This is a genomic window from Paracoccus sp. PARArs4 (assembly GCF_947311865.1).
In the GTDB taxonomy this organism is placed as follows: domain Bacteria; phylum Pseudomonadota; class Alphaproteobacteria; order Rhodobacterales; family Rhodobacteraceae; genus Paracoccus; species Paracoccus zeaxanthinifaciens.
In genome coordinates this window covers 1-55,645 of record NZ_CAMZMW010000014.1, presented here as the reverse complement: position 1 = coordinate 55,645, position 55,645 = coordinate 1, and the positions used below count along the sequence as shown (strand labels likewise).

Sequence of the window (55,645 nt, the reverse complement as noted above, 5' to 3'; positions counted from 1 at the left end):
TCATCGGCGTCCCCTGCGACAGCAGCAGCGTCGCGATCAGGTTGCGCCGCCTGCGGTCGCGCCGCGCGCGGATCTCGGGGTCGTCCGTCGGCCCCTCGACCCCCATGTTGTCCGAGATGTTGTGATTGTGCCCGTCGCGATTCTCCTCGCCATTGGCGTCGTTGTGCTTGTGGTCGTAGCTGACGGTATCCATCAGCGTGAAGCCGTCATGCGCCGACACGAAGTTGATCGAGGAGGTCGCGGGCCGCCCGTCATGGTCGAAGCGCACCGCCGATCCCGCGATCCGCTTGGCCAGCTTGCCGATCATGCCCTGATCGCCCCGCCAGAAGGCGCGGATCTGGTCGCGATACCTGTCGTTCCATTCCGTGAACGGCGCGGGATAGGCCCCCAGCTGATAGCCCCCCGGCCCCACATCCCACGGCTCGGCGATCAGCTTGACGCGGTTCAGGACCGGATCCTGACGGATCGCGCGGAAGAACGGCCCGTCGCGGTCGAAGGTACCGCGCGTGCGGCCCAGCACGCTGCACAGATCGAAGCGGAACCCGTCCACATGCATGACCTCGACCCAGTATCGCAGGCTGTCCATGACCAGCCGCAACGCAAAGGGATTGTCCAGGTCCAGCACGTTGCCGGTGCCCGCATCGTCCACATAGTACCGCGGATCCTCGGCCAGCCGGTAATAGGACGCGTTGTCCAGCCCGCGGAAGGACAGGGTCGGCCCCATCTGGTTCCCCTCGGCGGTGTGGTTGTAGACCACGTCCAGGATCACCTCGATGCCCGCCTTGTGGAACCGCGCGACCATCTGCTGGAATTCCGCGATGTCGTTCGATTGCATGTAGCGCGGCTCGGGCGCGAAGAAACCGTGGGACATGTAGCCCCAGTAGTTCCGCAGCCCCTTTTCCAGAAGGAAGCGGTCGTCGTTGAAGGCATGGACGGGCAGCAGCTCGATCGCGGTGACCCCCAGGCGGTTCAGATGCTCCAGCACCGGGTCCGAGGCCATCGCCAGATAGGTGCCGCGCAGGGGCACATCCTCGCGGGCGGCGGTCAGGCCCTTCACATGGGCCTCGTAGATCAGGGTGTCGGACCAGCTGTGATCGGGCGCGCGGTCCTCGCCCCAGGCGAAGCTGGGATCGACCACGACGGATTTCGGCATGTATTGCGCGCTGTCGCGCCGGTCGAAGGAGAGGTCCGCGTCGCGATGCCCCACGCGATAGGCACAAAGCGCGTCATGCGGGCGCGGGCTGCCCGTCAGCTGCTTGGCATAGGGGTCGATCAGCAGCTTGTTGGCGTTGAAGCGGTGACCCTCCTGCGGGCGCCACGGGCCGTGGACACGGAAGCCATAGCGCTGCCCGGGCCGCAGCCCGGGGATGTAGCCGTGCCAGACATGGCCCTCGCGCTCGGGCAGGTCGATGCGGGTCTCGCGGCCGCGCCTGTCGAACAGGCACAGCGTCACGCGTTCGCCATGCTGGCTGAATACGGCGAAGTTGACCCCCGCCCCGTCGAATGTGGCCCCCAGGGGCGTCGGACGCCCGGCGGTGATCGTCGCGTAATCCCTGCTCATCCGGTCGTGGCACCCAGTTCTGCATAGAGCGCGGCATAGGCGCGCGCGGATTCCTCCCAGCCGACGGGCTGGGCCATGGCGTTGCGCTGGATGCGGGCCCAGACCTTCTTCTGCCGCCACAGCGCGCCCAGCCGCATCAACGCGCCCGACAGCGCATCCGCCGTGACCGGCGCGAACTGGATCCCCGTCGCCGCCCGGACCGCCAGCGCGGCGGGGGACGCGTTGATGACCGTATCGGCCAGCCCGCCGGTCAGCGCCACCACGGGCACCGTGCCGTATCGCAGGGCATACATCTGGGTCAGGCCGCAAGGCTCGAACCGCGACGGCACGAGGATCGCGTCGCCCCCCGCCATCATCCGGTGCGACAGCGCCTCGTCATAGCCGATGCGGATCGCCACGTCGGGATCATGCGCCGCCAGATCGCGGAACGCGGATTCCAGCGCGGGATCGCCCGATCCCAGCAGGGCCAGCTGCCCCCCGATCGCCCGCAGCGCCGGCAGGGCCTCCAGCACCAGGTCCAGCCCCTTCTGGTCGGTCATGCGGGACACGATGACGCAAAGCGGGCCGTCGGATTCCGGCAGGCCCATCTCGGCGCGCAGGGCCGTGCGGTTCGCCGGCTTGCCCGCAGCGGTGGAATAGGGCGCGATGGTCGGGTCGGTGGCAGGGTTCCAGGCATCGGTGTCGATGCCGTTCAGGATGCCCCGCAGATCGGCCCGGCGTTGGCGGATCAGCCCGTCCATGCCCATCCCGAATTCCGGCGTCGTCAGCTCCTCGGCATAGGTCGGGGAGACGGTCGTCAGCACGTCCGCCCCGATCAGCCCGGCCTTCAGCGCCGAGATCCGGCCCCAGTACTCGTACCCCTCGCTGTGGAAACGCGCGGGGTCCAGGCGAAGCGAATCCAGCCGCATCGGGTCGGCGGGCCCGCTGAAGGCGATGTTGTGGATGGTCATGACCGTGCGGACCTGGGGCGCGTCCATCCGGCGCAGGTATTCGACCATGAAGCCCGCCTGCCAGTCGTGCCCGTGCAGCACCTGCGGGTGCCAGCCCTCGGCCCCGTCGGCCGCGATCTGCGCCGCAACCCATGACAGCGCGGCAAAGCGTTCGGGATTGTCCGGCCAGTCGCGCCCGTCCGGCCCCAGATAGGGGCTGCCCGGACGCTGGAACAGGTGGGGCGCATCGACGACCAGCAGGTCCAGCCCCGCGGCCATGCCCGCCAGCACCCGCGCCGGTCCGCCGAACAGGTCGTCGATCGACAGCACCGCCCGCGCATCGGCCAGCGCGCCCGTCACCGCCGGATAGCCCGGCAGCAGCACCCGCATCTGCACCCCCTGCCCCGCCAGCGCGGCAGGCAGCGCGCCCACCACGTCGGCAAGCCCGCCCGTCTTGACCAGCGGCGCGCATTCCGAGGCGACCGACAGGACGCGCATCACAGCGACGCCGCCCGCTTGTCCAGCATCTCCTGCGTGATCAGCGTCACGCCCTTCTCGCTGACGCGGAACCATTCGGCGTCGTCCTTCGGATCCTCGCCCACGACCAGCCCCTCGGGGATGACGACGCCGCGGTCGATCACCACGTTGCGCAGGCGCGCGCTGCGATGCACCGTGACCGAGGGCAGCACGACCGCGTTCTCCAGGATGGCATAGCTGTTGGTCCTGACCCCCGTGAACAGGACCGAGTTGCGGATCTCGGTCCCGGAAATGATGCAGCCGCCCGACACCATCGACGACACCGCGATGCCGCGGCGGTCCTTCTCGTCATGGATGAACTTGGCGGGGGGGACGACCTCGGAATAGGTCCAGATCGGCCACTCGTTGTCCCACAGGTTCAGTTCGGGCGTGAAGTCGGTCAGGTCGATATTCGCGCGCCAGAAGGCATCCACGGTGCCCACGTCCTTCCAGTAGGCGGGCGCGCCCGCATCCCTGACGCAGGACGTGTCGAAGCGATGCGCCATCGCCTTGCCGTTGCGCACGATGTCAGGGATCAGATCGTGTCCGAAATCATGGCTGGACGACGCGTCCTCGGCATCCTTCAGCAGCAGGTCGCGCAGGAATTTCCAGTTGAAGACATAGATCCCCATCGAGGCCAGCGACTTGGTCGGATCGTCGGGCATCCCGGGCGGATCGGCTGGCTTTTCCAGGAAGGACACGATGCGCCCCGTCGCATCGACATCCATGACGCCGAAGGCGCTCGCCTCCTCTCTCGGGACGGTCAGGCAGCCGACGGTCACGTCTGCGCCGCTGTCCACATGCTCTCGCAGCATGATCTCGTAATCCATCTTGTAGATGTGGTCGCCCGCAAGGATCACGATGTAGTCGACGCCGTAATCGTCCACGATGTCGATGTTCTGGGTCACCGCGTCGGCGGTGCCGCGATACCAGTGCTGTTCGGACATGCGCTGGCTGGCGGGCAGGATGTCCAGGAACTCGTTCCGTTCGGCGCGGAAGAAGTTCCAGCCCCGCTGGCAGTGGCGGATCAGGCTGTGCGCCTTGTACTGGGTGGCGACCGCGATCTTGCGGATGCCGCTGTTCATCGCGTTCGACAGGGCGAAGTCGATGATGCGTGCCTTGCCCCCGAAATAGACGGCGGGCTTCACGCGCCTGTCCGTCAGTTCCTTCAGCCGGCTGCCCCGTCCCCCCGCCAGGACGAATGCCATCGATCTGCGTGCAAGTCTCTGGTTCTCGGCCATGTCGTTCCTCCCCCAATGTCGCCCGGACGGGCGACGGTCAATCGCCCGCCACGAAGAAGATCGTGGCAAGCGGCGGCAGCGTGATCGAGATCGACGCATCCATGCCGTGGCACGGAATGTCGTCTGCCCCGGTCCCGCCCATGTTGCCGGCACCGCTGCCGCCATAGGCGGCGGCGTCGGTATTCAGAACCTCGTGCCAGCGGCCCCCGCGGGGCACCCCGATGCGGAAATCGTGGCGCGGCACGGGCGTCATGTTGGACACCACCACCACCGGCGGATCGCCCGCATCGCCGAAGCGCGCCCATGCCATCACCGATTGCGCGGGATCGTTGGCGATCCAGCGGAACCCCTCGGGCAGGGCGTCGGCCACGTGCAGCGACGGCTGTGCGCGATAGAGCGCGTTCAGATCGCGCACCAGCGCCTGCACGCCCCGGTGCATCGGCTGTTCGGCGGCGTGCCAGTTCAGCTCGCCATCGTGGTTCCATTCCTCGGGCTGGCCCCATTCGCAGCCCATGAACAGCAGCTTCTTGCCCGGATGGCCCCACATGAAGCCGTAATAGGCGCGCAGGTTCGCGAATTGCTGCCATTCGTCGCCCGGCATCTTGCGCAGCATGCTGCCCTTGCCGTGGACGACCTCGTCATGGCTGATCGGCAGGATGAAGTTCTCCGAGAAGGCATAGTGCAGCCCGAAGGTCATCAGGTGGTGGTGATGGCTGCGATGGACCGGATCATGCGCCATGTAGCGCAGCGTGTCGTTCATCCAGCCCATGTTCCACTTGAACCCGAAGCCCAGCCCCCCCGCATCGACCGGCGCCGAGACCTGCGGGAAGGACGTGCTTTCCTCGGCCACGGTCATGATGCCGGGATGTTCGCCATAGGCGGCGACGTTCATGTTCTTCAGGAACTCGATCGCCTCGTAGTTCTCGCGGCCGCCGTCGCGGTTGGGCACCCATTCCCCGTCCCGGCGCGAATAGTCGCGATAGAGCATCGAGGCGACCGCATCCACGCGCAGCCCGTCCACGTGGTATTCGTCCAGCCAGTAGATCGCGTTGGCGATCAGGAAGTTCTGCACCTCGGTCCGGCCATAGTTGTAGATCAGCGTGTTCCAGTCCTGGTGGAACCCCTCGCGCGGGTCGGCATGTTCATAGAGCGCGGTGCCGTCGAACTGCGCCAGCCCGTGCGCGTCGGTCGGGAAATGCCCCGGCACCCAGTCGAGGATGACCCCCAGCCCCGCCTGGTGCGCGGCCTCGACCAGGTCGCGGAATTCATGCGGCGGCCCGAAGCGGATCGTCGGCGCATAGAGGCCCACGGGCTGATAGCCCCAGGAACCGTCGAAGGGAAACTCGCTGACGGGCAGCAGCTCCAGATGGGTGAAGCCCATGTCCCTGGCATATCCGACCAGGTCGCGGGCCAGCTCCTTGTAGGACAGCGGCCTGCCGTGATCGTCCCACCGCCTGCGCCAGCTGCCCAGATGCACCTCGTAGATGCTGACGGGCGCGCGGCGGTCATGGGCAGCCGCGCGGTCGCGCATCCAGTCGCCGTCCTTCCAGCCGAAGCCCGACAGGTCGCGGACGATGCTGGCCTTTTCGGGGGGGTGCTGGCTGCCGAAGCCCACGGGGTCGGCCTTCTGGCGCACGGCGCCATGCGCGTTCAGGATCTCGTACTTGTACAGCTCTCCCTCGGACAGGTCGGGCAGGAAGATCTCCCATATGCCCTGGCCCAGGCGGCGCATGGGATGGCGGCGCCCGTCCCACCGGTTGAACTGCCCCACGACCGAGACCCTGCGCGCATTCGGCGCCCAGACCGCAAAGCGCGTGCCGCGCACGCCCTCATGCGTGACCACATGCGCGCCCAGGGCGTGCCACAGCCGCCGATGCGTCCCCTCGGCCAGCAGGTGCAGGTCCAGATCGCCCAGCATCGGCCCGAAGCGATAGGGGTCCTCGAACTCCCATTCGACGCCGCCCCCGCTGGTGGCCCGCAGCCGATAGGGGCCGTCGGGGACCGGGCCCGCGAAGACATCGCCCGCGACGCGCGGCAGATCGACCGCGCTGCCATCGGCCATCACCGCGCGCAGCGATGCAAGATCGGGATGGAACACGGTCAGCATCCGGCCCGCCTGCGTCATATGCGGACCCAGCACGTCGAAGGGTCGGTCGCAGCATGCGGCGGCAAGGGCATCGATATCGGCCATGCTCGGCCATTCGGTCGCTGCCATCGGATCTGCCATCGCTGCCCGTCCTTTCGCTGTCCGGCGCGGATTCGCCGCCCGGCCGTTCACCCAACGCTAATGTGTCCTTTTCGATCCTGCCAGAGTCATGCATGACTTCGGGGGAATCCCAGACACCAGAGAGGTGACGACGATGACGGAATGGTGGCGCGACGCGGTGATCTACCAGATCTATCCCCGCAGCTTTCAGGACGGAAACGGCGATGGCATCGGCGACCTTGCGGGCATCACCCGCAGGCTGGACCATGTGGCATCGCTTGGGGTGGACGCGATCTGGCTGTCGCCGATCTTCACCTCGCCGCAGAAGGACATGGGCTACGACGTCTCGGACTATACCGATATCGACCCGCTGTTCGGGGACCTTGCCGATTTCGACGCGATGGTCGCCCGCGCGCACGAGCTGGGGCTGAAGGTCATCATCGACCAGGTCATCAGCCATTCCAGCGACAAGCACCCCTGGTTCGCCGAAAGCCGCCGGTCCCGCAGCGGACCCAAGGCGGACTGGTATGTCTGGGCCGACCCGAATCCCGACGGCACGCCCCCGAACAACTGGCCCTCGGTCTTCGGTGGCCCCGCATGGGAGTGGGAGCCGCAGCGGCGGCAGTACTACCTGCACAACTTCCTGGCCGAACAGCCCGACCTGAACATGTGGAACCCGGCCGTGCAGGACGCGCTGCTGGACACGATGCGCTTCTGGCTAGAACGCGGCGTGGACGGGTTCCGGCTGGATACGGTCAACTACTATTTCCACGACGCGCAGCTTCGCGACAATCCGCCCAACCCCGATTACGACGGGCCGGAAACCTATCCGCGCCAGCTGCATGTCCATTCCAAGAACCAGCCGCAGAACATCCCCTTCCTGAAACGGATGCGCGCGCTGACGGACGAATATCCCGACCGCATGATGGTGGGCGAGGTCGGCGACGGCGGCGAGACCTCGATCCGGATCATGTCGGAATACACCGCCGGCAGCGACCGGCTGCACATGTGCTACAGCTTCGAGATGCTCAGCCCCGAATTCACCGCGGCGCATTTCCGCAACGTGATCGAGGGGGTCCAGCAGGGCGCGCCGGACGGCCACAGCTGCTGGAGCTTCTCGAACCACGATGTCGTGCGCCACGTGACGCGGTGGGCGGGTCACGCCGTCGACCAGGACCGCATGGCCGCGCTGTCGGCCGCGATGCTGATGTCCTTCCCCGGCACGATCTGCATCTACCAGGGCGAGGAGCTGGGCCAGTCCGAGACCACGCTGGTCTACGAGGAACTGACCGATCCCCCCGCCCTGCGCTTCTGGCCCGAGGTGAAGGGCCGCGACGGCTGCCGCACCCCCATGACATGGGAGGCCGGGGCCGCGAATGCGGGCTTCTCGGAGGTGGCGCCCTGGCTGCCGGTCAAGGATGCGCAGGCCGCGCGGGCGGTGGACGCGCAGGGCAACGACGGCCCGCTGGCGGCCTATCGCGCGATCATCGGGCATCGCAAGGCGCAGGATGCGCTGCGCTTCGGGGCGACGCGGTTCCTCGACCTGCCCGAGCCGATCCTGGCCTTCGCCCGCGGCGAGGGCCAGGATGCGCTGACCTGCGTGTTCAACCTGTCGCCCGAACCCGCGATCCTGCGCGGCGCGGTCTCGGACCCGGTCGGCCCCTCGGATGCCAGCCGCAAGGGCGACGAGCTGCACCTGCCGGGCAACGGCTTTGCCTGGCTGCCCGGTCAGGTCGCGCTGCGCGCCTGATCCCCGGCCAGCCCCGACAGCGCAAGGTCGCGCTGCCAGGGCGGGTCCTCGGCAAAGGCGCGGGCGATGTGGTCGATGAAGGCCCGCGTCTTGCGCGGCATCGGGCGGACCGGCGGCCAGACCACGCTTATCGGCAGCGGGTCCTGTTCCAGCTGCGCCAGCACCGGCACCAGCCGCCCGTCGCGCACCGCGTCGTGGCAGATGAACAGCGGCAGCAGCGCAAGGCCCAGCCCGCCGATCGCCATGTCGCGCATCGCCTCGCCGTTATTGGCGGTGATGCGGCCATGGGCGGGGGCGGGCACGCCCGCGAAGGGCCAGATGTCCCCCAGCCGCGCGTTGAGATAGCTGATGACCCCGTGCCCCGACAGATCCTCGGGGTGGGTGACGGGGCCGTATTGCGCAAGGTAATCGGGGCTGGCGACCAGAAGGCGCGGATCGTGGCACAGCCTGCGCGCCATCAGGCTGCTGTCCTTCAGATGCCCAATCCGCAGCCCCAGATCGAAACCCGCGCCGCGCAGGTCCACGTGGCGGTCGTCGTAATCCAGCACGATCTCCAGCCCCGGATGGGCGCGGGCGAAGCCTGCGATCACCGGGCCCAGATGGCGGATGCCGAAGCTCATGGGGGCGGCGATGGCCAGGCGGCCGCGCAGCTCGGTCTCGGGGGCGGCGATGCTCTCGGTCGCGGCCACCAGCTCGGCCAGCGCGGGGCGCAACCTTTCGGACAGGTCCAGCGCGGCATCGGTCGGCGTGATCCGGCCCGCATGGCGCGTGAACAGCGCGGCGCCGATGGCCGTTTCGAAATCGCTGATCCGCTTGCTGACGACGGATTTCGACAAATCGGCACGCGCCGCCGCCCCCGAGATGGTGCCCGCATCCATCACGGCCAGGAAGGTGCGTATGTCCGACAGGTCCCAATCCATCGCCCGACCATGCACCCGAGCGGTGCCGTTCGGCAACGGCGAACGCGGCGTTTCCTGCGTGACGCCTGCCGGGAACGGACGAAAGCGTGCATATTCTACCGCAACGCATTCGGACAATGGGATCACGCATCATGCAGCTGACCGGCATCCACCACCTGACGGCGATCACCGCCGACGCCCCCGGCAACAACCGCTTCTATACCCAGACGCTCGGGTTGCGGCGGGTCAAGAAGACGGTGAACCAGGACGACACCTCGGCCTATCACCTGTTCTTCGCGGACGGGGCGGGCAGCCCCGGCACCGACATCACCTTCTTCGACTGGCCCGCCCCGCCCGAACGGCGCGGCACCAACGCGATCACCCGCACCGGGTTGCGCGTCGCCGAATCCAGCCTGGATTACTGGGCCGACCGGCTGGGCGGCAGCATCGTCACGCTGGACGGTCGCCCCACGCTGGACACCGAGGACCCCGAGGGTCAGCGTCTGCGCCTGGTCGCGGCACCCCACCCCGCGGGCCAGCCCTGGGATCGCAGCCCGGTTCCGGCGGAACACCAGATCCACGGGCTTGGACCGATCACCATCTCGGTCCACGATCTTGGCCCGACCGAGGCGGTGCTGACGCAGGTGATGAACATGCGCAAGGTGCGCGACTATGCGAGCCCCGACGGCAGCGGCCATGTCCATGTCTTCGAGATGGGCGAGGGCGGCGCCGCGTCCGAACTGCATGTCGCGGTCCAGCCCGAACTGCCGCAGGCGCGCCAGGGCGCGGGCGGCGTCCACCACGTCGCCTTCCGCGTGCCCGACCAGGCCGCGCTGACCGAGTGGACGCAGCGCGTCGGCCGCTTCCGCGTCCCCAATTCCGGCGAGGTCGAGCGCTTCTACTTCCGCTCGCTCTATTTCCGTGAACCCGGCGGCAACCTGTTCGAGCTGGCGACCGACGGCCCCGGCTTCGACGTGGACGAACCCCACGAGACGATGGGCGAGGCCCTGTCGCTGCCGCCCTTCCTGGAAGGCAAGCGCGACCGGATCGAGGCCGGGCTGAAGCCACTTGCCTGAACTGCACGCCACCCGGGGACGGCCATGGACCGGCTGAGCGCCGACCGCATGTTCGTCGAGGTCGCGCGCCGCGGCAGCTTCTCGGCTGCGGCGGCGCGTCTCGGCTGTTCGGCGGGGCAGGCATCGAAGCTGGTCTCGGCGCTGGAGGCGCGGCTGGGCGTGCGCCTGCTGATCCGCACCACCCGCGCCGTCAGCCTGACCCCCGAGGGCGAGGAATACCTGCCGCGCATCGCCGCCATCCTCGACCAGATGACCGAGCTGGACGACCGGCTGCGCAGCAATGACGGCCAGCCGCGCGGCCTGTTGCGGCTGACCGCGCCCCTGACCTTCGGCACCGCGCAACTGATGCCCGCGCTGGCCGATTTCGCCCGCGCCCATCCCGCGATTCGCCTGGACGTGGATTTCACAGACAGCATCGTCAGTCTGGCCGAGGGCGGCTTCGACGCGGCGATCCGCGTGGGCCAACCACGCGACAGCGCGATGGTCGCCCACCCCCTGGGCGTGATGACCGTCGTCGCCGTCGCCTCGCCCCTCTATTTGGACGCGCGCGGGACGCCCCGCACGCCCGACGCGCTGGAGGGGCACGACTTCATCACCGACATGAACTTCGTCCGCCCCGACGACTGGACCTTCGGCGAGGGGGGCGATGCGGTCACCATCCGCGCGACGGTCCGGCTGCGGTTCTCGAATGCCGAGGCCTGCATCACGGCGGCGATCGCGGGGCTGGGCATCACCCGCGTGCCGGATTTCATCGCGGCCCCGCATCTTCGGGACGGCAGGCTGGTGCAGGTGCTGGGCGATTTCCCCCAGGGGCAGTCGCCGGTCATGGCGCTGGCGGCGCAGGGGCGGCACATCCCGTCGCGGCTGCGCCTGCTGATCCGGTTCCTGCAGGACCGGTGGGGGCCCGGTCACGGCTGGGCCGATTGATTCCCAAACGGAAGCAATCATCTTCCGGAAGTCCGGATTATCGCCGCCGCCGCAACATGCGATCTTCGCCTCGATGATGACCACCCGCACGAGGTTTATAATGCTTGCGACCCTGAATTCCCGCCTTCACGCCCCCGAAACCGCCGCGCTGATCCTGCGCGTGGCGATGGGCATCCTGTTCTTCGCCCATGGCTGGGTGAAGCTGACCGTCTTCACGCCCGCAGGCACGGCGGGCTATTTCGCCTCGCTCGGGCTGCCGGGGGGGCTGGCCTATCTGACCATCGCCGCCGAGCTGCTGGGCGGGATCGCCCTGATCGTCGGCTGGCAGGTGCGGCTGGTGTCGCTGGCGCTGGTGCCCGTGATGCTGGGCGCGCTGTTCTTCGGCCACGCACATGCGGGCTTCATGTTCAGCAACGAGGGCGGCGGCTGGGAATATCCCGCCTTCTGGACCGTCGCGCTGCTGGTCCAGGCCATGATCGGCGCGGGCAAGCCCGCCATCGGCCATGACTGATCCGCGCGGCATCGCCCGCGTCGTCCTGCGGGTGCGCGATGCCGGCACGGTCGGCGCGTTCTATCGCGATGCGATCGGCCTGCACCCCATGGGGGCGGGCCGGTTCGGGGATGGCCGCCGCGTGCTGGTCGAGCTGATCGACGACCCCGCGGCCACCCCGCGCGATCCGCGGGCGGCGGGCCTGTTCCACACCGCGATCCTGCTGCCGGACCGGGCCGATCTGGGCGCATGGGTGACCCATGCCGCGCGGTCGGGGCTGCAGCTGACGGGGGCCTCGGATCATGGCGTCTCCGAGGCGATCTATCTGAACGACCCCGAGGGCAACGGGATCGAGATCTATCGCGACAGGCCGGCTGCCGAGTGGGTCCGCGATGGCGACCGGGTCGAGATGTTCACCCGCAGGCTGGACCTGACCGATCTTGCACGCGCGGCCCATGACGACTGGGTCGGCGTCCCGCGCGGCACGGTCGTGGGCCATGTGCACCTGCAGGTCGGCGATCTTCCGGCGGCGGCCGGGTTCATGACGGGCGACCTGGGCCTGACACGGACCTTCGCGGCGGGTGGCGGTGAATGGTTCGGCTGGGACGGATATCACCACCACCTGGCCGTCAACACTTGGAACAGCGCCGGGGCCGGTCCGCGCGATGCGCGGATGGCGGGGCTGGAAAGGATCGTGCTGAGGGGCATCGCCATCGATGCGCAGGACCCCTGGGGCACGCGCTTCAGCGGCGAATGACGACGGGCCCCGGCAGCGATGCCGGGGCCCTTTGCGTCAACCGGGCAGCCATTCGGTCGCAAGATCCAGGTCCGCCTGCGTGATCTCGTGGCCCGCATCCAGGACCTCGGCCCGAAGGTCGGCACCGTTTGCGGCCAGCCATTCGTTCAGCGCGGGCGCATGCGTGCCATAGGGGTCGCGCGCGCCCTGCAGGGTCAGGACGCGGCTGCCCGACAGGTCGGTCGCGGGCGGATCCTCCAGCGCCAGCATGGGACGGATCAGCACGGCGCGACGGATCAGACCCGGATGCAGCGCCACCACCGCGCCCGCGAAATTCGCGCCGTTGCTGTAGCCCAGCACCGTCATGCGCCCCGGATCTAGGTCATAGGCCCGGATCGCGCCATCCCAGAACGCGGCGAAGGCGCGGGCCTCGGCGCGGATGTCGTCCTGGTCGAACCGCGCCATCGACAGGCGGCGGAAGAACCGGGCCACGCCCTCGTCCGTGGAACGCCCGCGCAGGCCCAGCAGCGTCGCGCGGGGGGCGATGCGATGGGCCAGCGGCATCAGGTCGGTCTCGGACCCGCCGGTGCCGTGCAGCAGGACGATGGTGCTGCCATCGGGATCGTCGGGCCGATGGATGCGGTGAACGAAGGGCAGGTCGCGCATGGGAATCCTCCTGTCGCCCGGTCGGGCGAATTGCGGCAGTTGCAGCCGAAGCTGCAGGTCGTCGGTGACATGCGGCGGGACCATCAGGGTCCGGCCAAGCGCGTCGGCAGGCTCGTCCACGGTCATGCCGGGACCGTCGGTCGCGAACTCGATCAGCGCGCCCCCCGGTTCGCGGACATAGGCCGATTGGAAATAGCGCCGGTCGTGCATCGTGGCCCCGCCCAGCCTTGCGACATGGTCGTCCAGCGCCGCCGCGTCGGGCACGCGCAGGGCGACGTGGTCGATGACGCCCGTACCGGGAATACCCGCCACGAAGCCCCGCGTATCGCGGATGTCCAGAACCCCCGTATCTGCGGCAAGGCGCGTCACGGCCCCTTCGCGACCGACGGGGCGGAACCCGGCGGGGGCCAGCCAGTCGATGGTGGCATCGGCATCCTCGGACCAGATCGTCGCGCCGAAGATGCGCGCGGGCGGCGCGGGCCAGCCCGCATCGGGCGCATCCGTACCCACCAGCCTGACGGTGATCCCGTCGGGATCGCGCAGCCGCAGGACCGGGTCGCCGAACTCGTGCAGCGGTCCCTCGATGCGGATGCCGCGCTGCATGGCGCGGGTCAGCCAGTCGCCGATGCGCCGGCGCGGGATGGCCAGCGCGATCTCGGTCGGCTGGCCATGGCCCACGCGCCCCGCCGACCCGTCCTGCCAGACGAGGAAGCTGACCAGCGTGCCGGGCGATCCCGCCGCGTCGCCATAGAACAGGTGCAGCTGGCGGGCATCCTCGAAGCCGGCGGTCTGCTTGACCAGTGCCAGCCCCAGAAAGCCCATCCAGAAATCGACATTCGCCTGCACGTCGCGCGTGATGGCAGTGATGTGGTGAAGTCCTGTCGTCATCGCGGACCTCCTTTCCCCGCGAATGTGCCAGCGCGGGTCGTTCCCCGCCACTGAACGCATACGCAACCCGGCGTTCGCGCAGGCCGAACGCCGCGGTGCTTGTCCCGCATGCGATTCGCGCCCACCCTTGCTGCAACACAACGGAGGAACGCAGATGAGCTGGAACCCCGCACTGACCCCCGGCTGCCCCGACACGGTCGGCGCCGACGCCATCGAGACGCTGATCATCCCCCGCGCCCGCGACCTTGGCGGATTCGAGGTGCGCCGCGCCCTGCCCGCCCCGCGCCGGCAGATGGTCGGGCCCTTCATCTTCTTCGACCAGATGGGCCCGGCCGAGTTCCTGACCGGCCACGGCATCGACGTGCGCCCGCATCCCCATATCGGGCTGGGCACGGTGACATATCTCTATCGCGGGGATTTCCACCACCGCGACAGCGTGGGCTCGGACCAGGTGATCACCCCCGGCGCGGTCAACTGGATGGTGGCCGGGCGCGGCGTGACGCATTCCGAACGCAGCAGCAGCGCGACGCGCGACGGGCCCAGCAGCCTGTTCGGCATCCAGACCTGGATCGCCCTGCCCGAATCCCACGAGGACATGACCCCCAGCTTCGAGCATCACGGCAAGGACAGCCTGCCCGTCATCCGCGACCAGGGCATCGAGGCCCGCCTGATCCTCGGCCGCGCCTATGGCGAGACGGCGCCGGTGACGATGTATTCCGACACCTTCTACCTGGACGTGGTGCTGGGCGCGCGGGCACGCTTTCCCCTGCCGCGCGACCACGAGGATCGCGGCATCTACGTCACCGAAGGCTCGATCACGGTTGCCGGACAGGAATTCGAGGCGGGCCGGATGATGGTCTTCCGCCCCGGCGACGAGATCACCGTGGCCGCAGGCGATCGCGGCGCGCGGCTGATGGCCCTGGGCGGCGAGACGCTGAACGGTCCGCGCCACATCTGGTGGAACTTCGTCGCATCCTCGCGCGAGAGGATCGAGGAGGCGAAACGCGAATGGGCCGCCGGACGTTGGGGAGAGGGGCTGTTCGACCTGCCCACCGGCGACCGCGACGAATTCATCCCCCTGCCCTGACTCGGGGCCTGACACGGGCCCCGACACGTACGCGACAAGGAACGGCGACATGACCAAGACCCCGCAGGATGTTCTGGATTTCTGGTTCGACCCGGCCATGCGGCCGTGGTGGTTCAAGAAATCCGACCAGGTCGATGCCCGCATCGCGGACCTGTTCGGCCCCACCTACGAGGCCGCCCATGCGGGCCAGCTGGACCACTGGCGCGACGACCCTCAGGGCGCGCTGGCGCTGGCCATCGTGCTGGACCAGTTCCCGCGCAACATCTTCCGGGACAGCGGGCGCGCCTTCGAATCGAACAACCATGCGCTGGCGGTGGCCCGCGACGCGCTGGACCGGGGCCATGACGCGCAGACCGACCCCGACGCGCGGCAATTCTTCTACCTGCCCTTCATGCATTCCGAGGACCTGGCGGACCAGACCCGCTCGGTCGCGCTGTACGAGGACCTGGGCAACGCCCATTCGCTGCATTTCGCCCGCGAGCATCGCGACATCGTTGCCCGATTCGGTCGCTTTCCGCATCGCAACGCGGCACTGGGACGACAGACCACCGAGGAAGAGGCCGAGTTCCTGAAGCACCATTCGGGGTTCTGACTTGCGGGGCCGCGCGCCCCGCCCTAGCCTGCCCGACATGAGCGATCTTCCCTGCTTCTACGCCCCCGAGACCGCCGACCACGACCCGCAGTTCTGGATGCTGCGCGGCGTGCCTTCGCGCAACAAGGAAACCGCCGAGCGGGCCGAGCGCCTGCTGGCCGGGATCGCCGATGCGGGACTGACCGTGCATCCCGTGCCCCCGACCGACCGCGCCGCGATGCACGAGGTCCATACCACGCGCTATCTGGAATTCCTGCGCGACGGCTGGGCGGAATGGCAGAAGGCCCCCGGCGCGGGCCCCGAGGTCGTCGCGAACCTGCATCCGCAGAAGGTCGGCCAGACCTATCCCGAAGGGATCACCGGGCGCGCGGGCTGGCACATGGCCGATACGGGCTGCCCCCTTGGTCAGCACACATATGCCGCCGCGCTGCGCGGGGTCGATACCGCGCTTGCCGCGACCGAGGCCGTGCGCAAGGGCGCCCGCGCCGCCTATGCGCTGTGCCGTCCCCCGGGGCATCACGCCGATGCCGATACCGCCGCGGGGCACTGCTTCCTGAACAATTCGGCCATCGCGGCACAGACGCTGCGCGGCGATCACGACCGGGTCGCGATCCTCGATATCGACGTGCATCACGGCAATGGCACGCAGGCGATCTTCCATGACCGGGCCGATGTGTTCACCGTCTCGATCCATGCCGATCCGTCGAACTTCTATCCCTTCTACCTGGGCCACGCGCACGAGGTCGGACAGGGCACGGGCAAGGGCGCGAACCTGAACCTGCCGCTGCCCATCGGATCGGGCGACGAGGACTGGCTGGCCGCGCTGGACCGTGCCCTCGCGCGCATCCGCGACCACGCGCCCGGCGCGCTGGTCGTGGCGCTTGGACTGGACGCCCATGAGAACGACCCCTTCAAGGGCCTGGCCGTCACCACCCCCGGCTTTGCCGTGGCCGCCCGCCGCATCGCCGCGCTGAACCTGCCCTCGGTCATCGTGCAGGAGGGCGGCTATGTGTCGGAGGACCTGACGCGCAACCTGTCATCCTTCCTTCGGGGCTGGATCGGCGTCCGTCAGCCCGTATAAGGGCCCGCGACAGGACGGGGGCATCGCATGCGCATCTGCATCATCAATACCGGCGGAACGATCACCAGCCTGGGTCAGCCGCTGGCCCCCATGCACCCGAGCGATTTCGCCGACGCGATGCGCCGGCTGGTCGAACCGGCGATCCGCGCCACCATTCCCGGTGTCACCCTGCACGTGGACGACACGCTGCGCTTTCCGGGCAGCGGGAACGGCACGCTGGACAGTTCGGGCCTCGTGCCGTGCGACTGGTGCCGGATGGCCGCGCATCTGCTGTCGCTGCATGACGATTACGACGGCTTCGTGATCCTGCACGGCACCGACACGATGGATTATTCGGGCGCGGCGCTGTCGATGCTGCTGGGCGAATGGGACGCGGACGGGATCGCGGTGCAGGCGCTGTCCAAGCCGGTGATCCTGACCGGATCGCAGGTCCCGATCTTCGTCGACTCGGCCGAAGGGGTGGTGCTGAACGCGCTGTCGGACGCGCTTGGCAACCTGGCGGGCGCGATCCGGGCCGCCACCCTGCGCATCCCCGAGGTGGGGCTGTTCTTCGACGGCAGCCTGCTGCGCGGCAATCGCGCGCTCAAGGTCTCCAGCACGGATTTCGCGGCCTTCGACAGCCCGCATCTGCCACCGCTGGCCCGTGGCGGCATCGGAATCCGGCGCATGGCCACCGCCCTGCCCGGACCGGCCACGCCCGCACGCGCGCTGGACCCCGCCCGCACCCTTGCGCGTCTGGACAAAATCGCCGACCGGATCGAGGCGCAGCAGGTCGTCATCCTGCCCGCCATTCCCGCCGGCACGCCGGTCCTTGCCCGCATGATCGACGACGCGCTGGAACGCGGCGCGACGGGCCTGATCATCGAGGCGTTTGGCGAGGGGAACCTGCCCGAGGGCGACGGCAGCCTGCAACGCGCCCTGTCGCGCGCCGCGCAGACGGGGGTGCCGGTCGTGCTGACCAGCCGCGCCATCGGCGGCGCCGTGGGTGCGCTGCATTACGCCGCGGGCACCTGGATCACCGCGACGGGGGTGATCATGGGCGGCGACATCACCGCCGTCTCGGCGCTGGCCAAGCTGACGGTCCTGCAGGCGCAAGGGCTGCGCGGCGATGCGCTGGCCACGGCCATGCGCCGCGCGCTGGCGGGCGAATGCCGCGCGACCGACCGCATGACGGACGCGCTGCATCCCGGCCAGGCGCTGCAGGCCGCCGATTGCGACGCGGAACTGGTGAACGACCCCCGGACCGGCCCCGCACTGCATCGCGGCGGGCGGGTCGCCTGGCAGGCGCCCGGTCCCGGCACGCTGCGGCTGGCGAGCGGGCTGCTGGTCGTCGGGCATGACGGGCAGGTGCTGTGGTCCGGCCCCGAGACGCATGCGGGCCACCTTGCGCTGCTGGATGCGCGGGGACTGGTGCTGATCGATCCGGCGGGCGAAACCGCGGGCCATGTGCTGCTGCCCTGCTGACAGCGGCCGCGCCGCAGGCTAGGCATGAACGAAACGCACGAGGTCCCGATGTCGCAGATTTATGTCCTGAACGGTCCGAACCTGAACCTGCTGGGCCAGCGCCAGCCCGAAATCTATGGCCACGAGACGCTGGCCGATATCGAGGCCCTGTGCAGCGAGGCCGCAGGCCCGCACGAAATACGGTTCCTGCAGACGAACTGGGAAGGCCAGCTGATCGACTGGATCCACGAGGCCCGCCTGCAGGCCGCGGCCATCGTGATCAACCCCGCCGCGCTGACCCATACCTCGGTCGCGGTGCTGGATGCGCTGAACGCCTTCGACGGCCCCGTGATCGAGGTGCATATCAGCCAGGTCCACAAGCGCGAGGCGTTCCGGCACCATTCCTATGTCTCGCATCGCGCGGATGCGGTGATCGCGGGGATGGGTGTCCACGGCTATGGCGCGGGCGTCGCCCATGCGGTGCGGCTGATCGGCTGAGGAACGATCGGCCGCCGGTCTGTCCGCAGGGAGGAGGGGTGCGTCAGATCCGGCGGCCTACTTCGCTGGTCCAATCCAGAAGGCCAGGAGGCCCGGAACCGGTGGGTTGAACACTCGAGGTGGCGCGACCTCGTAACCCAAGGTTGCGCCCGTTTTCCCGCCCCGTCACGCATCACCGCATCGCGGCGGGGGTGCGGGCGCGATCTGCCGCGCGGGGCGGCAGAAACGCAGGCCGTTGCCTATTCGGTCAGCGCGTCCTGCGCGGCTTCCTCGTCCAGCGCCTTCAGATAGGCCGCCGACCACCAGGCGACGTCCTTCTCCAGCACCACGGACAGCAGCTCCTGGTGGCGGGACTTGCGCTCGGCCTTGGACATCCGCATGGCCGAGGCCATCGCGGCGGCGGTCTCGTGGGCGTCATGGGGGTTGATGACCAGCGCCGCGGGCATCTGCTCGACCGCGCCGGCAAAGCGCGACAGGATCAGCACGCCCGGATCCTCGGGGTCCTGGGCCGCGACGAATTCCTTGGCCACCAGGTTCATCCCGTCGGCCAGCGGCGTCACCAGCCCGATGCGCGCCTGCCGGTACAGCCCCGCCAGCACCTGCCGCGGATAGGGGCGGTTGATGAAGCGGATCGGCGTCCAGTTCAGCGTGGCGAACTGCCCGTTGATGCGGCCCGCCAGGTGCTCGGTCTCCTCGCGGATGTCGTCATAGGCCTGCACGCCGCTGCGCGTGGGCGGGGCGATCTGCAGGAACGAGATCTGCTCGTGCAGGTCCGGGATCTTGTCCAGAAGCTGCTGGAATGCGCGGAAACGCTGCGGGATGCCCTTGGAGTAATCCAGCCGGTCCACGCCGATCATCAGCCGGGCATTGGTCAGGAAGCGGACGCGGTCGGCATCCGGCGCATCGCGCGCCTCCTCGACGAAGGATCGCGCGTCGATGCCGATGGGGAACACCTCGGCGCGCAGGGTCCGTCCGCCAAGGGCGAAGCGGTTCTCGTCCGTCTGCTCCATCCCGGTCATGTGGTGGCCGCTGGCCGCGAAATTGTCCAGGTCGCGGCGCGCCTGGAACCCCACGAGGTCATAGGCCATCATCCAGTCGAACAGCTCGGCCGGGTTGGGCAGGGTCGCGCATTCGGCGGGCGCCGGGAAGGGGATGTGCAGGAAATGCCCGATGGCGTTCCGCACCCCCAGCTTGCGCAGCTCGGCCCCAAGGGCGAACAGCTGGTAATCCTGCACCCAGATGCGGTCATCTGGGCGCAGATGCGGCACCATCAGCCGCGCGATGCGGGCGCTGACCTTGCGGTATCCGTCCAGATAGATCGGATCCAGATGCGACAGGTCCGCCCGCCCGTGGCAGATGGGCCAGAGGACCGAGTTCGAGAAGCCCAGGTAGTAGTTGTGGTGATCCTCGGGGGACAGGTCGAAGGACAGGCGGTCGAAGGCCGCGCCGGGATGGTCGATCAGCGCATCGGCCGGATCGTCGACCGGTTCGCCGGAAAAGCCGATCCACAACCCGCCGGAACTGCGCAGCGCATCGTCCAGCGCCACCACGAGTCCCCCCGACGGATTGTCACCAAGGGGAAGACGATTCGAGACGACGACAAGGCGGGACATGATGTTCTCTCAGTTCTTCTGCAATGCTTCGTCCAACCAGTCGGCCAGCGCCGAGGGGTCGGGAAGACGGTGGCGGGCGGCGGTCATGCCGTCCCCGATCTTGATGGCGAAACCGCCGCGCGACTGGGCCTCGGCCATGGCGGGTTCGTCGGTCGTGTCGTCGCCCGCGAAGACGGGCATGCGCCCCGCGAAGGGCGGATGCTGCATCAGGCGGGCCATCGCGGTATCCTTGCCCACCCCGCCCGGGCGCAGCTCCAGCGCCATCTTGGCGGGTTGCAGCTGCAGGTGGGGATGCTCGGAGGCCAGCGCGGCCATCGTATCCTCGACGAAGCCGCGCAGCGCGGGGTCCGCGCGGTAATGCATGGCGACGCCGTGGGGCTTCTCCTCGACCAGGATGGCGGGATGGGGGGCCGCAAGTTCGCGGGTGCGGGCATGCAGCGCGGGCGCGTCGAAGGGATGTTCGTGCAGCGGCTCCACGTGGCCCGGCCCGGTGGACAGTTCGGAGCCGTGGCTGCCCGCGATCCAGCCACCGAACTCGGGCAGCATCCGGCGCAGGTCGCCCACGTCCCGCCCCGAGATCAGCGCGACCGCGCCCCCCTGCCGGTCGTGCAGCAGCGCGAGCCTGCGCCGCAGCGCGTCGGTGATCACCACCGCATCGGGTCGCGGCGCGATATCCACGAGACAGCCGTCGAAATCGAGGAACAGGGCGGCATCCGCAGGAAGGACTGGGGGCGTCATGTCTGGCCTTTCGTTTCTTGCGAAAGATGAACACGCAGCCCCGGCCTTGGGTTCACCCTGTCGTGACCACAATGCCGCATTGCGGCACCGCGGTCAAAGAAAGGCCGCGCGGATCAGAACTCGACCCCGGCCTGCGCCTTGATCCCGGCCCGGAACGGATGCTTCACCTGGCCCATCTCGGTCACCAGGTCGGCAGCCTCGACCAGCGCCTCGGGGGCGCCGCGCCCGGTCAGCACGACATGGGTCATGGGCGGCTTCTCGACCGCAAGGAAATCCAGCACCTGCTGCACGTCCAGATAGCCGTAGCGGAAGGCGATGTTGATCTCGTCCAGCAGGACCATGCGGATCTCGGGGTCGCGGATCAGCTCCTGCGCCTTCTGCCAGCCGGCCTCGGCCATGGCGATGTCGCGGGCGCGGTCCTGGGTTTCCCAGGTGAAGCCCTCGCCCATGGCGTGGAACTGGCACAGATCCGCGAAATGCGTGGTCAGCAGCGTGCGCTCGCCCGTGTCCCACGCCCCCTTGATGAACTGCACCACGGCCGAAGGCATCTCGTGGGCGATGCAGCGCATGATCATGCCGAAACCGCTGCTGGACTTGCCCTTGCCGGGGCCGGTATGGACGATGATCAGCCCCTTCTCGCCGGTCTTCGTCTCCATCATGCGGTCGCGGGCGGCCTTCTTCTTGGCCATCTTGGCGCTGTGGCGGGCCTCGGTTTCGTCGCTCTGTTCCGTCACGGCCTTGGTCCTTTCGGTTGACATTCGGGGGCGGTCCGGACTTTGGTAAACCCGCGCTGGTTCCCGCCGCAAGGCGGGCGAAGAGGGAATGCGAAGGGCCACCGCCCGAACGCAGCCGCCCCCGCGACCGTGACCGGAGAGGTCGCCCGTGCCACTGGCCCCGTGCCGGGAAGGTGGGCCGACCGTTTGATCCGCAAGCCGGGAGACCTGCCAGCGCCGAACGATCACGGGCGGACGGGGTGTTTTCCGCAACCGGCAGCCGACGGCCATGGGGGCCGTCCTGTTGGCCATGCCCTGCCGCCGCAGCGAAAGGACGGGCCCGCGATGCGCGCCATTCTGCATGTCTGCACCACCTGCCGGGGCACCGACCCGGCGGCAGACCCCGATGCGCCCCGCCCCGGCGCGACCCTGCACGCCGCCCTGTCAACGGCACCGCCCGAAGGGGTCGAGGTGCGCGCCGTCGAATGCCTGTCGGCCTGTTCGCAGGGCTGTTCCGTCGCGCTGCATGCCCCGGGCAAGTGGTCCTATGTCTATGGCCGCCTGGGCCCCGAGGATGCCGCCGACATCCGCGAGGGCGCCTCGGCCTATGCCGCGACGCCGGACGGGCTGGTCCCGTGGCGGCAGCGCCCCGTCATCTTCCGCAAGCAGAGCCTTGCCCGCATCCCCCCGCAGGAGTGATCCATGACCGACCTCACCAAGACCCCCGTCACCGTCATCACGGGCTTTCTGGGCGCAGGCAAGACGACCCTGATCCGTCACCTGATGCAGAACCCGCAGGGCAAGCGGCTGGCCGTTCTGGTCAACGAATTCGGCACGATGGGCGTCGATGGCGACATCCTGAAGGGCTGCGCCGACGACAACTGCCCCGCCGATGCCATCATGGAGCTGTCGAACGGCTGCATCTGCTGCACCGTGGCCGACGACTTCATCCCCACGCTGGAACGGCTGATGGCCCTGCCGCAGAAGCCCGACCACATCCTGATCGAAACCTCGGGTCTTGCGCTGCCCAAACCCCTGCTGAAGGCGTTCGACTGGCCCGCGATCCGCTCGCGCATCACCGTGGACGGGGTGATCGCCCTTGCCGATGCCGAGGCCGTGGCCGCGGGCCGCTTCGCGCCCGACGAGGATGCCGTGCAGGCGCAGCGCCTGGCCGATGAGGGGCTGGATCACGACACCCCCCTGGCCGAGGTCTTCGAGGACCAGATCGCCTGCGCCGACGTGATCCTGCTGACCAAGGCGGACCTTGCGGGCCAGGACGGCCTGGCCGCCGCCCGCGCCGTGATCGAGGCCGAGGCCCCGCGCAAGCTGCCCATGCTGGCCGTGACCGAAGGAGCGATCGACCCGCGCCTGATCCTGGGCCTGAACGCGGCGGCCGAGGATGACATCGACGCCCGCCCCAGCCACCATGACGGTGCCGACGATCACGAACACGAGGATTTCGACACCATCGTCGTCGACCTGCCCGAGATCGACGATCCGCAGGCGCTGTCGGACCGCATCGCGGATCTGGCGCGGACGCATGACATCCTGCGGGTCAAGGGCCACGTCGCCGTTCAGGGCAAGCCGATGCGCCTGCTGGTGCAGGCCGTCGGCGCGCGGGTGCGCCACCAGTACGACCGCCCCTGGGGCGACGCGCCCCGCATCTCGCGACTGGTGGTGATCGCCGAACACGACCGCATCGACGCGCCCGCGATCCGCGCGATGCTGCAGGCCGTGCCCGCCTGATGCATGTGGTCTTCCGCGAACGCGTGGGGCTCGAGGAAACGGACGCCCCCTATGACCCCGGCCAGACGCCGGGCGACCTGGTGGCGCTGTCCTTTTCCGACAGCGACCTGGGCGCGTTCGCGGCGGGCTGGCACCGGGCGGATGGAGGGCTTCCGTCGCTGCGGCTGTGCAACCTCGTGGCGCTTCGGCACCCGGTCTCGGTCGATACCTATGTCGACCAGACGCTCTCGGGGGCCAAGGGCATCCTGATCCGCCTGATCGGCGGCGAGGCCTATTGGCCCTATGGCCTTGCATCCGTCCAGGACCTGGCGCGGCGCAAGGGGATCGCCTTGGCCGTCCTGCCCGCCGACGGGCGCGACGATCCCCGGCTGGAGGAGATGTCCACCGTCCCCGCATCGGTGCTGCGCGTGCTGCGCCGCCATTGCGACCAGGGCGGCGCGGTGGCCGCGCAGGCGGCGCTGGCGCAGATGGCCATCGCGGCGGGTCTGCACGCGGCACCCGTCGCGGGCCGCACCGCCCTGCCGCAGATGGGGTTCCACGACCCCGATCTGGGCGTCGTTCCGGCCCCGCCGCAGGGGGCCGTGCTTGTCACCTTCTATCGCAGCTGGCTGGCCGCCGCCGATACCGCCGCCATCGACGCAGTGATCCGCAAGCTGCGCGATCGCGGCATCCCGGCAATCGGCGTCTTCACCCCCTCGCTCAAGTCCGAGGGCTTTGCCGATTTCCTGCGCGGGGCCGACCTGCGCCCGCGGGCAATCGTCAACGCCACGGGCTTCTCCGCCGCGCCCTTCGGCGGGCTGACCTGCCCCGTCTTCCAGATCGCGCTGTCCACCAACCGCCGCCGCGAATGGGCCGAGGCCGAGCGTGGGCTGTCGCCATCCGATCTTGCGATGAACGTCGTCCTGCCCGAGGTGGACGGGCGCGTCTTCGCGGGCGTCGTCAGCTTCAAGTCCCCCGCGCCGCGCGATTCCCTGCTGCAATATTCGCGCTTCGCCCATCGGCCCGACCCCGCCATGGTGGGTGCGGCATGCGACCGGATCGCGGCATGGCTGCGCCTGTCCGAACGCGACGGGCCGCGCGTGGCGATGGTGCTGTCCACCTATCCGGGGCGGGACTGGCAGATGGCCCACGCGGTCGGGCTGGACGCGCTGGCATCGGCGGATGCGGTGGCGGGGATGCTGGGGCACGCCCCCCTTGCGGCAGAGCTGGCCGAGGCCGCGATCCGCTGGCCGCTGGAGGATTACCGTGCGGCGCTTGGGACGCTGCCACAGGCGCTGCGGGACCGGCTGCGGGCCGAATGGGGCGATCCCTCGGACGACCCCGATTGCCGCGACGGCGCGTTCCACCTGCGCGCGCTGGTCCGCGACGACCTGATCCTGGCGCTGCAACCCGAGCGCAGCCACCGAAAGGGGCGCGAGGACGAATACCACGACCTGACCCGCCTGCCCCGCCACGCCTATGTCGCCTTCTACCTGTGGCTGCGGGCGCAGGCGCCCGATGCGCTGATCCACATGGGCGCGCATGGCACGCTGGAATGGCTGCCGGGCAAATCCGTCGCGCTGTCGGGCGAATGCTGGCCGCAGGCGCTGACCGGGGCGCTGCCCGTCATCTATCCCTTCATCGTCAACGACCCGGGCGAGGCCGCGCAGGCCAAGCGACGCCTGGGCGCGGTCACATTGGGGCACATGCCCCCGCCGATGCGTGCCGCCAGCCTACCCCTCGGCATGGCCGCGCTGGAACGCCTGCTGGACGAATATTCCACCGCCGACGGGCTGGACCCCGCCCGCCGCGACCGCCTGATCGCCGATATCCGCGACGAGGCCCGCGCATCGGGCGTGGAAACCGACCTGGGCATCCCCGCCGATGCCTCGGCCGCCGAGGCGATCACCCGGATCGACCGCTTCGTCTGCGACATCAAGGAAAGCCAGTACGGCGAGGGGCTGCATGTCTGGGGCAGCGGCCCCTGCGGCGATGCCGAGCGTCGGGGCCTTACGACCGCGCTGGCGGGGCGCTTCGTGGCCCCCGGGCCGTCCGGCTCTCCCGCACGGGGCCGGTCCGATGTGATGCCCACGGGGCGGAATATGTTTTCCACCGATCCGCGCGCGGTTCCGACGCCCGCCGCCCATGCGCAGGGCGTGAAACTGGCCGAGGAGCTGCTGCGCCGCCACCTGCAGGACCACGGCGACTGGCCGCGCGGGCTGGTCGTCGATCTGTGGGGCAGCGCCACGATGCGCACCGCGGGCGAGGAATTCGCCATGGCCCTGCACCTCGCCGGTCTGCGCCCCGCCTGGGACGAAGGCTCGGGCCGCGTCAGCGGGGTCGAGGTCGTGCCCCTTGCGCTGCTGGGCCGCCCGCGCATCGACGTGACGCTGCGGGTCTCGGGGCTGTTCCGCGACGTGTTCCCGGTGCTGGCGCAGATGTTCCAGACGGGCATCCGCGCACTGGCCGAACGGGACGAGGCTGCGGACCAGAACCCCTATGCCACCGATGCGCCGCGTGTCTTCGGCCCCGCGCCCGGCAGCTATGGGCTGGGGATGGGGACCGCGCCCGACAGCTTTACAGATGCCGCCCGCGCCGCCGCGGGCGAGGCATGGCTGGCCGCGTCCGAATGGGCCATCGGCGCGGACGGGCAATCGCGCCGCGACCGAGAGGCGCTGGACCTGCGCATGGCCGGTGCCGACAGCTTCGTCCACGCGCAGGACCTGCCGGAATCGGACCTGCTGCTGGCCGCCGACTATGCCGCGCACGAGGCAGGCTTCGCCGCCGCCGTCGCGCGGATCGGGGGCGCGGCGCCCGCGCTCTATCACCTGGACGCGACGCAGCCCGACCGCCCCCGCGCCCGCACCCTGCCCGAAGAGATCGCCCGCACCGTCCGCGCCCGCGCCGCCGATCCCGCATGGGCCGACGCGATGACCCGCCACGGTTTCCGCGGCGCGGCCGAGATCGCGGCGACGCTGGACCACATGGCGGCCTTCGCGCATCTGGCGGGCGCGGTGCCGCCGCATCTGTTCGACCTCTATCACGACGCGACGCTTGGCCGCCCCGAGATCGAGCGTTTCATGGCCGAGGCCAACCCGGCCGCCCTTCAGGCGATGCGCGACCTGTTCCGCCGCCTGCACGATGCGGGCCTGTGGGTGACGCGCCGCAACTCCATCGCCGCAACCCTGGGGGCCGCCGAATGAGCGGGATCCGGGGATGGTGTCCCGGCGCCCTGCGCCCGATGGAATCCGGCGACGGGCTGGTCGTCCGCATCCGCCCGCGCGGCGGCAGGCTGAGCCGCGTGCAGGCCAGAACCATCGCCGACGCCGCCGAGGCATGGGGCAACGGCACGATCGAGCTGACGGGCCGCGCGAACCTGCAACTGCGCGGCGTCACGCAGGCCACCCACGCCCCCCTGCTGGACGCGCTGTGCCAGGCCGACCTGCTGGACCCCGACCCCACGACCGAGCAGCTGCGCAACATCGTCGTCACGCCCTTCGCCACGCCCGCGACCGACCGGCTGGCCGCCGATATCGCCCGCGCCCTGACAGACAGCCGCCTGCCCCTGCCCGCCAAGTTCGGCATCGCGATCGACGACGCCCAGCCCGTCCTGACCGATGCCCCCGCCGACATCCGGGTCGAGGGCGACCTGATCCGCGCCGACGGCATGCCGCTTGCCGCCCCCCTGCGCGGACCGGACGACGTGGTCGCGATGGCCCGCTGGTTCCTGGACCAGGGCGGCGCGCCGGGCGGTCGGGGCCGCATGGCCGCGCTGATCGCCACGGGCATCCGCCCTGCCGCCGACACTCCCGCACGCCCCCCCGTCGCGCGCCCCGCCCCCGGCGCGACGCCTGCCGGGATGCTGGCGGGCTTCGAATTCGGCCAGATCCCGCCCGACACGCTGCGCAGGCTGTCGCGCCTTGCGCCCCTGCGGATGACGCCCTGGCGCATGATCATGGTCTGCGCGGCCCGCAGCCTGCCCGCGATGCCGGGGCTGATCCAGCGGCCCGACGACCCGCTGCTGCGCACCCATGCCTGCCCCGGCGCCCCCGCCTGCGCCTCCGCACATGCGCCAGTGCGCCAGCTGGCCCGCGACCTTGCGCCCCTGATGCCGCAGGGCGCGGTGCTGCATGTCTCGGGCTGCGCCAAGGGATGCGCCTGCCCGCGCCCCGCCGACCTGACCCTGACCGCGACGCCGCAGGGCTTCGACGTGATCCGCCACGGACGCGCCTCGGACCCGGCCGGGCTGCGCGGGCTTCACCCCGACCAACTGACCAAGGTGCCCTGATGCCCCACCACTATGAAACCGACGGGGCCGCGATCTATCGCCAGTCCTTCGCCACGATCCGGGCCGAGGCCGATCTGGTCCGCTTCGACGCGGACGAGGAACCGGTCGCCGTGCGGATGATCCACGCCGCCGGGCTGGTCGGGCTGGAACGCGACATCCGCTTCACCCCCGGCATGGCGAGCGTCGCGCGGCAGGCGCTGGCGGATGGCGCGCCGATCCTCTGCGATGCGCGCATGGTCAGCGAGGGGATCACCCGCCCCCGGCTGCCCGCAGAGAACCCCGTCATCTGCACGCTGAACGATCCGCGCACGCCGGAACTGGCGCAGCGGATGGGGAATACCCGCAGCGCCGCCGCGCTGGAGCTGTGGCGCCCCCATCTGGCCGGCGCGATCGTCGCCATCGGCAACGCGCCCACCGCGCTGTTCCACCTGCTGAACATGCTGGAAGATCCCGACTGCCCGCGCCCCGCCGCCATCATCGGCTGCCCCGTGGGCTTCGTCGGCGCGATGGAATCGAAGGACGCGCTGATGGCCGCGCCGCCCGTGCCCTCGCTGATCGTGCAGGGGCGGTTGGGCGGATCGGCCATCACCGTCGCCGCCGTCAACGCGCTGGCCAGCCGGAAGGAGTGATCGGATGGGACGCATCATCTGCGCGGGGCTGGGGCCGGGCGACCCCGACCTGATATCGGTCCGCGCCGACCGCGCGCTGCGCGGCGCAAGGCAGGTGGCCTTCTTCCGCAAGCCGGGTCGGCAGGGGCAGGCCCGCCGCATCGTCGAGGGCATCCTGCCCGCGGGCATCCCCGAACACGCGATGGAATACCCCATCACGACCGAGGTGCCCTTCGACAGCCCCGCCTATAACGACGCGCTGGCGCGGTTCTACGACGACTGGGCCGACCGGCTGGCGGCGCTGGCCGCGGCGGACGACCTTGTCGTCCTGTGCGAGGGGGATCCGTTCTTCTACGGATCGTTCATGCATCTGTATGTCCGCCTTCAGGGCCGCGTCGAAACCGAGGTGATCCCCGGCATCACCGGCATGTCGGGCTGCTGGACCGCGACCGGATCGCCCATCACCTGGGGCGACGACGTGCTGACGGTTCTGGCCGGGACGCTGCCGCAGGCCGAACTGGAACGGCGCATGGCCATGTCGGATGCCATCGTCGTGATGAAGACGGGCCGCAACCTCCCCCGCATCCGCGCCGCGCTGCAGGCGGCGGGCCGTCTGGACGACGCCTGGCTGATCGAGCGCGGCACCATGCCCGACCAGCGGCTGGCACGGCTGCGCGACGTGGACGCGGCCGACTGCCCCTATTTCGCGATCGTCATGGTCCACGGCCATGGCCGCCGCCCCGAAATCAGGTGCCCCGAATGAGCGGTCGCATCACCGTCGCGGGCCTCGGCCCCGGTGCCGATGCGCTGGTCACCCCCGAGGTGACGCAGGCCCTGGCAGAGGCGACCGATGTCATCGGCTATATCCCCTATGTCGCGCGGGTGGCGCCGCGCGCGGACCTGCGGCTGCACCCGTCGGACAACCGGGTCGAGCTGGACCGCGCCCGCCACGCGCTGGACCTGGCCGAGGACGGCGCGCGGGTGGTCATCGTATCCTCGGGCGATCCGGGGGTCTTCGCCATGGCCGCCGCCCTGTTCGAGGCGCTGGAGGAACGCGGCACCGATCCCGACATTCGCATCCTGCCGGGGATCACCGCCATGCTGGCCGCCGCGGCCCGCGCGGGGGCGCCCCTGGGCCATGATTTCTGCGCGATCAACCTGTCGGACAACCTCAAGCCCTTCGCGCTGATCGAGAAACGCCTGCGCCACGCCGCAAGGGGCGATTTCGCGATGGCCTTCTACAACCCGCGTTCGAAATCGCGCCCCGAGGGGTTCGCCCGCGTGCTGCAGATCCTGCGCGAGGAATGCGAACCCGAGCGCCTGCTGATCTTCGCCCGCGCGGTCTCGACCCCGGACGAGGAACTGCGCATCACCTCGCTGGCCGAGGCCACCCCCGAGATGGCCGACATGCGCACGGTGGTGATCGTCGGCAATTCCGCGACGCGCCGCGTGGGGCGGTGGGTCTATGCGCCCAGATCGGCGGGGGCGTGATGCAGCCAGTCCAGCACCTCTGCCGGATGGGCCGCGTGCGGACGCGGCGGCAGGACGGGGCGGTCGATCATCACGACCTGCACGCCCAAGGCGCGCGCGGCATGCAGCTTGGCCTCGGCCCCCGCGCCGCCGCTGTTCTTGGCCACCAGGTGCGTGGTGCCGTGGCGGCGCATCAGATACAGGTCTCCATCGACGGTAAAGGGGCCGCGGTCGATCACCACCTGTGCGCGGGGCAGCGGCGGGGCGGTTGGCGCATCGACCAGCCGCAGCAGCCAGCGATGCGGCAGATGCGCGAATTCCGACAGGTGCATCCGTCCGATCGCAAGGAAAACCCGCGCCGGATCGCGCGGCAGCACCGCGGCAGCGGCGGCCATGTCGGGCACGTGCAGCCACCCCTCGCCGCGCCATGCCGGACGGACCAGCCGGATCAGCGGCAGGCCCAGCGCATCGCAGGCCGCATGGGCATTGGCGCTGATCCGCGCGGCAAAGGGATGGGTCGCGTCGACCACATGGGTGATGCCCTCGCGGCGCAGGTAATCCGCCAGCCCCTCGGGACCGCCGAAGCCGCCGATGCGCATGGGGATGGGCATGGCCAATGGCTGCGCCGTCCGGCCCGCAAGGCTGTAGATCGCATCCATCCCCGCCAGCGCATCCGCCATGCGGCGGGCCTCGGTCGTGCCGCCCAGAAGAAGGATGCGCGTCATGTCTGAACCCTGGCTGTCGATCATCGGTCTGAACGAGGATGGCCTGCCGGGCCTTGGCGCCGCAAGCCGGAAGGCGCTGGAGGACGCGCGCATCGTCTTCGGCGGGCCGCGTCACCTGGCGCTGGCAGGGGTGGGCGCGCGGGGCCGCGAATGGCCCGTGCCCTTCGATCTGGCCCCGATCCTTGCGCTGCGGGGGGAACGGGTGGCGATGCTGACCTCGGGCGATCCGTTCTGGTTCGGCGCGGGCGGCAGCATCGCGGCGCATCTGGACCCGACGGAATGGCGGGCCTTTCCGGTGGCGGGGGTCTTCTCGCTGGCCGCCGCGCGCATGGGCTGGCGGCTGGAACGTTGCGCGACGCTTGGCCTTCATGCCGCGCCATTCACGCAGCTTCGCCCGCATCTGCATCGCGGCTGCCGCATCATCGCGACCCTGCGGGACGGCAATGCGCCTGCCGCGTTGGCCGAATGGTTGCGCGACATGGGCGCGAATGCGGCGCGGCTGACGGTGCTGGAGCGCCTGGGCGGCCCGCGCGAACGCGTCGGCCCGCTGCGGGACGGCCACGAGGCCCCCGTGGCCGTCGCCATCGACGGCGACTACCTGCCCGCGGGCTTCGGCCTGCCCATGGCGGCGGGGCGGGCGGACGAGTTGTTCGACCATCGCGGCCAGATCACGAAATCGCCCGTCCGCGCGATGACGCTGGCCGCGCTTGCCCCCCGACCGGGGGAGCTGCTGTGGGATATCGGCGGCGGGTCGGGGTCGATCTCGGTCGAATGGGCGTTGGCGGGGGGACGCGCCATCTGCATCGAACCGCGCGAGGATCGGTTGGACCTGATCCGCAGCAACCGCGACCGCTTCGGCGTGGCGCATCGCATCGACGCGCTGCAGGGCACCGCCCCCGATGCCCTGCGCGATCTGCCCGCACCCGACGCGATCTTCGTGGGCGGCGGCGGCAGCGCAGAGCTGTTCGACGCCATCCTTCCCCTGCCTGCCCGCATCGTCGCCAATGCCGTGACGTTGGAGACCGAATCCCTGCTGGCCACGCTGCATGCCCGCCATGGCGGCAGCCTGACCCGCATCGCCCTCAGCGAGGCCGCGCCCCTTGGCGGCATGCGCGGCTGGCAGCCCGCCCGTCCCGTCACCCAATGGAGCCGCCCCGCATGAGGATCGCGGGCATCGGATGCAGGCCGGGCACGCCGCCCGCAGCCATCGCCACCGCGCTGACCCGCGCAGGCGGGGCCGACCTGCTGGCGGGCATCGCGGCACGCGCGCCCGAATTGCGGGCCGCCGCGCAGGCGCTGGCCCTGCCCCTGCGGCTGGTCGATGTCGCGGGCATCGAAACCCCCACGCAATCGCCCCGCATCCTGAACCTTTTCGCCACCGGATCGGTGGCCGAGGCCGCAGCCATTGCCGCAGGGGGCCGCCTTCTGGGGCCGCGCACCGCCTGCGGCCCCGTCACCATCGCCATAGCCGAGGTTCCATGACCGTCCACTTCATCGGCGCCGGACCGGGCGCCGCCGACCTGTTGACCATCCGCGGGCGCGACCTGATCGCCGCCTGCCCCGTCTGCCTCTATGCCGGCAGCCTGATCCCGCCCGCGCTGCTGGATCACTGCCCCGAAGGCGCGCGGATCGTGAATACCGCCCCCCTCAGCCTGGACCAGATCATCGACGAGATCGCATCCGCCCATGCGGCGGGCCATGACGTCGCGCGGCTGCATTCGGGCGATCTGTCGGTCTGGTCGGCGATGGGCGAGCAGCTGCGCCGCCTGCGCGCGCTGGACATTCCCGTGCAGGTGACGCCCGGCGTGCCCAGCTTCGCCGCCGCCGCCGCGGCGCTGCAATCCGAACTGACCCTGCCCGGCCTTGCGCAATCGGTCGTCCTGACCCGCACCCCTGGCCGCGCATCCGCCATGCCCGAGGGCGAGAGCCTGAGCGCCTTCGCCGCCACCGGCGCCACGCTGGCGATCCACCTGTCGATCCATGCGCTGGACCGCGTGGTGGCCGATCTGTCCCCACACTACGGGCCGGATTGCCCGGTGGCGGTCGTCTGGCGCGCAAGCTGGCCCGACCAGCGCGTCATCCGCGCGCCCCTTGCCACCATCGCACAGGCGGCCCAGGGCATCGACCGCACCGCGCTGATCCTTGTCGGCCCCGCACTTGGCGCCGAGGGGTTCCAGGAAAGCCGCCTCTATGCCGCCGATTACGACCGCCGGTACCGCCCGACCGGCCCCAACCCCAGGTTCCCCGAATGACGCCCGGACTGATGATCTCTGCCCCCGCATCGGGCACCGGCAAGACGGTGCTGATGCTGGGCCTTCTGAACGCGCTGCGCCGCCGCGGCATGGATGTGCAGCCTTTCAAGTCGGGACCGGACTATATCGACCCGGGCTTCCACCGCGCGGCCTCGGGGCGGCCGTCCTTCAACCTGGATTCCTGGGCGATGGAGCGGGGGCGTATCCTGACTCATGTCACCGCCCAGCCGGATGCCGACCTAGTGCTGGCCGAGGGGTCGATGGGCCTGTTCGACGGCGTTGCGCATCGGGGCGAATCCGGCATCGGCGCCAGCGCCGAGATCGCGACGCTGACGGGCTGGCCGGTGGTTCTGATCATCGACGTGTCGGGGCAGGCGCAGTCGGCGGCGGCGGTCGCGCGGGGCTTCGCCACGCTGCAGCCCGACCTGCCCTTTGCGGGGGTGGTGCTGAACCGCGTGGCCTCGGCCCGGCATGAAACCCTGATCCGCGAGGGGATGGACCGCGCGGGCATCCGCGTGCTGGGCGCGCTGCCGCGACAGGGCAACATCACCCTGCCCGAACGCCATCTGGGCCTTGTCCAGGCCGAAGAGACCGAGGGCCTTCAGGCGATCCTGGACCATGCGGGCGACTTCATCGGCGCGCATTGCGACCTGGACGCGATGCTGGGTGCGGCGGCGGCCCGCCCCCTGCCGCCCGCCGATCCGCCCACCGCCATGACGCCCCCCGGCGGGCGGATCGCGCTCGCGCGGGACGCCGCGTTCTCCTTCACCTATCCGCATGTGATCGACGCGTGGCGGCGGGCGGGCGCGACGATCCTGCCGTTCTCGCCGCTGGCCGACGAGGGGCCGGACGACGGCGCGGATTGCTGCTGGCTGCCTGGCGGATACCCGGAACTGCACGCCGGACGGCTGGCCGCTGCGGACGGATTCCGGCAGGCCATGCACCGCTTTGCCCGCACGCGGCCCGTGCACGGGGAATGCGGCGGCTACATGGCGCTTGGCGCGGGGCTGGTCGATGCCGAGGGGCAGCGTCACCCGATGCTGGGCCTGCTGGGGCTGGAGACCAGCTACCACAAGCGGCGGATGCACCTGGGATACCGCCGCGCGACACCGCTGGCGCCGCTGCCGGGGCTGGGACGCGCCGCGCTGCGGGGGCACGAGTTCCACTATGCCTCGATCCTGTCCGAACCCGATGCGCCCCTGGCCCATGTCACCGACGCGAATGGCCGCGAGGTCGCGGAAACCGGCAGCCACCGCGCGACGGATGGCGGCGGGCAGGTCAGCGGGACGTTCTTCCACCTGATCGCGCCCGCCGCGACTTGACGGAAGCGTGATCGTCGTGTCTGGCTGAGGACGCATGGTGCCCGGATGACGCGATACGTGTCGGGCTTCATCGGGAATGGGGAAGGGCGGACCAAATCGCGGCGCCCGAAGCCCCAGCCGCCCCCGCGACTGTATGCGGAGAGCGGGCGTCACGCGCGCCACTGGACCCGTCCGGGAAGGCCGACGCCCCGCCACGACCCGCAAGCCAGGAGACCGGCCATGCATCGCAAATGCCACGGCCGTCGGGTGTGACGGCGACAGGAGAACAAAAATGCATATCGAACCGGGCGTCGTGAACGGCGCGAAGATCATCCTCAGCTATGCCACCGCGGCGACCGCGGGCCTCTATGCGCTGCGGCTGGCGGCAAAGGACCACGGCCTGCGCGGGCTGCCCTCGCTTGCGGCGCGGGCGGTGATCGCCACGGCGCTGACCTTCGTCTTCTTTCAGGTCCTGCCGAAATTCCCCGTGGGCGTGTCCGAGGTTCACCTGATCCTGGGTTCAACCCTGTTCCTGCTGCTGGGCGCCGCCCCCGCCGCACTGGGCCTTGCCGCGGGCCTTGCGCTGCAGGGACTGTTCTTCGCCCCGGCGGACCTGCCGCAATACGGCATGAACGTGACCACCCTGCTGGTGCCCCTGTTCCTGCTGCGCGAGATCGCGGGCCGGATCATCGCGCCCGGCACCGCCTATGTCGATCTGCGCTATGGCCAGGCGCTGGCGCTGTCGACGGCCTACCAGGGCGGGATCGTCGCCTGGGTCGCCTTCTGGGCGTTCTGGGGTCAGGGCATGGCCGCGATCGGCGGCGTGATGTCCTTTGGCGCGGCCTACATGCTGGTCATCGCGCTTGAACCGCTGGTCGATCTGGCCGTGCTGGCCGGTGCGAAGTCGCTGCGCGGCCTGCGCGGCAGCCCGCTGGTAACGGGCCGCCTGTTCGCGTGACCGAGCTTTCGCTGATCGGGATCGGGGCCGGAAACCCCGATCACCTGACCTTCCAGGCGGCCCGGGCATTGTCCCGGGCCGATCTGATCCTGATCCCTCTCAAGGGCGAGGAGAAGGCAGATCTTGCCGGCCTGCGCGCGCAGATCGTGGCCGCCCATGCGCCGCAAGGCCGCGTCGTGCGGTTCGACCTGCCGCAGCGGGCATCGGGTGGCGATTACCTGTCCCATGTGAACGACTGGCACAATGCGATCGCGGATGCGTGGCGGGCGCAGATCGACGCGCATCTGCCAGGCGGCGGCACGGTCGCGGTGCTGGTCTGGGGGGACCCGTCGCTCTACGACAGCAGCCTGCGGATCGCGGAACGGCTGGGCCTGCCGGTGCGCGTCGTGCCGGGGATCACCGCGATCCAGGCGCTGTGCGCGGCCCATGCGATACCGCTGAACGATCTTGCCGCCCCCGTCCAGATCACCACCGGACGCCGGTTGCGCGACGAGGGCTGGCCCCCCGGCGCGGACCGCGTCGTCGTCATGCTGGACGGTCATTGCGCCTTTGCCGACCTGCCGCCCCATGGCCTGCACATCTGGTGGGGCGCCTATCTGGGGATGGAGCGCGAGATCATCGCGGAAGGCCAGCTGGCCGAGGCCGCCCCGCGCATCAGGGCGATGCGCGCCGAGGCCCGCGCGCGTCACGGCTGGATCATGGACTGCTATCTTCTGGCGCGGGCCTGAAAGGTCGCGGGCCTGAAAACTAAGGCGGCCCCGAAATCGGGGCCGCCTTTGATCTTCTGCAGAAGGCTCAGGCCTGAAGCGAACGGACGCCGACCTCGCCTTCGCCCCGCGACTTGATCGCCGCCACCGCCGCGATGCTGCCCGCGGCAGTGGTGAAATACGGGATCTTGTCATACAGCGCGACGGCGCGGATCTCGCGGCTGTCGGCGATGGCCTGCGCGCCCTCGGTCGTGTTCAGCACCATCGTGATCTCGCCGTTCTTCAGGCGGTCCACGATGTTCGGGCGACCCTCATAGACCTTGTTGACGCGCTGCGTCTCGACACCGTGGCCCGCCAGGAAGTCCGCCGTCCCCGAGGTCGAGACCAGCGTGAAGCCCATCTGCGTCAGGTCGCGCGCGGCCTGCGCCAGGGCTTCGGTCTTGTCGGAATCCTTGACCGAGACGAAGACGCGACCCTCGTGCGGCAGATGCGTGCCGGCACCCACCTGCGCCTTGAGGAAGGCGCGCGGGAAGTTGCGGTCCCAGCCCATCACCTCGCCGGTGGAACGCATTTCCGGCCCCAGCAGCGTGTCGACGCCCGGGAACCGGGCGAAGGGCAGCACGGCCTCCTTGACCGAGAACCAGGGCGTGATCGGATCGGCCAGGGTCATCGGGTCGGCGAAGGGCAGGTCGTCCTCGGGGCCGACGCCCTCGGGATAGGGCGCGCGGGCGGGGAAGTTCGACATCGGCTCGCCCGCCATCAGGCGCGCGGCGATCGAGGCGATGGCGCTGTCGGTGGCCTTCGCGACGAAGGGCACCGTGCGGCTGGCGCGCGGGTTCACCTCCAGCACGTAGATCTCGTCGCCCTTCAGCGCGAACTGCACGTTCATCAGGCCGACGACCTTCAGCGCGCGCGCCATCTCGACGGTCTGGCGCTTCAGCTCCTCGATGGTGGGGGCGTCCAGCGTGTGCGGCGGCAGCGAGCAGGCGCTGTCGCCCGAATGGACGCCGGCTTCCTCGATATGCTCCATGATGCCCGCGACATGGACGGTCTTGCCGTCCGACAGCGCGTCCACGTCGACCTCGATCGCGCCGGCAAGATAGCTGTCCAGCAGGACCGGGTTCTTGCCCGACACCGTTACCGCCTCGCGGATATAGCGCTTGAGGTGGTCCATGTCGCGCACGATCTCCATCGCGCGGCCGCCAAGGACATAGGACGGGCGGATCACCAGCGGGAAGCCGATGCGGCCCGCGATCTCGATCGCCTGCTCGTCGGTGCTGGCGATGCCGTTGATCGGCTGCTTGAGGCCCAGATCGTTCAGCAGCTTCTGGAACCGCTCGCGGTCCTCGGCAAGGTCGATCGCGTCGGGGGTGGTGCCCAGGATCGGGATGCCCTCGGCCTCGAGATCGTTTGCCAGCTTCAGCGGCGTCTGGCCCCCGAACTGGACGATGACGCCGTGCAGGGTGCCGTTCTCCTGCTCGGTGCGCAGGATCTCCAGCACATGCTCCAGGGTCAGCGGCTCGAAATACAGGCGGTCGCTGGTGTCATAATCGGTGCTGACCGTCTCGGGGTTGCAGTTGACCATGATGGTCTCGTAGCCCGCGCCGGTCAGCGCGAAGCAGGCGTGACAGCAGCAATAGTCGAACTCGATCCCCTGGCCGATCCGGTTCGGACCGCCGCCCAGGATGACGACCTTCTTGGCGTCCGAGGGGCGCGATTCGCATTCCACCTCGCCCATCGCGGGGGCTTCATAGGTCGAATACATGTAGGGGGTCTGGGCCTCGAACTCGGCGGCGCAGGTATCGATGCGCTTGAAGACGGGCTTGATGTCCAGCGCGCGGCGGGCGCGGCGGATGTCGGCCTCGTCCCGGCCGGTCAGATGCGCAAGGCGGGCATCGGTGAAGCCCATCATCTTGATCGCGCGCAGATCGTCGGCATCCTCGGGCAGGCCGCCCTCGCGGATGCGATGCTCGGCGTCCACGATCTCGCGGATGCGGGCCAGGAACCAGGGGTCGAAGCTGGTGACGCGCTGGATCTCGTCATTGGTCATGCCGAAGCGCATCGCCTCGGCGATGATGCGGATGCGGTCGGGCGTCTGCTTGGACAGCGCCGCGATCACGGCGGGCTTGCCCTGGTCGGCGGCGCCCTCGATCACGATCTCGTCCAGGCCGGTCAGCCCGTTCTCCATCGAGGTCAGCGCCTTCTGCAGCGATTCGTGGAAGCTGCGGCCGATGGCCATGACCTCGCCCACCGATTTCATCGCGGTGGTCAGTTCGGGCTTGCTGCCGGGGAACTTCTCGAAGGCGAAGCGCGGGATCTTGGTGACGACATAGTCGATGCTGGGCTCGAAGCTGGCGGGCGTCACCTTGGTGATGTCGTTGTCCAGCTCGTCCAGGGTATAGCCGACGGCCAGCTTGGCGGCGATCTTGGCGATGGGGAAGCCGGTCGCCTTCGACGCCAGCGCCGAGCTGCGCGAGACGCGCGGGTTCATCTCGATCACGACCATGCGGCCGTCCTCGGGGTTGATGGCCCATTGCACGTTGGAACCGCCGGTCTCGACGCCGATCTCGCGCAGGACCGCGATCGATCCGTTGCGCATGCGCTGGTATTCGCGGTCGGTCAGGGTCAGCGCGGGGGCGACGGTGATCGAATCGCCCGTGTGGACGCCCATCGGATCGACGTTCTCGATGGCGCAGACGATGATGGCGTTGTCGGCGCGGTCGCGCACGACTTCCATCTCGTATTCCTTCCAGCCCAGCAGGCTTTCGTCGACCAGCACCTGCGCCATGGGCGACGCGTCCAGCCCCGAACGCACGATGCGTTCGTAGTCGTCGCGGTTGTAGGCCACGCCGCCGCCGGTGCCGCCAAGCGTGAAGGCGGGGCGGATGATCGCGGGCAGGCCGATATCCTCCAGCGCCTCCATGGCCTCGGCGACGCCGGCATTGATGTCGTATTTGCCGTTGGCCAGCTTCGGCGCCGCGACGATGGTGGCGCGCGGGTTCTCGATGCCGATGCGGTCCATCGCCTCGCGGAACAGCTTGCGGTCCTCGGCCATCTCGATGGCGCTGCGCTGCGCGCCGATCAGCTCCACGCCATAGCGGTTCAGCGCGCCGTTATCCGCCAGCGCCAAGGCGGTGTTCAGGCCGGTCTGACCGCCCATGGTCGGCAGCAGCGCGTCGGGGCGTTCCTTGGCGATGATCTTCTCGACCATCTCGGGGGTGATCGGTTCGATATAGGTCGCGTCGGCCATTTCCGGATCGGTCATGATCGTGGCCGGGTTCGAGTTGACCAGGATGACGCGATAGCCTTCCTCGCGCAGGGCCTTGCAGGCCTGAGCGCCCGAGTAGTCGAATTCGCAGGCCTGCCCGATGACGATGGGGCCGGCGCCGATGATCAGGATGGATTTGATATCGGTTCTTTTCGGCATCATGGCCTCCGCGGCTGGCTGAGATTGGCGCAAATCGTCCGGGGTTATAGCCAAGACAGGTCAGGACGCAAGGTGCCGCGGACCCTGCACGACCCTATTTCGCGGGCCTCAGCCGCCCGACAGCAAGGCCAGCGCGGTGCTATAGCGGTTCTGCACCTCGCCGGTCTGGATCTGGCTGCGCGCCAGGAAGTTGACGATCAGCTTGTCGATGGTGCCCGCCTCGGTCAGATCCGCGAAGCTGGAGCTGCCGAGATACCGCTCGGATGCGTTCATGAACTCCTCCAGCTGCCGGTCGACGTCCAGCTGGCCGTAGCTGTCGCCGAAACCGAACGCGCCTTCGAAGACCTCGCGCAGGGGGGCGTTGCCCATGACCTCGTACCACAGGGTCTTGTCGGTCGAACTGCGCCGGGCCATGTCCTCCAGCTCTCGCCGCGCATTCAGGGCAAGGCGCAGGTTCTCGTCCCCCTCGCCGATGCGACGTTCGAATTCGCGCTGGACGAAGGCCTTGCCGATGGTCTGCCCCAGATCGGCGGGCTGCGTGGCAGACCCGAAGCCGAACGCCTCGGCCATGCGCTTGTAACGCTTGTCCGACAGGCGGTTCACGAGCGAGTTGGCGTCGGACACGTCCGATTCCAGCACCTTGCGGATGAAGGCCTTGTTGGCGATGTCATCTTCCAGCCCGAAGGCGGACAATGCGGTGCTGAGAAGGCGATAGTCGTCGACCAGATCGGCGGCACCGGTGACGCCGCCGATCTTGTCTTGGAAATACGCGGTCGAGCGCTGGACGATGGGGTCGGCCTCGACCGCCTTGATCTGCCGTTCCTCGCTGCGCTGGACGATCTTCCAGCCGGCGATCCCGCTGCTTCCGATGAAGATCGCCGTCATGCCGGTCGGGGCGCGGCCGCGCGTGCGAACAGGCGCGTTTCCCGCGGCAGCAATTCGCGCAGCCTGCGCATCGCATGATAGGGGTTGTCCTCGACCGCGGCCTCGGTCGCCTGGCCAAGGATGATGCGGCTGTCGCGGTCGTCGAAGACCTGGCTCAGCTGCTCGATCGCCAGAAGCAGCTGCCGCTTGCCCTCGGTGGGTTCGGCATCGCCCGACAGGATCAGCTGCGCGATGTAACAGGCACGCGCGACCGGGGTTCCGGCATCGTCGGGATGGATCGCGTCGCGCAGGCGCAGGACGTTCACGTTCGGCGTCTTGATCGCGATCTTGCTGCGCCGGTCGCCATTCTCGATGACAGCGCCATTGATCAGGACACGCTCGTTCGGGGCAAGTTTCAGGACCAGGCCGCTCATGCGCCCACCTCTCCGCGCAGACCGCGCATGACGGTCATGTTGATATCGATCAGCGGCTGGGTCACTGCCTCGCCCGCCATGACCGATTGCCCGTGGCGGATCTGGAAACCGGCCAACGAGATCAGCCCGGCCTTGGCATCATCTGGCAGCCCGTTGCCGGGTTCGGCCAGATCGAAGGCCAGCAAGGTCCAAAGTTCGGTATTCTTCGCGACGGCGGCGATGATGTCGCGCCTGTCCTTGCGATCGGATGCCTGTCGCAGCATGCGCGTGACGCGGGCAAAGACGTCGTATTCCGCATCGCGCGCGCTGCGCATCCCGGGGTTCCTGTAGCCGTGTTCGGCCAGTGGCGTTACCGCGTTCAAGATCGTGCATCCCGTTCTGGAGAAGTGTGGGGGTGGCGGGCGCCGTCATGGCGCCCGCCCTGTTCATCAGCGGAACAGCGACATGACGGCCGACGGCGACTGGTTCGCGATCGACAGCGCCTGGATGCCCAGCTGCTGCTGGGTCTGCAGCGCCTGCAGGCGGGCAGAGGCTTCTTCCATGTCGGCATCGACCAGCGAGCCCATGCCGGTGCTAAGCGAATCCGCCAGCTTGCCGACGAAGCTCGACTGGTCGGTGATGCGCTTGCCCGCCGAACCCAGGTCGGCGGCGCCCTGCACCGCGACGTCGATCAGGGCCTCGATCTCGCCGATGGCGGTCTGGGCCGAGGCACGGTCGGTGATCGCGGTCAGGCCCGCAACGTTCAGCCCGGCCTCGAAATCGACCGAGTCGACCGAGATGTTGTTGGCCGAGGTCGCCGCAGCGCCGTTGGTCCGATCCAGCGACCCCAGCACGGTGAAGCTGGTATTGCCCGCGGTCGGGTTGGTCTTCAGCAGGTTCACGCCGTTCATCTGCGTGCCGCCGATGATCGAGGTGATCTGTTCGACCTTCTTCGAGATGTCCGTCTGGATCTTGGCGTGATCGGCCGCGTCGTTCGCGCCGCCGATGGCCAGTTCCTTCATCTCGTTCAGCAGGTTGGTGATTTCTTCAGCCCCGCTGCGGGCAGTCGAGACGACGGCATCCGCGACGTTCAGGTTCGACTGGATGGTCTTGAAGCCCGTCTGGTCCGTTTCCATGACCTTCGAGATCGCCCAGACGGCCGCGTTGTCCTTGGCCGTCGCGACCGATTTGCCGGTCGAGATGTCGGACTGGGTCTTGCCCAGTTGCGAGTTGATGCTCTTCAGGGTCTGAAGGGCCACCATCGCGCTGTTGTTGGTCAGAATGCTGGACATGTTATCCTCCGGTAAACGGTGCTTTGCACCAGGGTTTGCATGAGCGGCCTTCTGACCTGGCGGGGTCCTGCCCCGTGCCGTGATCGGCATGTCACCGTTCTAGCTGCCGGTGATTGACAACTAGTGAACGGCGCCGATTCCACGAAGCGCCATTCACTGCGCATTTTACTAAAACCGCTGCGGGGCGGTCGCGACGACGGCGGTCACGTTGCGGCGCCCGACCTCGTCATAGGTCTGCAGGCTGCGCGCGGCGCGGATGATCGCGCGCACCTCCTCGGCGGCCTGGCGCGCACCGGCAAGCGACGCCTCGGCCAGGCTGCGGATCTGCATCACCTGCGGCTCGATCGCGGCGCGGTCCGCCTCGGACAGGCCCTGCCGGGCGGCAAGGCGGCCGAATTCCTCGATCGCGCGCAATGCGGCGGGCGCGTTTCCGGACAGGATCGCCGCGCGAATCGCGGCCAGCTGTCGGCCCGTCCCGCGGTTCATGCGCCACCCCCGACGATCCCGTCGAAGCCGAGGTCCAGGCGGTCGGCCAGCACCGCGGCATGTTCGCGGGTCAGGAAGCTTGCAAAATGATCCTCTCCCGCGCCGCCGGAAAAGGGGCCCTCCATCGCGGCGGGGCCTGCATGTTTCAACATCTCCTCGAGGAAGGCCCGTTCGAGGTTCTGCACCGCGACGGCGCGGTCGGGCGCGGTTGCGGCAAGGGTCGGGGAAGTGATCTGCACGCGACTCTCCTTTTCATGTCATGCCCCATGCCTAGGCCTTGCGCGGTAAATAATTGGTAAGGAGTTCAGGATATTCCGGTCGGGACGCGGGAGGATGCAGATGACCGAGATACCGATGATCGTGCTTCCGGGGCAACCGGACCCGACACTGATCCTGTCGCCCAGGCTGGCGCTGCCGGTCGCGGACGCACCCGCGATCGAGATGGGCGAGGGCTTCGAATTCTCGCTGCCCGAGGATCCCGCCTTGCCGTCCGGGCCGGGCGCGGTCGCCCTGCCCCAGACCGAGGATCCGTTGATCCTGTTGCTTGCAGGCTGGTCGGGGATCAGTGCCGACTATGCCCCGCCCCGGACGCAGGGGGACAGCCTGCCCGAAGCGCCGCTGTTGGCCGAGACCCTGCCGTTGGACCAGGCCCCGCAAGTGGCCCAGATCCTGCAAGAGGCCGAGACCCCGCAGGTGGCCGAGGTCGAGAATGCCGTCCCGCTGCAAGATGATGTGCCGACGGCGGAACAGGCCGAATCGCCACCCGCCCCTGACGAGCCGTCAGCTCCGGGGCCGGATCCCGTCGTCGCCCTGCACGCACAGGAATCCCTGCCCAAACCCACGGCGATGGCGGAAGCCGAAGCTTCGCGGCCTTCGAACACCGCGCGCGCGGAACCGGCAGTCACGCTTGCGCAGCCCCCGGTCGAGCAGGCACCTGCGGACCGCATGTCGCCGCCGGTCGGAACGGCGACGCATACAGCGCCCGAACCGCTCGGCGATACGCGGCAGGCCCCCGCCCCCCTGGCAGCCGAAACCGAACGCCCGATCAATCCCGAGCCGCTCGAACAGCTGGACGCACGCCCAGCCCTTGCCGCGCGCGCCGATGCCCCGCAGCCCGACGCCCCCCGCGCCGAGACCGTGCAACAGCCGCGCAGCGCCCCGCAGCACGACCCAAGACCCGTGGCGCGCCAGATCGCCGATGCCGTCGTGACGACCCGGGAGGGCGAGACCGAGATCGCCCTCGCCCCCGAGGAACTGGGCCGCCTTCGCCTGGTCATGACCGGGGCCGATCGGGGGCATGTCACGATCTTTGCCGAACGCCCCGAGACGCTGGACCTGATCCGCCGCAACGCGGACCTGCTGACCCAGACGCTGGCGGATGCGGGGATCGAACAGGGATCGCTCGATTTCCGCGAAGAACGTCGGGATTCCGCGCCCGCCCCGCATGACGACGCCCCCGAGGGCTCGCCCGCCGCCACGGTCGAGCATGTGGCCACGCGGCCACGACCGCTCAGCGACCGCCGGCTCGACATCAGGATATAGGAGATACACATATGGTCGATGCCATCGGCGCGACGACGACACAGACGACAACGGCCTCGACCAGCCTCGGAAGCGCAGGCACCGGGGCCGATTTCGAGACGTTCCTGACCATGCTGACCGCGCAGCTGCAGAACCAGGATCCGCTGAACCCGATGGAGAGCACGGATTTCGCGGTGCAGCTTGCGACCTTCGCGGGGGTCGAACAGCAGGCCCTGGGCAACCAGCTGCTGGGCCAGCTGGTCGCGCAATCGGGCGCGGGCGGCATCGGCGGCGTTGCCGACTGGATCGGCAAGGAGGCCCGCACCACCGCCCCGGTGCATTTCGGCGACACCCCCCTGACGCTGGAGGTCGCGCCCCACGCGCTTGCCGACAGCGTGACGCTGATCACCACCACCGCCTCGGGCCAGGAGATCATGCGCGAGGAGATCGGCCCCGGACAGGGACAGATCGACTGGTACGGGCGCGACGACATGGGGAACAAGCTGCCGGACGGGCTCTATGGTTTCCGGATCGAGAGCAGCCGCGACGGGCAGACGATCGGCACCGGCGCGGTCGAGACATATGCCCGCGTCACCGAGGCGCAGGTCGGGGCGCAGGGGACGATCATCGTGCTGGAAGGCGGGGCCACGGCCTCGGTCGATCAGGTGACGGGCCTGCGAGAGGCCCCGGACGCTTGACCGGATGCGCATTGCGGGCATAAGCCCCGGCTGACCGAACACCCGGAGGGAGCCCCGCAATGTCCAAGATCCTGATCGCCCCGTCGATCCTGTCCGCCGATTTCGCCGATTTCGGCAACGAGATCCGCGCAATCGAGGCGCAGGGCGCCGACTGGGTCCATGTCGACGTGATGGACGGCCATTTCGTGCCGAACCTGACCTTCGGCCCCCCCGCGGTGAAGGCCTTCCGCCCGCATGTGAAGACCTTTATGGACGTGCACCTGATGATCGCGCCGGTCGATCCCTTCATCGAGGCCTATGCCGAGGCGGGCGCGGACATGATCACCGCCCATGTCGAGGCCGGCCCCCACCCGCATCGCACCCTGCAGGCGATCCGCGCGACGGGCGCCAAGGCGGGCATCGCGCTGAACCCCGGCACCCCCGCCGAAGCGGTCGAGCATCTGCTGGACCTGTGCGACATGGTGCTGGTGATGACGGTGAACCCCGGCTTTGGCGGGCAGAAGTTCATCCACAGCCAGATCGCCAAGATCGAGAAGATCCGCGCCATGATCGGCGACCGCCCGATCCACATTCAGGTCGATGGCGGCGTCGATACCGAGACCGCACCCCTGGTCGCGCGGGCCGGGGCCGATGTGCTGGTCGCGGGATCGGCGGTGTTCCGCGGCGGCTCGGTCGAGCGGGCGGACATCTATGGCGCGAATATCGACGCCATCCGCAAGGCGGCCGAAGCAGTTTGACAAAGCCTGCCCGCGCGCGTTTGCTGCGCGGGCAATTCAGCGAACCGGGGGGCGGAATGGATCTGGGCATCAAGGGCAAGCGCGCATTGGTCTGCGCGGCATCGAAGGGATTGGGCCGCGGCTGCGCCGAGGCGCTGGCCGAGGCGGGCGTGGACCTGGTGATCAACAGCCGCACCGAATCCGAGATCACGAAGACCGCGTCCGAGATCGCCGCGAAATACGGCGTCAGCGTCACGCCCGTCGCCGCCGACATCACGACCGAGGAAGGCCGCGCCAAGGTGCTGGCCGCGCTTGGCGATGCCGACATCCTGGTGACCAACGCGGGTGGGCCTCCGCCGGGCGACTGGCGCGACTGGGACCGCGACGACTTCATCCGCGCGCTGGACGCCAACATGCTGTCGGCGGTGGCGCTGATGCAGGCGCTGGTGCCGGGCATGATGGATCGCGGTTGGGGCCGGGTCGTGAACATCACCTCGCAGTCGGTCCGCTCGCCCATCCCGGCGCTCGGGCTGTCGAACAGCGCGCGTGCGGGGCTGACCGGCTTCGTCGCGGGCATGTCGCGCCAGGTCGCGGGCAGCGGCGTCTGCGTGAACAACATCCTGCCGGGCATCCACGCCACCGATCGCGCCAACAGCCTGGACGACGGCGTGGCCGGTCGCCAGGGCATCACCCGCGACGAGGCCCGCAAGCAGCGCGAGGCGGGCATCCCCGCAGGCACCTATGGCACCGCCGAGGATTTCGGCGCCACCTGCGCCTTCCTCTGCAGCCAGCAGGCGCGCTTCATCGTCGGGCAGAACATCCTGCTGGACGGTGGGGCGCTGAACGTCACCGTCTGAGGAACGAACGGAAGTCCCCTTGCCCGATGCGCCCAGACTGGAGGTCAGGAACCTGACCCGCCGCTTCGACGGCCGCGCCGTCGTCGACGATGTCGACTTCGCGGTCGAGGCCGGCCAGGTCGCCTGCCTTCTGGGCCCGTCGGGCTGCGGAAAATCGACCACGCTGCGCATCGTCGCAGGCGTGGACATGCAGGACCATGGGCGGATCTTCGTCGATGGCAACCTGATCTGCGACACCGATTTCCGCGTGCCGCCGGAACGCCGCGCCATCGGTCTGATGTTCCAGGACTTCGCCCTGTTCCCCCACCTGCCCGTGCGCGAGAACGTGGCCTTCGGGCTGAAGGGCGGCTTCGCGGCCAATCGCGACCGCGTGCTGGACCTGCTGGCGCGCGTGCAGATGGGCGCGCATCTCGACAGCTTTCCGCACGAGCTGTCGGGCGGCGAACAGCAGCGGGTCGCGCTGGCCCGCGCGCTAGCCCCGCGCCCGCGCGTCCTGCTGATGGACGAACCCTTCAGCGGCCTGGACGAACGGCTGCGCGACGGCATCCGCGACGAGACGCTGGCCCTGCTGAAGGAAGAGGGCACCGCCGTCCTGCTGGTCACGCACGAACCGCACGAGGCCATGCGCATGGCCGACCAGATCCTGCTGATGCGCGATGGGCGGATCGTGCAGCAGGGCGCGCCCTACAACCTCTACAATGCGCCGGTGGACCGGCAGGCCGCCGCGTTCTTCAGCGACATCAACCTGCTGACCGGCCGCGTGTCCGGTGCGCTGACCCGCACGCCCTTCGGCGAATTCCTGACCCCCGGCCTGCCCGACGGGTCCGAGGTGGACATCGTCATCCGCCCCCAGCACCTGAAGATCGACTTCGACCGCGCGGGCCAGGGCCCCGCCCCCACGGTCGAGAACGGCACCGCCGCCCGCGCGCGGGTCCGCAGGGCGCGTTACCTGGGCCGCGAATCGCTGGTCGAATTCGCCACGGACGAGGGCGGGATCCTGCTGAACGCCACCGTTCCCGGCGTCTTCCTGCCCCCCGAGGGCACGCCCATGTGGCTGATGCTGCGCCGCGACCGGGTCTTCGTCTTCCCGCGCAAGCCCCGGACCTGATCTGCCCGTTCCGAAGGCGGAAAACGCCGCTTCGGGGACCGGATGCGACAAAATCCTTGCCTTGCGCCCGCACCGCCGCTAGCAGCGGGAACAGGAATTCGGGAGACACCGGCCATGCGCCGGGGCCGAAGGAGCAGCCGCCCCGGCGAACTCTCAGGCAAAAGGACCGTCTTCCACCAGAACTCTGGAGAGTGGCCGCAAGGCCCGCCGAAGGGATAACGATCTCAGGCGTCCGCAAGGACAGGGACAGAGGGGGCATCGACACGCGGGGGCGACCCCGCAGGACCGATGCCGGCTGACCGGCAGCAAGCGATGACAGGGGAGGGCCGCGCATGGCCGACACGCGTCGAACCGGACTGAACGAACTGCACAGGGAACTGGGCGCCCGCATGGTGTCCTTCGCGGGATGGGACATGCCTGTCCAGTTCCCGATGGGCGTCATGGCCGAACATCTGCACACGCGCGAGAAGGCGGGCCTGTTCGACGTGGGCCATATGGGCCAGGTGCTGATCCGCCCGCAGGACGGCGACATCGCCAGCGCGGCGCTTGCGCTGGAAACGGTGATCGCCGCCGACGTGCTGTCCCTGCCCGAGGGGCGCCAGCGCTACGGGCTGTTCACCAACGACACGGGCGGCATCCTGGACGACCTGATGTTCGCCAATCGCGGCGATCATTACCTTCTGGTCGTCAACGCCGCCTGCGCCGAACAGGACATCGCCATCCTGAAGGGCCTGCCCGGCGTCACGGCGACCCATGTCACCGATCGCGGCCTCCTGGCGCTGCAGGGGCCGCAGGCCGCCGAGGTGCTGGCCCGGATCGTCCCCCGGGCCGCCGACATGCGCTTCATGGACAGCACCACGCTGGACTGGCAGGGGCACGCGCTCTGGGTCTCGCGCTCGGGCTATACGGGCGAGGACGGCTACGAGATCTCGGTCCCCGAAGCGCAGGTCGAGGCCTTGGCCCGCGCGCTTCTGGACCACCCCGAGGTCGCGCCGATCGGCCTCGGGGCCCGCGACAGCCTGCGGCTGGAGGCGGGGATGCCGCTTTACGGTCACGACATGGATGCGGGCGTCACGCCCGGCGCGGCGGGGCTGGGCTGGGCCGTGTCCAAGGCCCGCCGCACCGGCGGCGCGCGCGAAGGGGGCTTTCCCGGCGCGGGCGTGATCCTGCCCGAACTGGCGCGGGGCGCCGCCTCCGTGCGCCGGGGCCTGCGCCCCGAGGGCCGCGCGCCCATCCGCGAGGGCGTCGTGATCTTCGCCGCGAACGAGGGCGGAGAGCCCTTGGGCCAGGTCAGCTCGGGCGGGTTCGGCCCCTCGGTCGGCGGACCGGTCGCCATGGCGCGCATCCCCGCCGACATCCCCGAGGGCACGACCGTCTTCGCCGAACTGCGCGGCAAACGCATTCCCGCGACGGTCGCGGCCCTTCCCTTCATCACCCCAAGCTACAAGCGCTGAGGAGCTTCCCCATGCTGAAATACACCGAAGATCACGAATGGCTGCGCAGCGACGGCGACGAGGTCACCGTCGGCATCACCAAGCATGCCAGCGAGCAGCTGGGCGACGTCGTCTTCATCGAGCTGCCCGAAGAGGGCCGCGAGGTCGAGGCCGGCGAGGAGATCGTCGTGATCGAATCGGTCAAGGCCGCGTCCGACATCACCGCCCCCGTCGCGGGCGTCATCACCGCAGTGAACGCCGACCTGGCCGACGCGCCCGCCACCGTGAACGAGGACCCGATGGGCACCTGGTTCTTCCGCATCAAGCCCGCCGACGCCTCGGCCGTCGAGGGCTTCATGGACGAAGCCGCCTACCAGGCGCTGATCGGCTGACATGATCCTGCGGGGGCCCATCCGGCCCCCGTCTTCACACCAAGGCAAGGGGCACCCGCCCCGGATGGATGCGCGCATGACCCGCTGGAACCCCACCGACTACAACCCCGACGATTTCGCGAACCGCCGCCATATCGGCCCCTCGCCCGCCGAGATGGCGCAGATGCTGTCCGCCGTGGGCGCCGACAGCCTGGATGCGCTGATCGACCAGACCGTGCCCAAGGCGATCCGCCAGTCGGACAACCTCGACTGGCCCGCCCTGTCCGAGGCCGCCCTTCTGGCCCGGATGGAGGAGGTCGCGAAGAAGAACCGCGTCATGACCAGCCTGATCGGGCAGGGTTACTACGGCACCGTCACGCCGCCCGCGATCCAGCGCAACATCCTGGAAAACCCCGCCTGGTACACGGCCTATACCCCCTATCAGCCCGAGATCGCGCAGGGGCGCCTTGAGGCGCTGCTGAACTTCCAGACGATGGTGGCGGATCTGACCGGCCTGCCCGTCGCCAATGCCAGCCTGTTGGACGAAGCCACGGCGGCGGCCGAGGCGATGGCCATGGCGCGGCGCCAGTCGAAATCCAAGGCCGATGCCTTCTTCGTGGCCCATGACCTGCATCCCCAGACGATTTCCGTGATCGAGACGCGCGCCGCCCCCCTGGGCATCCGCATCGTCACCGGCTCGATCGACGATCTGCAGGCCGATCAGGTCTTCGGCGCGATCTTCCAGTATCCGGGCACCTATGGCCATATCCGCGACCTGACCCCCGAAATCGAGGCGCTGCACGACGCCAAGGCGCTGGCCATCGTGGCGACCGATCTGCTGGCACTGTGCCTGCTGAAGGAGCCGGGCGCGATGGGCGCCGACATCGCGGTGGGCAGCGCGCAGCGGTTCGGCGTGCCGATGGGCTATGGCGGCCCGCACGCCGCCTTCATGTCCTGCCGGGACGAGCTGAAGCGCGCCATGCCCGGCCGCATCGTGGGCGTCAGCGTCGACGCGGCGGGCAACCAGGCCTATCGCCTGTCGCTGCAGACCCGCGAGCAGCATATCCGCCGTGAAAAGGCCACGTCCAATGTCTGCACGGCGCAGGCGCTGCTGGCGGTCATGGCCAGCTTCTATGCGGTGTTCCACGGCCCCGTGGGCCTGCGTGCCATCGCGCAGCGCGTGCATCTGAACGCGGTCGCCATCGCCGATGCGCTGCGCGCCGCCGGGGCCGAGGTCGCGCCCGATGCCTTCTTCGACACCGTGACCGTCAAGGTTGGCGTCGGCCAGCAGGGCATCATGGCCGCCGCCCGGCATCGCGGCATCAACCTGCGCCGCGTGGGCCGCGACCGCGTGGGCATCAGCGTCGACGAGACCACCGATGCCGGCGTCATCGCCCGCCTGATGGACGCCTTCGGGATCGAGGATCAGGCCGCCCGCGCAGACCACCCCGCCATCCCCGAGGCGCTGCTGCGCGACAGCGATTACCTGACCCATCCGGTCTTCCACATGAACCGCGCCGAATCCGAGATGATGCGTTACATGCGCCGCCTGTCGGATCGCGACCTGGCGCTGGACCGTGCGATGATCCCGCTTGGCAGCTGCACCATGAAGCTGAACGCCGCGGCCGAGATGATGCCCATCACTTGGCCCGAATTCGGCGCGCTGCATCCCTTTGCCCCCGCCGATCAGGCCGCCGGTTACCACGAGGCGATCACCGACCTGACCCAGAAGCTGTGCCGCATCACCGGCTATGACGCGTTCTCGATGCAGCCCAACAGCGGCGCGCAGGGCGAATATGCGGGGCTGCTGACAATCCAGGCCTATCACCGCGCCAATGGCGACGATCAGCGCGACATCTGCCTGATCCCGATGTCGGCGCATGGCACGAACCCCGCATCCGCGCAGATGTGCGGGATGAAGGTCGTGGTCGTGAAATCGGCCCCGAACGGCGATATCGACCTTGAAGATTTCGCCGACAAGGCCGCGAAGGCGGGCGACAAGCTGGCCGCTGTAATGATCACCTATCCCAGCACGCATGGCGTCTTCGAGGATACGGTGCGCGAGGTCTGCGACATCACGCATGAACATGGCGGGCAGGTCTATATCGACGGGGCCAACATGAACGCGCTGGTCGGGCTGGTGAAACCCGGCGAGATCGGCGGCGATGTCAGCCACCTGAACCTGCACAAGACCTTTGCGATCCCGCATGGCGGCGGTGGTCCCGGCATGGGGCCCATCGGCGTGAAATCGCACCTGGCGCCCTTCCTGCCCGGCGATCCGCGCACGGGCGACGGCGCGGTCAGCGCGGCGCCCTATGGCAGCGCCTCGATCCTGCTGATCAGCTGGGCCTATTGCCTGATGATGGGCGGCGAGGGGCTGACCCAGGCGACCCGCGTGGCGATCCTGAACGCGAATTATATCGCGTCGCGGCTGGCCGGGGCCTATCCGATCCTGTTCATGGGCAATCGCGGCCGCGTGGCGCATGAATGCATCATCGACACCCGCCCCTTCGCGGATCACGGCGTGACCGTGGACGACATCGCCAAGCGCCTGATCGACAACGGCTTCCACGCGCCGACCATGTCCTGGCCGGTCGCCGGCACGCTGATGGTGGAACCCACGGAATCGGAAACCAAGGCCGAGATCGACCGCTTCGTCTCCGCCATGCTGTCGATCCGGGACGAGATCACCGACGTGGCCGAGGAGCGCATCGCGGTGGAACACAGCCCCCTGCGCCATGCCCCCCACACGGTCGAGGATCTGGTCAAGGACTGGGACCGCCCCTATTCGCGCGAACAGGGCTGCTTCCCCGCCGGATCGTTCCGCGTGGACAAGTACTGGCCGCCGGTCGGGCGCGTGGACAATGCCTATGGCGACCGCAACCTGATCTGCACCTGCCCGCCGCTGGAAACCTATGCCGAGGCGGCCGAGTGACATGACGATGGGGGCGGCCTTCGGGCCGTCCCTGCACATGCGCGGGGCAGCGGGCCGCCAAACGCATGAAATCTTGGAACGATCGCGGCGCTCACGCGCTATTGATGGGTAAGACCGCAGGCTTCACGCCGCCGTGACCCCCAGTTCCACGAGGTTCCCATGCCCCAAAGCGCCCTTGCCCCCGACGACAACGCCCGGGAAGAGCTTGCCGCAAGGCTCATGGCCATCCCGGCCCTTCTTGCCCTGATCGCCGCCCTGACCGAGCTGCTGTGGCGCGGGTCCGGCATCGCGCATACGCCCGGCGCGTGGCTGGCCGTGGCCGCGACCGCCGCGCTGTTCCTGGGGGCGCTGCTGACCGGCGCGCTGCGCCCCGGCGGGTTTCGTACCTTCCTGACCGTGATGCTGCTGGTGGGCGGCCTGCTGACCATCCTGTGTGCGTGGTTCCTGGAATCCGGGCTGGTCATGGCCGCCGTCGCCGTCATGCTGGTGGCATGGCTGATCTTCATCCTGATCGCGAGGTAACGGCCATGAAACTGCGCATAGCCCTTCTGACGATGACCGCCCTGCCCGCTGCCGCCCTGTCCCCTGCCGCCATGGCCCAGCAGACCGAATGGACCGCCTTCCACGGCAACGGGATGGCGCAGAAATACAGCGCCTCGACCCAGATCACCCCCGAGAACGTGGGCCAGCTGGAAAAGGTGTGGGAGGTGCATACCGGCGACGTGTCCGACGGATCGGGCGATCTGCCGGGCACCGTCTGGTCCGCGACGCCGATCCTGGCGAACGACCTTCTGTATATCGGAACGCCCTTCTATCGCATCCTCGCCGTCGAGCCGGACACCGGCGAGATCGTCTGGACCTACGAGCCCGACAGCACCGTGCTGGAGCCCCTGACCCAGCCCGAGCTGAAGAACCGCGGCGTCACCTATTGGCAGGACCCCGAGGGCGGCGACGGTCCCTGCACCCGGCGCGTCATCATCGGGACGATGGACGCGCATCTGCATGCGGTCGATGCCGATGACGGCCAGCTGTGCGACGGCTTCGGCGAGGGCGGGATCCTGGACGTGAACCAGTGGAACACGCCGGACGCGAACTTTCCGCTGTCCCAGCTGCAACCGCCCACCGTGTTTCGCGACAAGCTGATCGTCGGCTGGGCGGGCAAGGACTGGCACGATGCGGACAATCCGCTCGGCTCGGTCTTCGGGGTCGATGCGCGGACCGGCGAACGCGTCTGGACCTTCCATTCCATCCCCGAGGATTACGAGGGCCTGACCGGCACCTCGAACGTCTGGACCGCCATGTCCGTCGATGAGGAGAACGGCCTCGTCTACCTCCCCGTCTCCAGCCCCAGCCCGGATTTCTATGGCGGCACGCGCCTGGACGAGATCCCGCTGGCGACCTCGGTCACGGCGGTGAACGGCGATACCGGCCAGGTGGAATGGTCGCGCCAGCTGGTCCATCACGACATCTGGGATTACGATACCGTATCGGCCCCCACGCTGGTGGACATCCCCGGCGAAGGCGGCAGCACGCCCGCGCTGGTGCAGCCCACCAAGATGGGGCTGGCCTATGTCCTGAACCGCCTGACGGGCGAACCGATCTTCCCCATCGAGGAACGAGAGGTTCCCCAGACCGATGTCGAGGGCGAGGTATCCTCGGCCACCCAGCCCTATCCCACGCTGCCGAAATCGCCCATCGGCGACGATTGGGGCGGAGTCTTCGGCCTCGCTGACATCGCGTCCTTCGGCTACTGCTCTCGCAAGTTCGAGGATCTGCGCTACGAAGGGCGCTTCACCCCGCCCTCGACCGAAGGGTCGCTGGCCTTTCCGGCCACGGCGGGCGGGATGCAATGGGGCGGCGGCGCGGTCGATCCGGAAAACGGCATCCTCTACATCAACAGCTCTCGCGTGGCGCAGATCTATCAGCTGATCGAGCGCGAGGAGTATTCTGAGCTGACCTCGGGCGGGTCCGAGGCGACGGGCGGGCTGTTCCCGCAGAACGGCGCGCCCTACGGGTTCCGGCTGACGAACTTCCTGAACCCGATGGGCATGCCCTGCTGGAAGCCCCCCTTCGGCATCATGAGCGCGATCGACCTGAAATCGGGCGAGACGCTGTGGGAACGCCCCTTCGGGCAGGTCCAGAAATGGGGCTTCTACATGCCCGAAAGCTGGGGCTCGCCCACCATCGGGGGACCGGTGGCGACGGCCTCGGGGCTGATCTTCATCGGGGCCTCGATGGATGCGCGGGTCCGTGCGCTGGATGCGGCGACGGGCGACACGCTGTGGAAGGCGCAGGTGGACGCGCCCGCGGTGTCGATCCCGGCGGTCTACGATTACGACGACCGGCAATATGTCGTCTTCGCGGTGGGCGGAAACTCGATCATCAAGCCGCAGGTCTCTGACCAGCTGGTGGCCTTCGCCCTCCCCGGGGACTGAACGCGCAAGGCCCCCTTTCGGGGGCCTTGACAAGCTTCGGACCCCGCGCAACAAATCATGCCGATGGGGCCGTAGCTCAGTTGGTAGAGCGCGTCGTTCGCAATGACGAGGTCAGGGGTTCGATTCCCCTCGGCTCCACCAGGTCGAAATCATAAATCATTGTAATTCATTGAAAAAATAGGTTTGGCATTCGCCCTGCCCCACGTTCTAGCCCACACTTTGCGCTAGATGGCCTGATACATTACGATACCTTGTAAGACTTGGCTCGGCCTTCTTTGCTCACGGCGGCGACCGTATTAGGCGTTTAGTCCCGCGCTTAGAAGCGCACCGAAAGGCCATCAAATAGATGGTTCCAAGCATGCTCTAAGTTGAATTGATAACCGTCAATTGTCACCCTACAGTCACGCCAACTGCAGGAGCTGATGTGACCCATCCCGGAGTCCTTGTCCGCCAAGAATGCCTGGATCCCAACGGCCTGTCTGTGACCGACGCCGCGCAAGCGCTCGGCTGCAGCCGTCAGACCCTCAGCAACCTCCTGAACGGACGATCCGGCATCTCGCCGGAGATGGCGCTGCGCCTTGAGAAGGCGTTCGGCACCTGCGTCCGCTCTTGGATGGAACGACAAATGAACCACGAGCTGGAGACGGTCATGGCGCGCGCGCATGAGATCGAAGTCCAGCCATTTGCGAGGCAGACCCTATGAACCCCGTTGAAATCGAGCAGGCCATTTCCGACTTGGCCGAGGCCCCCTTTGATGCGGCGGAATTTCCCTACGCCTTCCTTGAGGCTTTCGGACGTAAGGCGACCGAGATCAAGAAGCTGCGCAAGGGCGACACCAACAAGTCAGACCTGGGCGGAGTTCTGCAACGTAACAACATCCACATAGCGACCTGCGCGCCTGGTGAAGTCACCCAGACCCTCGCCGCGCTAAAGAACAGCCCCGCCACGACGAAACACAAGGCCAAGTTTATCCTCGCCACTGACGGCCAGACCTTCGAGGCTGAAGACCTAATCGGCGGCGATACCGTGGCCTGCGCCTACAAGGACTTCCCCGACAGCTTTGGCGTCTTCCTGCCTCTCGCGGGCATTTCGACCGTCAAGCAGATCAAGGAAAGCGCCTTCGACATCAAGGCGACGGGCCGACTGAACCGCCTCTATGTCGAGCTGCTGAAGGACAACCCCGATTGGGGCAAGGCCGAGCGTCGGCACGACATGAACCACTTCATGGCGCGGCTGATCTTCTGCTTCTTCGCGGAAGATACCGACATCTTCACCACCGCCGACCTGTTCACGGGCACGGTCGAGCGCATGTCGAACCGTGACGGCACTAGGCTCCAGACTCGTTAATTTTCAAAGCCAGAAGATGACAGTTGCGGCGAGAGCGACGGCGGACAGAAAGACCCTC

Annotated in this window: 52 protein-coding genes, 1 tRNA gene and 3 riboswitches (1 of these 56 cut by a window edge); of the genes, 36 read left to right on the top strand and 17 right to left on the bottom strand. The window is 69.1% G+C overall.

Translation table 11 applies throughout. The features are described from left to right. The 4 genes in view from glgX to glgB are tightly spaced (at most 37 nt apart) and all read right to left on the bottom strand, a layout consistent with a single transcriptional unit that may run on beyond the window. Positions 1-1,561: the 5' portion of a glycogen debranching protein GlgX gene (gene glgX, locus QMZ16_RS12215; RefSeq protein ID WP_282603480.1), read on the bottom strand. 524 nt of this gene lie to the left of the window's left edge; only the first 1,561 of its 2,085 coding nucleotides appear in the window; the start codon lies at positions 1,559-1,561; the stop codon falls past the left edge of the window. Next, positions 1,558-2,988, bottom strand: coding sequence for a glycogen synthase GlgA (glgA, locus tag QMZ16_RS12210; RefSeq protein ID WP_282603479.1), 1,431 nt, complete (start codon positions 2,986-2,988; stop codon positions 1,558-1,560). Before glgA ends, glgX begins: the two co-directional genes overlap by 4 nt. Further along, positions 2,988-4,247 (bottom strand): glucose-1-phosphate adenylyltransferase, encoded by a 1,260-nt coding sequence (gene glgC / locus QMZ16_RS12205; protein WP_282603478.1) that lies wholly within the window; start codon positions 4,245-4,247, stop codon positions 2,988-2,990. The genes glgA and glgC overlap by 1 nt, the downstream gene beginning before the upstream one ends. 37 nt (positions 4,248-4,284) lie before the next feature. After that, complete coding sequence (gene glgB / locus QMZ16_RS12200; RefSeq protein ID WP_282603477.1) at positions 4,285-6,474, bottom strand: 1,4-alpha-glucan branching protein GlgB; 2,190 nt, start codon at positions 6,472-6,474, stop codon at positions 4,285-4,287. Between the two features lie 133 nt (positions 6,475-6,607). On the opposite strand from glgB, the gene QMZ16_RS12195 reads away from it, so the two are divergent. After that, on the top strand, positions 6,608-8,203 hold the full coding sequence (locus tag QMZ16_RS12195) for an alpha-glucosidase (RefSeq protein ID WP_282603476.1): 1,596 nt from the start codon (positions 6,608-6,610) through the stop codon (positions 8,201-8,203). On the opposite strand, the gene QMZ16_RS12190 is transcribed toward QMZ16_RS12195, so the two are convergent. Further along, complete coding sequence (locus tag QMZ16_RS12190) at positions 8,182-9,123, bottom strand: LysR family transcriptional regulator (protein WP_282603475.1); 942 nt, start codon at positions 9,121-9,123, stop codon at positions 8,182-8,184. The genes QMZ16_RS12195 and QMZ16_RS12190 overlap by 22 nt on opposite strands. Positions 9,124-9,239: 116 nt before the next feature. Between QMZ16_RS12190 and QMZ16_RS12185 the strand changes: the two genes are divergently transcribed. The 4 genes from QMZ16_RS12185 to QMZ16_RS12170 all read left to right on the top strand — a co-directional run bounded on the left by QMZ16_RS12185 (position 9,240) and on the right by QMZ16_RS12170 (position 12,352). Further along, positions 9,240-10,178, top strand: coding sequence for a ring-cleaving dioxygenase (locus QMZ16_RS12185; RefSeq protein ID WP_282603474.1), 939 nt, complete (start codon positions 9,240-9,242; stop codon positions 10,176-10,178). A gap of 24 nt (positions 10,179-10,202) precedes the next feature. Then, positions 10,203-11,105 (top strand): LysR family transcriptional regulator, encoded by a 903-nt coding sequence (locus QMZ16_RS12180; RefSeq protein WP_282603473.1) that lies wholly within the window; start codon positions 10,203-10,205, stop codon positions 11,103-11,105. A 100-nt stretch (positions 11,106-11,205) separates the two neighbouring features. After that, on the top strand, positions 11,206-11,616 hold the full coding sequence (locus tag QMZ16_RS12175) for a DoxX family protein (protein ID WP_051142320.1): 411 nt from the start codon (positions 11,206-11,208) through the stop codon (positions 11,614-11,616). Then, a complete protein-coding gene (locus QMZ16_RS12170; RefSeq protein WP_282603472.1) occupies positions 11,609-12,352 on the top strand; it encodes a VOC family protein in 744 nt (247 codons plus the stop codon). Before QMZ16_RS12175 ends, QMZ16_RS12170 begins: the two co-directional genes overlap by 8 nt. A gap of 36 nt (positions 12,353-12,388) precedes the next feature. On the opposite strand, the gene QMZ16_RS12165 is transcribed toward QMZ16_RS12170, so the two are convergent. Continuing rightward, positions 12,389-13,885, bottom strand: coding sequence for a VOC family protein (locus tag QMZ16_RS12165; protein WP_282603471.1), 1,497 nt, complete (start codon positions 13,883-13,885; stop codon positions 12,389-12,391). 154 nt (positions 13,886-14,039) lie between these two features. On the opposite strand from QMZ16_RS12165, the gene QMZ16_RS12160 reads away from it, so the two are divergent. From QMZ16_RS12160 to QMZ16_RS12140, 5 genes are read left to right on the top strand one after another with little or no spacing between them, the layout of a single operon-like run. After that, positions 14,040-14,972 carry a pirin family protein gene (locus QMZ16_RS12160; protein WP_282603470.1) on the top strand — a complete coding sequence of 311 codons (933 nt, stop codon included), beginning with the start codon at positions 14,040-14,042 and terminating at the stop codon, positions 14,970-14,972. 49 nt (positions 14,973-15,021) lie between these two features. Then, entirely contained in the window at positions 15,022-15,564 is a 543-nt protein-coding gene (locus QMZ16_RS12155) for a DUF924 family protein (RefSeq protein ID WP_282603469.1), read from the top strand. 37 nt (positions 15,565-15,601) lie between these two features. After that, the gene (locus tag QMZ16_RS12150; RefSeq protein ID WP_282603468.1) at positions 15,602-16,645 is read left to right on the top strand and encodes a histone deacetylase family protein; all 1,044 of its coding nucleotides are present in this window, start codon (positions 15,602-15,604) and stop codon (positions 16,643-16,645) included. A gap of 27 nt (positions 16,646-16,672) precedes the next feature. Next, positions 16,673-18,109, top strand: a complete 1,437-nt coding sequence (locus tag QMZ16_RS12145) for an asparaginase (protein WP_282603467.1) — start codon at positions 16,673-16,675, stop codon at positions 18,107-18,109. Positions 18,110-18,157: 48 nt separating this feature from the next. Next, positions 18,158-18,586, top strand: a complete 429-nt coding sequence (locus QMZ16_RS12140; RefSeq protein ID WP_282603466.1) for a type II 3-dehydroquinate dehydratase — start codon at positions 18,158-18,160, stop codon at positions 18,584-18,586. Positions 18,587-18,825: 239 nt separating this feature from the next. On the opposite strand, the gene QMZ16_RS12135 is transcribed toward QMZ16_RS12140, so the two are convergent. From QMZ16_RS12135 to cobO, 3 genes are all read right to left on the bottom strand, one after another. Continuing rightward, a complete protein-coding gene (locus QMZ16_RS12135) occupies positions 18,826-20,199 on the bottom strand; it encodes a trehalose-6-phosphate synthase (protein ID WP_282603465.1) in 1,374 nt (457 codons plus the stop codon). Between the two features lie 9 nt (positions 20,200-20,208). Continuing rightward, positions 20,209-20,937: a trehalose-phosphatase gene (gene otsB, locus QMZ16_RS12130; protein ID WP_282603464.1), complete on the bottom strand. Its 729-nt coding sequence runs from the start codon at positions 20,935-20,937 to the stop codon at positions 20,209-20,211. A gap of 113 nt (positions 20,938-21,050) precedes the next feature. Beyond that, a complete protein-coding gene (gene cobO / locus QMZ16_RS12125) occupies positions 21,051-21,695 on the bottom strand; it encodes a cob(I)yrinic acid a,c-diamide adenosyltransferase (RefSeq protein WP_282603463.1) in 645 nt (214 codons plus the stop codon). Between the two features lie 16 nt (positions 21,696-21,711). After that, positions 21,712-21,901: riboswitch (cobalamin riboswitch) on the top strand. A 94-nt stretch (positions 21,902-21,995) separates the two neighbouring features. On the opposite strand from cobO, the gene QMZ16_RS12120 reads away from it, so the two are divergent. Genes QMZ16_RS12120 through cobJ form a run of 7 tightly spaced genes read left to right on the top strand, consistent with a single transcriptional unit; the run spans position 21,996 to position 29,762 of the window. After that, positions 21,996-22,349, top strand: coding sequence for a DUF1636 domain-containing protein (locus tag QMZ16_RS12120; RefSeq protein ID WP_282603462.1), 354 nt, complete (start codon positions 21,996-21,998; stop codon positions 22,347-22,349). Positions 22,350-22,352: 3 nt separating this feature from the next. Continuing rightward, positions 22,353-23,396 carry a cobalamin biosynthesis protein CobW gene (gene cobW / locus QMZ16_RS12115; protein ID WP_282603461.1) on the top strand — a complete coding sequence of 348 codons (1,044 nt, stop codon included), beginning with the start codon at positions 22,353-22,355 and terminating at the stop codon, positions 23,394-23,396. Next, a complete protein-coding gene (cobN, locus tag QMZ16_RS12110) occupies positions 23,396-26,578 on the top strand; it encodes a cobaltochelatase subunit CobN (protein WP_282603460.1) in 3,183 nt (1,060 codons plus the stop codon). Before cobW ends, cobN begins: the two co-directional genes overlap by 1 nt. Next, a complete protein-coding gene (locus QMZ16_RS12105; protein ID WP_282603459.1) occupies positions 26,575-27,663 on the top strand; it encodes a precorrin-3B synthase in 1,089 nt (362 codons plus the stop codon). The genes cobN and QMZ16_RS12105 overlap by 4 nt, the downstream gene beginning before the upstream one ends. Next, positions 27,663-28,292 carry a precorrin-8X methylmutase gene (locus QMZ16_RS12100; protein ID WP_282603458.1) on the top strand — a complete coding sequence of 210 codons (630 nt, stop codon included), beginning with the start codon at positions 27,663-27,665 and terminating at the stop codon, positions 28,290-28,292. The genes QMZ16_RS12105 and QMZ16_RS12100 overlap by 1 nt, the downstream gene beginning before the upstream one ends. A 4-nt stretch (positions 28,293-28,296) precedes the next feature. Then, entirely contained in the window at positions 28,297-29,034 is a 738-nt protein-coding gene (locus QMZ16_RS12095; protein ID WP_282603457.1) for a precorrin-2 C(20)-methyltransferase, read from the top strand. Next, positions 29,031-29,762: a precorrin-3B C(17)-methyltransferase gene (gene cobJ / locus QMZ16_RS12090; protein ID WP_282603456.1), complete on the top strand. Its 732-nt coding sequence runs from the start codon at positions 29,031-29,033 to the stop codon at positions 29,760-29,762. The genes QMZ16_RS12095 and cobJ overlap by 4 nt, the downstream gene beginning before the upstream one ends. Here cobJ and QMZ16_RS12085 read toward each other — a convergent pair. After that, positions 29,735-30,466 (bottom strand): cobalt-precorrin-6A reductase, encoded by a 732-nt coding sequence (locus tag QMZ16_RS12085; protein ID WP_282603455.1) that lies wholly within the window; start codon positions 30,464-30,466, stop codon positions 29,735-29,737. The genes cobJ and QMZ16_RS12085 overlap by 28 nt on opposite strands. Between QMZ16_RS12085 and cbiE the strand changes: the two genes are divergently transcribed. The 6 genes from cbiE to cobF all read left to right on the top strand — a co-directional run bounded on the left by cbiE (position 30,465) and on the right by cobF (position 35,705). Beyond that, on the top strand, positions 30,465-31,628 hold the full coding sequence (cbiE, locus tag QMZ16_RS12080) for a precorrin-6y C5,15-methyltransferase (decarboxylating) subunit CbiE (protein ID WP_282603454.1): 1,164 nt from the start codon (positions 30,465-30,467) through the stop codon (positions 31,626-31,628). The two genes, QMZ16_RS12085 and cbiE, sit on opposite strands and share 2 nt — an antisense overlap. Continuing rightward, entirely contained in the window at positions 31,625-31,948 is a 324-nt protein-coding gene (locus tag QMZ16_RS12075; protein ID WP_282603453.1) for a cobalamin biosynthesis protein, read from the top strand. Before cbiE ends, QMZ16_RS12075 begins: the two co-directional genes overlap by 4 nt. After that, complete coding sequence (gene cobM, locus QMZ16_RS12070) at positions 31,945-32,718, top strand: precorrin-4 C(11)-methyltransferase (protein WP_282603452.1); 774 nt, start codon at positions 31,945-31,947, stop codon at positions 32,716-32,718. The genes QMZ16_RS12075 and cobM overlap by 4 nt, the downstream gene beginning before the upstream one ends. Then, positions 32,715-34,040, top strand: coding sequence for a cobyrinate a,c-diamide synthase (locus tag QMZ16_RS12065; protein ID WP_282603451.1), 1,326 nt, complete (start codon positions 32,715-32,717; stop codon positions 34,038-34,040). Before cobM ends, QMZ16_RS12065 begins: the two co-directional genes overlap by 4 nt. 18 nt (positions 34,041-34,058) lie before the next feature. Further along, positions 34,059-34,277, top strand: a riboswitch (cobalamin riboswitch). Between the two features lie 34 nt (positions 34,278-34,311). Continuing rightward, positions 34,312-34,977 (top strand): energy-coupling factor ABC transporter permease, encoded by a 666-nt coding sequence (locus QMZ16_RS12060; protein ID WP_282603450.1) that lies wholly within the window; start codon positions 34,312-34,314, stop codon positions 34,975-34,977. Then, entirely contained in the window at positions 34,974-35,705 is a 732-nt protein-coding gene (gene cobF / locus QMZ16_RS12055) for a precorrin-6A synthase (deacetylating) (RefSeq protein ID WP_282603449.1), read from the top strand. The genes QMZ16_RS12060 and cobF overlap by 4 nt, the downstream gene beginning before the upstream one ends. Positions 35,706-35,772: 67 nt before the next feature. Here the strand turns inward: cobF and carB are convergent, their stop codons facing one another. From carB to QMZ16_RS12020, 7 genes are all read right to left on the bottom strand, one after another. Further along, positions 35,773-39,111 (bottom strand): carbamoyl-phosphate synthase large subunit, encoded by a 3,339-nt coding sequence (carB, locus tag QMZ16_RS12050; RefSeq protein ID WP_282603448.1) that lies wholly within the window; start codon positions 39,109-39,111, stop codon positions 35,773-35,775. A 108-nt stretch (positions 39,112-39,219) separates the two neighbouring features. Beyond that, on the bottom strand, positions 39,220-39,996 hold the full coding sequence (locus tag QMZ16_RS12045; RefSeq protein WP_282603447.1) for a DUF1217 domain-containing protein: 777 nt from the start codon (positions 39,994-39,996) through the stop codon (positions 39,220-39,222). Beyond that, the gene (gene flbT / locus QMZ16_RS12040; protein WP_282603446.1) at positions 39,993-40,409 is read right to left on the bottom strand and encodes a flagellar biosynthesis repressor FlbT; all 417 of its coding nucleotides are present in this window, start codon (positions 40,407-40,409) and stop codon (positions 39,993-39,995) included. The genes QMZ16_RS12045 and flbT overlap by 4 nt, the downstream gene beginning before the upstream one ends. Next, positions 40,406-40,723 (bottom strand): flagellar biosynthesis regulator FlaF, encoded by a 318-nt coding sequence (gene flaF / locus QMZ16_RS12035; protein WP_282603445.1) that lies wholly within the window; start codon positions 40,721-40,723, stop codon positions 40,406-40,408. The genes flbT and flaF overlap by 4 nt, the downstream gene beginning before the upstream one ends. Before the next feature lie 114 nt (positions 40,724-40,837). Then, positions 40,838-41,680 (bottom strand): flagellin, encoded by an 843-nt coding sequence (locus QMZ16_RS12030; RefSeq protein WP_022707079.1) that lies wholly within the window; start codon positions 41,678-41,680, stop codon positions 40,838-40,840. Between the two features lie 168 nt (positions 41,681-41,848). Then, a complete protein-coding gene (locus tag QMZ16_RS12025; protein WP_022707080.1) occupies positions 41,849-42,166 on the bottom strand; it encodes a hypothetical protein in 318 nt (105 codons plus the stop codon). Further along, entirely contained in the window at positions 42,163-42,405 is a 243-nt protein-coding gene (locus QMZ16_RS12020; RefSeq protein ID WP_282603444.1) for a hypothetical protein, read from the bottom strand. The genes QMZ16_RS12025 and QMZ16_RS12020 overlap by 4 nt, the downstream gene beginning before the upstream one ends. 100 nt (positions 42,406-42,505) lie before the next feature. Between QMZ16_RS12020 and QMZ16_RS12015 the strand changes: the two genes are divergently transcribed. The 13 genes from QMZ16_RS12015 (at position 42,506) to QMZ16_RS11955 (ending at position 55,587) form a co-directional block, all read left to right on the top strand. After that, positions 42,506-43,708: a flagellar hook-length control protein FliK gene (locus tag QMZ16_RS12015; protein ID WP_282603443.1), complete on the top strand. Its 1,203-nt coding sequence runs from the start codon at positions 42,506-42,508 to the stop codon at positions 43,706-43,708. Between the two features lie 11 nt (positions 43,709-43,719). Continuing rightward, entirely contained in the window at positions 43,720-44,385 is a 666-nt protein-coding gene (locus tag QMZ16_RS12010) for a flagellar hook capping FlgD N-terminal domain-containing protein (RefSeq protein ID WP_282603442.1), read from the top strand. 59 nt (positions 44,386-44,444) lie between these two features. Further along, positions 44,445-45,122 carry a ribulose-phosphate 3-epimerase gene (rpe, locus tag QMZ16_RS12005; protein ID WP_282603441.1) on the top strand — a complete coding sequence of 226 codons (678 nt, stop codon included), beginning with the start codon at positions 44,445-44,447 and terminating at the stop codon, positions 45,120-45,122. 56 nt (positions 45,123-45,178) lie between these two features. Beyond that, on the top strand, positions 45,179-45,958 hold the full coding sequence (locus QMZ16_RS12000; RefSeq protein WP_028725741.1) for an SDR family oxidoreductase: 780 nt from the start codon (positions 45,179-45,181) through the stop codon (positions 45,956-45,958). Positions 45,959-45,977: 19 nt separating this feature from the next. Then, positions 45,978-47,066 (top strand): ABC transporter ATP-binding protein, encoded by a 1,089-nt coding sequence (locus QMZ16_RS11995; protein ID WP_282603440.1) that lies wholly within the window; start codon positions 45,978-45,980, stop codon positions 47,064-47,066. A gap of 89 nt (positions 47,067-47,155) precedes the next feature. After that, a riboswitch (glycine riboswitch) is annotated at positions 47,156-47,245 on the top strand. Positions 47,246-47,398: 153 nt separating this feature from the next. Beyond that, a complete protein-coding gene (gcvT, locus tag QMZ16_RS11990; RefSeq protein WP_282603439.1) occupies positions 47,399-48,520 on the top strand; it encodes a glycine cleavage system aminomethyltransferase GcvT in 1,122 nt (373 codons plus the stop codon). Positions 48,521-48,531: 11 nt separating this feature from the next. Then, positions 48,532-48,891: a glycine cleavage system protein GcvH gene (gcvH, locus tag QMZ16_RS11985; RefSeq protein ID WP_022707088.1), complete on the top strand. Its 360-nt coding sequence runs from the start codon at positions 48,532-48,534 to the stop codon at positions 48,889-48,891. Between the two features lie 76 nt (positions 48,892-48,967). Then, complete coding sequence (gene gcvP, locus QMZ16_RS11980; protein WP_282603438.1) at positions 48,968-51,805, top strand: aminomethyl-transferring glycine dehydrogenase; 2,838 nt, start codon at positions 48,968-48,970, stop codon at positions 51,803-51,805. Positions 51,806-51,964: 159 nt separating this feature from the next. After that, positions 51,965-52,327, top strand: a complete 363-nt coding sequence (locus tag QMZ16_RS11975) for a hypothetical protein (protein ID WP_022707090.1) — start codon at positions 51,965-51,967, stop codon at positions 52,325-52,327. Between the two features lie 5 nt (positions 52,328-52,332). Beyond that, entirely contained in the window at positions 52,333-54,240 is a 1,908-nt protein-coding gene (locus tag QMZ16_RS11970; protein ID WP_282603437.1) for a pyrroloquinoline quinone-dependent dehydrogenase, read from the top strand. Positions 54,241-54,305: 65 nt separating this feature from the next. After that, positions 54,306-54,381 (top strand) — tRNA-Ala (locus QMZ16_RS11965). A 283-nt stretch (positions 54,382-54,664) separates the two neighbouring features. Further along, positions 54,665-54,943, top strand: a complete 279-nt coding sequence (locus QMZ16_RS11960; protein ID WP_282603436.1) for a HigA family addiction module antitoxin — start codon at positions 54,665-54,667, stop codon at positions 54,941-54,943. Then, positions 54,940-55,587 carry a type IIL restriction-modification enzyme MmeI gene (locus QMZ16_RS11955; protein ID WP_282603435.1) on the top strand — a complete coding sequence of 216 codons (648 nt, stop codon included), beginning with the start codon at positions 54,940-54,942 and terminating at the stop codon, positions 55,585-55,587. The genes QMZ16_RS11960 and QMZ16_RS11955 overlap by 4 nt, the downstream gene beginning before the upstream one ends. Positions 55,588-55,645: the final 58 nt, after the last annotated feature.

What these genes read in the sequence shown, in the direction of transcription:
- glgA (WP_282603479.1), bottom strand. Translation starts at nt 2,988, where the DNA reads ATGCGCGTCCTGTCGGTCGCCTCGGAATGCGCGCCGCTGGTCAAGACG.
- glgC (WP_282603478.1), bottom strand. Translation starts at nt 4,247, where the DNA reads ATGGCCGAGAACCAGAGACTTGCACGCAGATCGATGGCATTCGTCCTG.
- glgB (WP_282603477.1), bottom strand. Translation starts at nt 6,474, where the DNA reads ATGGCAGATCCGATGGCAGCGACCGAATGGCCGAGCATGGCCGATATC.
- QMZ16_RS12195 (WP_282603476.1), top strand. Translation starts at nt 6,608, where the DNA reads ATGACGGAATGGTGGCGCGACGCGGTGATCTACCAGATCTATCCCCGC.
- QMZ16_RS12190 (WP_282603475.1), bottom strand. Translation starts at nt 9,123, where the DNA reads ATGGATTGGGACCTGTCGGACATACGCACCTTCCTGGCCGTGATGGAT.
- QMZ16_RS12185 (WP_282603474.1), top strand. Translation starts at nt 9,240, where the DNA reads ATGGGATCACGCATCATGCAGCTGACCGGCATCCACCACCTGACGGCG.
- QMZ16_RS12180 (WP_282603473.1), top strand. Translation starts at nt 10,203, where the DNA reads ATGGACCGGCTGAGCGCCGACCGCATGTTCGTCGAGGTCGCGCGCCGC.
- QMZ16_RS12175 (WP_051142320.1), top strand. Translation starts at nt 11,206, where the DNA reads ATGCTTGCGACCCTGAATTCCCGCCTTCACGCCCCCGAAACCGCCGCG.
- QMZ16_RS12170 (WP_282603472.1), top strand. Translation starts at nt 11,609, where the DNA reads ATGACTGATCCGCGCGGCATCGCCCGCGTCGTCCTGCGGGTGCGCGAT.
- QMZ16_RS12165 (WP_282603471.1), bottom strand. Translation starts at nt 13,885, where the DNA reads ATGACGACAGGACTTCACCACATCACTGCCATCACGCGCGACGTGCAG.
- QMZ16_RS12160 (WP_282603470.1), top strand. Translation starts at nt 14,040, where the DNA reads ATGAGCTGGAACCCCGCACTGACCCCCGGCTGCCCCGACACGGTCGGC.
- QMZ16_RS12155 (WP_282603469.1), top strand. Translation starts at nt 15,022, where the DNA reads ATGACCAAGACCCCGCAGGATGTTCTGGATTTCTGGTTCGACCCGGCC.
- QMZ16_RS12150 (WP_282603468.1), top strand. Translation starts at nt 15,602, where the DNA reads ATGAGCGATCTTCCCTGCTTCTACGCCCCCGAGACCGCCGACCACGAC.
- QMZ16_RS12145 (WP_282603467.1), top strand. Translation starts at nt 16,673, where the DNA reads ATGCGCATCTGCATCATCAATACCGGCGGAACGATCACCAGCCTGGGT.
- QMZ16_RS12140 (WP_282603466.1), top strand. Translation starts at nt 18,158, where the DNA reads ATGTCGCAGATTTATGTCCTGAACGGTCCGAACCTGAACCTGCTGGGC.
- QMZ16_RS12135 (WP_282603465.1), bottom strand. Translation starts at nt 20,199, where the DNA reads ATGTCCCGCCTTGTCGTCGTCTCGAATCGTCTTCCCCTTGGTGACAAT.
- otsB (WP_282603464.1), bottom strand. Translation starts at nt 20,937, where the DNA reads ATGACGCCCCCAGTCCTTCCTGCGGATGCCGCCCTGTTCCTCGATTTC.
- cobO (WP_282603463.1), bottom strand. Translation starts at nt 21,695, where the DNA reads ATGTCAACCGAAAGGACCAAGGCCGTGACGGAACAGAGCGACGAAACC.
- QMZ16_RS12120 (WP_282603462.1), top strand. Translation starts at nt 21,996, where the DNA reads ATGCGCGCCATTCTGCATGTCTGCACCACCTGCCGGGGCACCGACCCG.
- cobW (WP_282603461.1), top strand. Translation starts at nt 22,353, where the DNA reads ATGACCGACCTCACCAAGACCCCCGTCACCGTCATCACGGGCTTTCTG.
- cobN (WP_282603460.1), top strand. Translation starts at nt 23,396, where the DNA reads ATGCATGTGGTCTTCCGCGAACGCGTGGGGCTCGAGGAAACGGACGCC.
- QMZ16_RS12105 (WP_282603459.1), top strand. Translation starts at nt 26,575, where the DNA reads ATGAGCGGGATCCGGGGATGGTGTCCCGGCGCCCTGCGCCCGATGGAA.
- QMZ16_RS12100 (WP_282603458.1), top strand. Translation starts at nt 27,663, where the DNA reads ATGCCCCACCACTATGAAACCGACGGGGCCGCGATCTATCGCCAGTCC.
- QMZ16_RS12095 (WP_282603457.1), top strand. Translation starts at nt 28,297, where the DNA reads ATGGGACGCATCATCTGCGCGGGGCTGGGGCCGGGCGACCCCGACCTG.
- cobJ (WP_282603456.1), top strand. Translation starts at nt 29,031, where the DNA reads ATGAGCGGTCGCATCACCGTCGCGGGCCTCGGCCCCGGTGCCGATGCG.
- cbiE (WP_282603454.1), top strand. Translation starts at nt 30,465, where the DNA reads ATGTCTGAACCCTGGCTGTCGATCATCGGTCTGAACGAGGATGGCCTG.
- QMZ16_RS12085 (WP_282603455.1), bottom strand. Translation starts at nt 30,466, where the DNA reads ATGACGCGCATCCTTCTTCTGGGCGGCACGACCGAGGCCCGCCGCATG.
- QMZ16_RS12075 (WP_282603453.1), top strand. Translation starts at nt 31,625, where the DNA reads ATGAGGATCGCGGGCATCGGATGCAGGCCGGGCACGCCGCCCGCAGCC.
- cobM (WP_282603452.1), top strand. Translation starts at nt 31,945, where the DNA reads ATGACCGTCCACTTCATCGGCGCCGGACCGGGCGCCGCCGACCTGTTG.
- QMZ16_RS12065 (WP_282603451.1), top strand. Translation starts at nt 32,715, where the DNA reads ATGACGCCCGGACTGATGATCTCTGCCCCCGCATCGGGCACCGGCAAG.
- QMZ16_RS12060 (WP_282603450.1), top strand. Translation starts at nt 34,312, where the DNA reads ATGCATATCGAACCGGGCGTCGTGAACGGCGCGAAGATCATCCTCAGC.
- carB (WP_282603448.1), bottom strand. Translation starts at nt 39,111, where the DNA reads ATGCCGAAAAGAACCGATATCAAATCCATCCTGATCATCGGCGCCGGC.
- QMZ16_RS12045 (WP_282603447.1), bottom strand. Translation starts at nt 39,996, where the DNA reads ATGACGGCGATCTTCATCGGAAGCAGCGGGATCGCCGGCTGGAAGATC.
- flbT (WP_282603446.1), bottom strand. Translation starts at nt 40,409, where the DNA reads ATGAGCGGCCTGGTCCTGAAACTTGCCCCGAACGAGCGTGTCCTGATC.
- flaF (WP_282603445.1), bottom strand. Translation starts at nt 40,723, where the DNA reads ATGCGCAGCGCGCGCGATGCGGAATACGACGTCTTTGCCCGCGTCACG.
- QMZ16_RS12030 (WP_022707079.1), bottom strand. Translation starts at nt 41,680, where the DNA reads ATGTCCAGCATTCTGACCAACAACAGCGCGATGGTGGCCCTTCAGACC.
- QMZ16_RS12025 (WP_022707080.1), bottom strand. Translation starts at nt 42,166, where the DNA reads ATGAACCGCGGGACGGGCCGACAGCTGGCCGCGATTCGCGCGGCGATC.
- QMZ16_RS12015 (WP_282603443.1), top strand. Translation starts at nt 42,506, where the DNA reads ATGACCGAGATACCGATGATCGTGCTTCCGGGGCAACCGGACCCGACA.
- QMZ16_RS12010 (WP_282603442.1), top strand. Translation starts at nt 43,720, where the DNA reads ATGGTCGATGCCATCGGCGCGACGACGACACAGACGACAACGGCCTCG.
- rpe (WP_282603441.1), top strand. Translation starts at nt 44,445, where the DNA reads ATGTCCAAGATCCTGATCGCCCCGTCGATCCTGTCCGCCGATTTCGCC.
- QMZ16_RS12000 (WP_028725741.1), top strand. Translation starts at nt 45,179, where the DNA reads ATGGATCTGGGCATCAAGGGCAAGCGCGCATTGGTCTGCGCGGCATCG.
- gcvT (WP_282603439.1), top strand. Translation starts at nt 47,399, where the DNA reads ATGGCCGACACGCGTCGAACCGGACTGAACGAACTGCACAGGGAACTG.
- gcvH (WP_022707088.1), top strand. Translation starts at nt 48,532, where the DNA reads ATGCTGAAATACACCGAAGATCACGAATGGCTGCGCAGCGACGGCGAC.
- gcvP (WP_282603438.1), top strand. Translation starts at nt 48,968, where the DNA reads ATGACCCGCTGGAACCCCACCGACTACAACCCCGACGATTTCGCGAAC.
- QMZ16_RS11975 (WP_022707090.1), top strand. Translation starts at nt 51,965, where the DNA reads ATGCCCCAAAGCGCCCTTGCCCCCGACGACAACGCCCGGGAAGAGCTT.
- QMZ16_RS11970 (WP_282603437.1), top strand. Translation starts at nt 52,333, where the DNA reads ATGAAACTGCGCATAGCCCTTCTGACGATGACCGCCCTGCCCGCTGCC.
- QMZ16_RS11955 (WP_282603435.1), top strand. Translation starts at nt 54,940, where the DNA reads ATGAACCCCGTTGAAATCGAGCAGGCCATTTCCGACTTGGCCGAGGCC.